Consider the following 42,767-nt stretch of genomic DNA (forward strand, 5'->3'; position numbering starts at 1 on the left):
GGCGATCTCCTCGCTGCGCCCCACGCAGGCCGATCGACGGCCCGATGCGATCCGCACCTTGCTGGGTCTGCTTCTGACGGGACTGCACTCGCCCGATCACTGAACTGCCGAGGGCTCAGGCCGCACCCCTGCCCCTCCCGTAAGAGGCCATCGGTTGAGGGCATACGTCGGCTTCGGTAGGAACACCGGAACGAAGACCGGCGCTACCGGCAGCCTCGGGCCATGGGCGTCACGCACGATCATTCTCGTAAATGGTCATCTGCGACGTGCCCACCTGCCCGGACCTGCTCACCCAACTGCGCCGGGAGGGCGAGCGAATCACCCGCGCCATCGAAGATCTGCAGGCGTCGCGCGCGATCCTCGGCACCGTCATCACCGCCGCGCCCTCAGAGGGCGCCGGGACACTGAGGCCGCCTCAGCCGGGCGTTGCCGAGGCAAGCTGACAGGAACCCCCGGATCGAGCCGCTTGCCATCGCGAGGCGGAAGGTGTCGTAGGGGTTGATGTTCAGCCGGAACATGACCAGGACTTCGCCGGCGCCACCGCCAAGACCGTCCTCGGCGGCTCGCGCCTGACACCACACCACCGGTCAAGCGGCCTGACCGAGGCCGACGGCGGTCAGGCAGTGCGTGGCGGGGTGAACTCCACAACCCCGAGCCACCGCCCGCGATCATCGGTCCACACCCGCGACCGTCCGCGCCGGGCCAGGCCGAGCGGCTTCGGAGACTTCCGCGCCGCGGAGGTGATGATCCGGAGGGCCGGACCGCGATCTGCCATGACCGGCATTTCGATGAGTCCGGCCAGTCGAGGATTCCCTGCCGGTCACCGACGGTCCGGACATCGGGAAAGGGCGGCGGGTGTTGTCGCTTTCTGGCCGCTGTGTGGTGTGCCGGGGTCGAGGTGTGCGCCGACGAGGGCCGTGACGATGCTCTGTGTCCAGGACAGCCTCGCTCGTTCGCGGCTTGCCGGGTCGTCACAGGCGGGGTGCCCGAAGGCGCCGTCCGGGGTCTGCTGGGCGAGGACGAACGTGATGGCGTCCTTGGTGACGCGGTGGCCGGCCCATCCTGCCCGGACGAGTTCGCGGACGGTGCCGGCGACGTGCCCCAGTCGGTACTCCCGCCAGGCATCGGGGAGAAGTACAGCGGTGGCCTCGGGTGCCTTCTGCTCCGCGGACGCGCCGGTGGTCAGGGCGATGGCGCGCTGCGGCGGGATCAGTCCGAGCTCGGCGAGGCGGTGAACATTGTGCGCCGCCCGCGGAGGCACGGATTCGAGGCGGCCGACGACCGTCGCGGTGAACGCGAGAAACCTGTCCAGTGAGGGACAGGTGATCCCCAGCGCACGCAGACCAGCCGCGAACTCCCCCGCGACCTCCATCCCGACTGCCTGCCATACATCAGGGTCCGCGTCCGCGAGCAGTTCCGCGAAGTGCAGGAGCGCCGGGCGGGCGATACCAGGTTCGCCCACGGCCGCGGCACCGTAGGCGGCGGCAGCCGCGGCGGGCAGTCCCCGACCGGGTTCCTGGCGCATGCCCGTGTCGCTGAGCCACACCACCGCGTGGCGAATGGGGGCATGTCGCTGTCATGGCGTACTCCTGCTGTTGGGGAGGGGAACCGCGGCGGGCATCGCTTCCCGTCGGAAAGGAGTCACCGTTTCCAACCGGGAGATGCCGGCCCCGTCGTCTGTTCCCGCGTAAATAGGCCGAGTACATCGCGGCAGCACAGTCACGCCGTCGCCGGCCGCCAGGGCGACCAGGCTGGACAGCAGGCAGGCTGCCGCTCCCGGACAGGAAGGGCGGCCCACCGGATTGGACCCCCTCAGTAACCCATCGGGGTGGAGCGCCAGCAATAACTTTGACGCCACATCACCCGAATGGACGGCGCGTCGCCGGCGCCGCGCCGGATGAGGACAGGCCGGAGGCTGTGCCCGCCGCAGACGGCCGGATCGCCCTGGTCGCGGCGCTGTTGGACGGTGACGCCGCCCTCGTGGCGCGGGCCGACGACACGGCGGCGGCCCGGCACAGCCTGCTGCCGGGCCGGCAGCTGAGGCTGCCGGAGCTGCTGCGCGAGCATCCGGAGTTCGCGGGCGAGCTGGGCGACCTCATCGAGCGGATGCGGCGTTCGTGCCCGAGGAGGGGCAGCGGTGGGTGATGCATGTCGTCGCCCACGATCACGCGCAGGTGTTCGCCTCTCAGGGCGGCGATGTGATCGTCCGTCAGGAGCCGGGCGGGCGCACTTGGACTCCCAGCACGTCACCGCCACCGGCGGTTTCGCGTACGGGGTTGTCGGCGCCGACATCCACGTCTTCGGGGACGGCACCCTCTCTACGTCCTGGAACGGTGGCGGCCGCCGCCCCGGCTCGACGACGACTGGCTGCGCGAGCAGCCGAGCCGGATGCTCAACGCCCGGTTCGCTGAGGACCGGATACGGCTCTCACCGGCCGTCTACCCGCTGCTCGCTCCCGATGTGTCGGCGTCCGTGTTCTCAGCGGTGGTGAATCTGCTCGTCGAGCTGCGGGTCAACCCCGTACCGCCGCCGGCGCAGCCGGTCCCGGGGCGGCCGGGCTGGTACTCGGCTCCGCTCTCCCGCGATGTCGGGCTCGCCGAATACCACGTCGGCGGCACCGAACCGGGCCAGGACGGGCCGAACATCTACGTCGCCCGGATCGTGATCTCGGACGACCGGCCCGACTTCTGATGAGCCGTTCCACCGGTTCCAGGGCCGCGGAGCCGAGGTAGGCACAGCTCTCCCAGGACCCGTTTTCCGGCAGCTCGCCCTCCGTCTCCTCCAGGAGACGGTCGTACTCCTCGGCGTGCGCGGAGATGAGGCGCCGGACCGCGATGTCCTCCGGCTCGAAACAGCCCCGGCTGCGGGCCAGGGTCTCGGTGACCGCGTGGCTTTCGCCAGCTCGACGAGGACCGGACAAGCGTTGGCCATAAGACCGGGAAGCCCGGGAACGCAGCGTTGCGGGAGCGCGGGCACGCGCAGACCGGTCCCGTACCGTACGGCGGTCTGACCACCGTACGCGGATCGTTCGGACGCACGTGCAGGGCACGGGGCCGGTGGCACTTGCCCCGGACGTGGTGACGCTGTCGTCACCGACCACGACGTGGGCGGCCGGGCGGGAGTCGCGGGGACGTCGCGGCGGGCATCGGGACGCGGGATCACCCGCCTCACGGAGCTGCCGCGGCGCCGTCGACGTGGCGGATGTTGTTGGCCCATGATCCGCTGGCGTCCATCCAGATGTCGAACTGCACTCTCTGACCCGCGCGCAGTTCGCGGTTGCCGTGGACGGCGCAGCGCTGTGCGCGGACCTCCGGGCCCGCGTCGTCGGGCGTGATGATGCCGATGACTTTCTCAGGGTCGTACCACTTCACGACACCAGTAGGCATACACGTGTTCCCCCCGGTCCGAAGCATTCTGTTCCGGCCGACGCTCCGTCTGTTTCGGTCGGCAAAGGTGCCACCGTCCTTCCCGGGCGGCGCGGGGCCGGGCAGGGAGGACCTTACCGATGAACCGGCACGGACAGGACGATGTTCCGGCCGGTCCAGGACCGTGGTGGGGGACCAGGGCCGGGGGCGGTCCGGCCGCCTGCGGGCGGGCCGGGCCGTCCGTGGTGGCACCGGCGGCACATGTGCGCTGCCTCGGCGGCCCGCTCACGTGCCGAGCGGGCCGCCCGGCACTCGCCGTCAGGTACTTGACGCGGGCTGGCCCGCGTCCTGGAGGTCCAGGCCCATGCGGTCGGCGAGGCCCGCCGCGAGTGCCGACAGCGTCGGGTGCTGCCAGACGAAGTTGCCGGCGAGCCTGACCTCCAGGTCGGATTCGAGGCGGACCCGCAGCTCTGTGGCCAGCAGTGAGTCGAACCCCAGTGCTTTAAGGGGAGTTTGTGGGTCGAGGGTGGTGCTGCCCAGTCGGAGAATCGCGCGGATATGATCGGCCAGGTAGGTCTCGAGGGCGGTTCGCCGGGCAATGCCCGGGGCGAGGTCCCTGAGCGTGGCCTGGATGTCCCGGGACGTGTCGGCCGTGGGTTCCTTGACCGGGGCGAGAAGGCCGAAGAGGGAGGAGTGCCGACCGGTGGCGGGAATCCAGGTGTCCGGCGCCCCGGGGATCACCCCGGTCCGGACGCGTCCGTGTGCCAGGAGCGCGTGGAGTGCGAGCAGTCCCTTGCCCGTGGGGATCGTCTGGTAGCCCCGGCTGCTGAAATCGGTCGCGACACCGGTCTCGCCCCACGGCCCCCAGTTGACGGCGAGCGTGGGCAGTCCTCTGCGGGTCCGCCACACGGCGAAGCCGTCGAGCCAGGAGTTGGCGGCGGCGTACACGCCCTGTCCGGGGTTGCCGAGCAACGAGGCCATTGAGGAGTAGACGACGAACCAGTCCAGTGTGTGTTCTGCCGTGGCGTTGTGCAGGTGCCACGCGCCGGTGACCTTGGGAGCCCATACCCGGTTCAGCTGCTGGTCGTTGACATGGGTGATGGCGGCGTCGTCGAGGACCATGGCGCAGTGCACGACGCCCCGCAGTGGTGTCTCGTTCTCGGTGGCGGCGGCCACCAGACGTCTGGCGGTTTGCGGTTTGGCGATGTCGTCCAGGACGACAGTGACCTTCGTACCGTCGGCGGACAGCTCCCTGATCGCACGCGCGGCCGCGAGCGAGGGGGGTGTACGGCCGTTGAGAACGATGTGGCGCGCCCCCTGCTCGGCCAGCCAGCGCGCGGTCGCCAGACCGAGTCCGCGCAGTCCGCCCGTGACGATGTAGGCACCGTCCGTGTGGACGACGGGCGGCCCGTCGGGAAGGACGGCGGTTGCTTCCCCCTTGTTCGGGAGGGTCAGGACCACTTTGCCGATGTGGCCCGCGCGGGCCATCAGCCGGAAGGCATCGGTGGCCTTGGAGAGTGGATATGTGGTGCAGAGCAACGGTTTCAAGCGGCCTTCGGCGAACTCTGTGAGGACCTCACGCAGCACGGTCGCGAACACGTCGGGTCGGGTTCGCTGGAGTTCGATGAGGTCGACGGTGCTGAAGGTGATGTTGTGCCGGAAGGGGGCCAGCCCGACAGGAGCATCGGACAGGATGTCGCGCACCCCGAGTTCCACGAAGCGGCCGAAGGGCCGCAGGGTCTCCAGTCCCGCGCGGATCGCCGCGCCCGAGAGCGAGTTGAGGACGACATCGACACCCTCGCCCTGCGTGGCGGTACGGGTCTGCTCGGCGAAGTCGAGTGACCGGGAGTCCATGACCTGTCTGATCCCGCTGCCTCGCAGATGGCGCCGCTTCTCCTCGCTGCCGGCGGTCGCCAGCACCTCGGCGCCGAGCAGCCGGGCGACGGCGACCGCCGCCGTACCGGTTCCGCCGCTGGCCGAGTGGATCAGGACCCGTTCCCCGGGGCCGAGCCGGGCGACGTGGCGAAGCGCGTACCAGGCGGTGAGAAAGGCCGTCGGGAGTCCCGCTGCGGCGACGGGATCGAGCCGGCCCGGAATCGGCGCGACGGCGGTCGCGGGCACGGTGATGAATGAGGCGAAGGCGCCGCCCTCCAGATGGACGGCGAGCACCGGGTCGCCGGCACGCAGGTGTTCCACACCGGGGCCGACCTCGGTCACCACTCCCGCGCACTCGAAGCCGATCCGGTAGCGGACGTCCTGCTCGCCGGGCAGGAGGCCCATAGCTGTGAGCACGTCACGGAAGTTGAGGCCTGCGGCCTGGACGCGCAGTTCCACCTCGCCCCGGCCCGGTGCCCGGCGCTCCGTCGCAGCGAGTTCCAGGCTGCCGAGGTCCCCGAGGCGCCCCGCCCGGAGGCGGAATCCGTCCACCCCGTAACGGAGGGTGCGGGTGACGGCCGCGACCTGTTCGGAGGCGGCCAGCGGGGCGTGGCCGAGCCGGGCGACATGACGGGTGGTACCGCGCAGGGCGATCTCGTCCTCGTCCCCGTCGGCCAGCAGTTCCTCGGCGAGGCTCCGCAGGGCGCTGTCGCCGCCGTCCGTGTCCACCAGCGTGGCGCGCATGGACGGGTGCTCGAACGCCAGGACACGTAGCACGCCGCGCAGGGCGCTCTGTCCGAGGTCCACACTCTCGCCGGGAGCCACCGCACGGGCGTTCCGGGTGACGGCGTACAGGCGCGGGGGCTCGGTGCCGCGGGCGAGCGCCTGGGCGATTCCGAGCATGCGCCGGGCACGCTCCTGGGCGCCTGCGGCGGGATCGTCCTCGGCTGCAGGCGATGTGCCGCACAGCATCACCACGGCGCGCAGGGGGGCCGGGCTGGTCGCCAGGTGTTCGCCGAGGGAGTCGCTGAGCTGCCTCAGCCGCTCGGTTCGCGGGGTGTCCCACACCTCGGTCCGGGCCCCCGCCGCGTGCAGGATGCCGGCGAGTGTCTCGGCGTCTCCGTCCTCCTCCCCGATGACGAGCCAGTTCCCGGGCGCGATCCGCTCGGCGTCCCGCGGGCGCGGGGCCCGGTGCCAGTCGACTTCGAGGAACCACTGGTCGACCTTGCCGTTCGTGCGCGGGCTTCGGCGTGCGAACCGCACGTCGTCGAGGGCCATCACGGGCCTGCCCGTTTCGTCCAGCAGACGGACATGACCCACGGCGCTGTCGGCCGTGGTCCCGGTGATCCGCGCGTGGCCGTATGCAGCGGTCGCGGGGTCTCCCTGGATCCGTACCGTCCCCATCCGGACGGGGAGGATCAGTCCCTGGCCGGCCTCTTCGGCCGGCCCCGCGACCAGGAGTTGCAGGCAGAGGTCGACGAGGACGGGGTGGACCCGCAGGGAGTGCTCCGCGGTCCGTGCGGATTGCGGGATCACCACGCGGGCCCAGAAGCTGTTCCGGCCGCCGGAGGTGTGCAGTTCCGTGATTCCGGCGAACGCCGGCCCGTGTTCCAGTCCCCGGGCGCGGAGATTCCCGTAGAGGGCGACGGGGTCGACGGTGAGGGGGTGTCTGCGGGCCAGGGTGATGACGGACGCCGCGCGGGTGCGGGCGGGCACGGAGAGGCGGCGCAGCACGGCGGAGGCGTGTGCCTGCCACTGACCGTCGCCGCCGCGTCCGAAGATCTCGCAGGTGGCGTGGTCCGGGGCAATCATGGTCACGGTTGTGCTCAGGTCGGTGTGTTCGGCCAGTCGCAGCATCTCCTGGAAGGAAACCTGGGTGACCTCCACATCGGTGGGGGCGGCTTTGAACACTTCGCAGGCAGTGGTCAGCGCGACGGCGTAGTAGGCGGCACCGGGCAGCACCGGTGTGCCGTGCACCCGGTGATCGGCGAGCCAGGGCAGCCCGGCGGTCCCGGCGTCCGCCCGCCAGCAGTGACGTACCGGTTCGCCCGGCACTTCGATGTGACGACCCGGCAGTGCGGTGGCCGCGGCGCCCTGCCCTTCGGTGCTGGCCGGACGGGCGGCGTCCACCCAGTGACGCTTGCGGTCGAAGGTGATGGTGGGGACGTCGGCGAGGCTGTCGTGCGCGTACAGCGACGACCAGTCGACGTTGACCCCCGCGCAGTGCAGGGCGGCGAGCTGGGTGCGGAACGTGGTGGGCTCGTCCTCTCCGCGGCGTAGCGTGGGCAGTACAACCGGTTCGTCCACCAGACCGGCCAGGCTCTGGGTGACGGCGTGTGTGACCACGGGGTGCGGAGAGATCTCGACGTACACGAGGTTCCGGTCGGCCGCCGACGCGGCCACCGCCGGGAAGAAGCGGACCGGATTGCGTAGATTGGCGCACCAGTAGGCGGCGTCGAAGGACGGCGGCTCACCCGTGTCCTGCACGGTGGAGTAGAAGGGGACTTTCGGATGCTGCGGGGTCAGGCCGGACAGCGCCGCGCGGAGTTCGGCCAGCAGCGGGTCCACCTGCGGACTGTGGGAAGCGACGTCCACCGCGATGGGGAGGGCGGGGATGCCGCGGGCCTCCCAGGCGGCGACGAGCTGTGCCACCTCCGTGGTGTCGCCGGCCACGACGGTGGAGTGCGGCGCGGCCAGGACCGCCACCGAGACGGACCCGGCGCCTCGCGTGGCGAGTTCGGCCTCCACTTCGGCCCGGTCGAGACCTACGGACGCCATGGCGCCCGCTCCGGCGATCCGGGTGAGCAACGCGGAGCGGCGGCAGATGACCCGGACACCGTCCTCCAGGGACAGCGCCCCGGTCACCACGGCGGCCGCGACCTCTCCCATGGAGTGGCCGATGACACCGGCCGGTTCGACTCCGTGGGCACGCCAGGCGGCGGCCAGCGCGATCTGCAGGGCGAATAGCACGGGCTGTACGGTGGCACACCCGGTCACCGGTTCACCGGCGCGTACGACGTCCAGTACGGAGAACCCGGACTCGGCGTGGATGAGGGAGTCGGCCTCGGTCAGGGCCGCCGTGAAGGCCGGCTCGTGATCCAGCAGCCCGCGTCCCATGCCCGGCCACTGCGAGCCCTGTCCGGAGAACACCCACACCGGCTGCCGGGACACGGTGACACTCGTCGCTCCCGGCACCACGGCCGGATGCGCCCGGCCCGCCGCGAACGACCTCAGCGCGATGATCGTGTCGCTCCGCGAACGGGCCACCACCGCAAGGCGTCCCCTCCCCGCGCTGCGCCGCAGAGCCAGGGTGTGGGCGACATCGCGCAGCGGTACGTCCGCGCCGTCGTCCTCCAGCCAGTCGGCCAGGCGCCGTGCCGCGTCCGGCAGCACGGCCGGGGATCCGGCGGGGACCAGGACCACCTCGGGTGCGGCGGGCGGGCTCTGCCGCGGATGCGGCGGCGCGGCGCGGTGGCTTGCCGCCGGTGGCTGTTCCAGGAGTACATGGGCGTTGGTGCCGGCGAACCCGAAGGAGGAGACCGCGGCCAGCCTGGTCTGCGCCCGTACGGGCCACCGGGTCAGCTCGGTGGGGACGAAGAGACGGGTGTTGTCGGCGGTGATGGCTGGATTCCAGCGGGTGAAGTGCAGGTTGGGGGGGATGAGCCCGTTCTGGAGGCACAGGACGGTCTTGATCAGTCCGGTGATCCCGGCGGCGGGCTCCAGGTGGCCGAGGTTGGTCTTGACCGAGCTCAGCGCGCACCGGCCGTGGCCCTTTCCGTAGACCCGCGCCAGGCTGGCGAACTCGATCGGGTCACCGAGCGGGGTCCCCGTTCCGTGAGCCTCGATCATCCCCACGTCCCGCGGGTCGATCTCGGCCCGGACGAGCGCCTGCCGGAACAGGGCCAGTTGGGCGGCGGGGGAGGGGGCGGCCAGGCCGTCGGAGTGGCCGTCCTGGTTCACCGCGGAGCCGCGCACGACCGCGAGGACGCGATCACCGTCCCGTACCGCGTCGGCCATGCGTTTGAGGACGACGACGCCGCAGCCCTCGCCGCGGACAAAGCCGTCGGCTGCGGCGTCGAAGGTGTGGCACCGCCCGGTCGGTGACAGCATCCCCATCCTGGCGAAGGACAGCGTTGTCCGGGGCCGGAGCATGAGTGTGACACCGCCGGCCAGGGCGAGATCGCATTCCTTCTGGAGCAGTGCCTGGCAGGCCAGGTGGAACGCGACGAGCGAGGACGAGCAGGCCGTGTCGAGTGCCACGCTGGGACCGTGCAGTCCCAGCAGATAGGAGATACGGCCCGCGGCGACGCAGTGCCCGTTCGTCAGGATGGAGCCCTCCAGTTCCTGGGGCTGCCCGGCGAGCTGATCCATGTAGTCGTTGTAACTGAGGCCCGTGAAGACTCCCGTCTGCGAGCCGGCCAGCCGGTCCGGAGGCAGCCCGGAGTGTTCCAGCGCCTCCCAGGCCACTTCCAGCAGCAACCGGTGCTGAGGGTCGAGCACATCGGCCTCGCGGCCGGAGACACCGAAGAAGTCGGCGTCGAACCGTGACACGTCGCTCAGGTAACCGCCCAGCTCAGGATGGGCGCGCCGGTCGGGATCCGAGGCGTGCTCCCCTGGGGCGGACCGGTCCTCGCGTCCCGGCGGGGGTGCTCCCACCGCGTCCCGCCCCTCCGTCAGCAGCCGCCACAGGGCCGCGGGGGAGTCGGCGTCGCCGGGAAGACGACAGCCCATGCCGATCACGGCCACTGATGCCATCGCTGTTCCGGAGGAATGCCTGTGTCGGCCCACGGGAGTTCTCCCTGTCGACGGAATACGGAAAGGAGCGCACATGAATGCGGAAGGAGGACGAACCACGCGGTACGGGAAGACGGCTCCGCCGGGTGGCCCGCTCAGCGGCGGTACGGGGGGCGTTGCGCCACCGCCTCCTGCGGCGGACGGAGGCCGCCGGGAGGGGCGGGTGTCAGCGAGGAGCGGCCTCAGACATCCGGGCTCCCCAGGAGGATCGCGCTTTTCACCCCGCCGACCTGGTAGTTGAAACTCAGCGCGTAGTCGAAGTCGAGGGAGCGGGTACGTACGCCGGGAACGGGGTCGAAGGTGAGATTGTCCGCCGGCTGTTCGCAGTTCGCGGTGGGACACACCTCGCCGTGCCGCATCATGAGCAGGGTGAGGGCCACGCCCAGGCAGCCGGCGGGAGCGCCGTTGTGGCCGAAGCAGCCTTCCTGGGACGACATCAGCAGATCGTGGGCGGCGGATCCGTACAGTTCCCTGACCGCGTTCGCCTCGAAGGCGGTGACCACCACATTGCCGTCACTGCCGCCGTGGATGTAGGGCACCTGACCGATGTCCCAGCGGTCGCCGAGACATCGGCGGACGGCGGCCACCAGCTCGCTGCCGCTGTCGTCGCACGCCAGGGGGTTGGCCAGGCCGTCCCGGGTCGTGGCCTGGGCGAGCACCTGTCCGTACAGGCGGGCGTCGCGCCGGGAGGCGTGTTCCCGGCTCTCCATGACGACGGTCACCGATCCCTCCCCGTGGTTGATGCAGTCGGCACGCCGGTCGTAGGGGCGCATGAGGGAGTCGAAGGACGGCAGGAGGGCGGGCATGTCGTCTGACCGGATCGCGTCGTAGGTGTTCTGCGCGCCCCGCAGAAGGCGCTGGATGTTGCGGATCAGTTTGATGCTGAAGACGTCGACGCCGGTCACGACAGCGACGTCGACCTCCCCGTCGGCGATCATGCGCCGGGCGTTGCCGATCTGCACGGCGGAAGACGCGCAGCCGCACGACACCGTGAAGTTGGGCCCCCTCGACCGGGTCAGCGCTCCCTGGACGAGGGCGACGTCGGACGGACTGACGGCCTGCTCCGCCGCAACGAACAACTCCATCGCGTCCGCCGCGGGGATGCTCTCGGGATCGGCGCGCAGTACGGCGAGATAGCTGTCGATGTTCGCGTCCACACCGCCGCGCCCGACCAGGATGGCCGCGTCCGCCAGGTCCCCCGACCGGGGACTCAGCTCGGCGTCCGCGCATGCCTCCGCCAGGGAGACCAGGCCGAACCGGTGCGCCGCGGTGTAGTGCCGGGAGAAGAACGGGGGGACATCGGGGAGGCGTTCGTCGAACATCGCGTCGGAGAGGTCCACGGAGCCGTAGTAGACGTCGTCCTTCATGAGACAGGAGGCGCCCCGGGCGGCGACGTTCCAGAGGTCGTCCGCGGTGAAGACGGGACCCCGGTCACCAGGCAGGCAGAACCCGATGCCCGTGACCACGACGTCCCGGGCCCGTCGGCCGCCCGAGCGGGCGGCGGGCCCGCTCACGATACGCCTGCGTGCGTCAGAAGAGTCATCATTTTGATCCCCTCCGGATCAGTCGGTCCGCGCCCGCGCGGAGCCGCCCTGTACTGCTGGGGGAGATGATCCGCGCTGCGCCCGACAGCGTGCGTGCGGGCCTATTCGGCAATGTAGGTACGGTAGGACCAGCGGTAGACGGGCAGAGATTCTCCGCCCGACTTCGTATAGCAGTGTGCGAACTCGAAATGCTCGTAGCGGTTACCGAGAAGAATTCTCACTCTCGGCTCACTTTCCAGCGACTTCACGTCCCAGCTTTCCGGAGTCCCCTCCGGCCCTTCGGTGAGCATCACACGAATCCGTTGAGACACGGCACTCTCCAGTCAGGAGACGGAATAACAGAGTTCGTCGCGTATTCGTGACGGCATGATGCGGGGAGGATCATTCCGCGGCAGGAACAGAATCAGCGGGATCATCCGTCGCCCTGTCCTGGTGCCCGGGACCGGCGGCCAGGACGGGGCCGGCCCCAGGGCGGCAGCGTACGTATCGCACCGCCGACCGCCTTCACCGCATGGATCACGATCGCGGCGCAGTGCCCGGCCCGTGTGTAGCCGATGACCGGAATCATGGCCAGTTCCGATGCGAAAAGACAGACCTTGATGAAAGGCTGAGCAGGACAGGACGCTCGCATGATTCCCCTTGACGAGGTGGATGCGAGCCACCGCTTCCTGACCGGGGCCGTCCGTTGCGACAGAACGTTCCCAGGCTGCCCCAGGTCTGACGGGGCAGCTCTGCGACAGAACGTCGGTGCCGTGCCCCCGGAGAGGAGGGCAGCCCACCGGTATGGATGCATAAATTTATCCGCGACGGATTAGTCCCGCAATGGAATCAAGAATGGTTCACCCGTATGGCGCAATCCAATTAGGGAATTGAGAAATTCCCGGTGCGGGCGGTCGGGACCCGCGCCCGGTGAGTCCTGGCGCACTGCGGCGACGAGCCTGGCAGGACATCCTCGGACTGCGCCAATCGGGTGACTAACCGTCAAAGGGGTTGATGTCACGTCCCCCATTGCGGTTACTGGAGTCGTTGAACCGGTGGGCCGCCCATCCCTCTCCGGGGAGCTCAGCAGCGTGCCCGCCCGATCCGCCCTCCCCACAGGCAGGGCTTCGGCGGGCAGTACTGCACCGCGGTGGGTTTCCCCGGAGCAAGCCACCGTCGTTGAGCGCATTCGAAGCGATCGGTGCAGCGGCGCTCCCTCTCGAAGCGCCCGGTGATGCGCACGCCGCGGCCGAGGCCGCCGGCCACCGGTTTCCGTCAAGTTCGCCTCCCGTCCGGGCGGGCGCGTCGCCGCAAGCCGACCTCCGCTCCCAGGCAGTGCCGTCTCTCCGGCATGCCAGATCTCGTGCGGCAGGGGCACGGCCCGCGGCCCCGGGCGTTCGTTCGGCGAGCCCGGCCCATCCACGTACGGACCGCAACGGTCCGGCGTTCACCGTCACTGTTCAGGAGGACCCATCATGTCCGCACCCCAACTCGCGTCCGACCAGCACCGGGCGCTCCCCCAACTGCCCTTCCCCTTCGGCCCGCTGCTCCTGGCGGTGCTGCCCAACTCCGGACCGGTCGCGGGCGGCAACACGGTTCAGCTCTTCGGGCTGGGCCTCGGCGGTGCCACGAGCGTCCTGTTCGGTACCACGCCGGCCACCATCGTCTCCCAGGACGTGCTGGGGCTCACCGTCACGGTCGTGGTCCCGGCGCACGCCGCGGGCGTCGTACCGGTCACCGTCACCACCAGCAGCGGCACGAGCAACGCGGTGTCCTACAGCTACGTGGGCGTGGCCCCGCCCGTTCCGCCCACGGCCACCAGCATCGTCCCGGTCTCGGGACCGGCCGCCGGCGGCACCCCGTTCGTCATCACCGGCACCAATCTGACCGGTGCCACCGTCACCTTCAACGGAGTCCCGGCCACGGTGCTGGGCAGCGATCCCGCAGGACTCGTGGTGTTCGGCCTCGCGCCCGCCGGAGCCGCGGGCAATGTCCCGGTCGTGGTCACCACCGCGAGCGGCGCGGCGACCGTCCCGGGTGGTTACACGTACGTCTGACGCTCTCTCCGTCACCGCCCCTCTCCGGCACGTCGCCACATCGGCCGTCCGGGAGTGCGAACAGGGCCGGCCCGCGGAATCCCTCCCGCGGGCCGGCTCCCGCTGTGACGGGGGCGGTGGTTCGCCCCGCCCGCCCCCGGCCGGGCCCGGCGGCATCGGGCCGCCGTGTCCCCGCGTGCGGCCGGCGGACCGGGGGTGACGGGTTCCTGGATCACGGCCGGCGCGCACACCCTCTTGACGGTCCTCACCGGGGCATCGGTACCCATGCCCAGACCGTACGGCTGCCGTCGGCCTCCACCTGTGTTCCCAGCGCCTGGACGGACCTCACCACCAGCGCCAGGCCCCGACCGTACTCGGCGTACTCGGCGTGACGCGCACGAGAGACGGTCGAAGCCCTGCCTTCGTCCTGGACTTCCACGACGAGCCGTCCGCCGGCCTGCCGTAAGCGGCCGTTGATCGAGGAACTGTTCGTGTGAATGATGGCGTTGGTCATGAGTTCCGAGACCACGAGCAGGGCCGTGCGCCGAGCGTTCTCGTCCTTTATCCCCTCGGAATCCATCCACACCCTGGCCATGTCCCGGCAGACCGGCACCGCTCGCTCCAACGCCGGCACACGGAACGAGGCAGGTCGTCCCCTGGGCCAGGCACTGGTTAGATACCGGGCCGCCACGGTGTGCGGCCACTGCTCGATCTCCGAGGGGGACAGTGCGACCTGTGCCCCCGACTGTGCGGTCGGCAGCATGGCTCTTCCTCTCGTACGGGGGTCTACGCAGGTGGCGGGAAGGAAGGTGTTCGCTCCCGTGCCCGACGCGTCACAGGGCCGTCGGTCGTGGCTCTTCTCGCCACACCGGTGTACTCGCCACCCGAGGCACGTCGCGCCGGGAACCGGGCGGGGTCCGGGACGGCCACGGCGCGGGTTTCCACCGTCCGCGCCCGCAGGAACCGGCTTGCACACCACCGGTGTTGAACGTCGGCCACCGGCCTCGTCATGACCGTGTCACGCGAAAACGGCACCGGTACGGGGCCCACGGGCGGCTGCACGGCGTCAGAGGCTCGGAAAGCCGCGGCGGCCGGGGAGCGGCGCTCCCGGGCGGAGGGACCTGCGCGGCAGGAGGCGATCGGCGCACAGTGGATCACGGCATCGCAGGACACACAGGACACGGGACAGCCGTGTCCTCCTGCCTCGTGACCGACACCATGGACCACAGCGTCCTCGCGACCACACGGGCCGGACGAAGCCCGCACTCCTCAAGATCTTCCGAGAGTTCATGATGCCTCCTGGGCTCACGCCCCTGACGAGGCGCGGGGAAGACCCATTGTTCGGCCACGGCACAGAAAGACCGTCGCCGCCATCGAGATGCCGACCGCAGGGTCACTTCTCACTCTTTTAGAGTGAAGCAGAAATTAATTAGCCACGGAAGGCTTGACGGGATTTCAAGAAAATGCGAATGGCGTCGACGTAATATGTGACGATACGAGAAATTGAGTCCATTCGGAATTCGCTGGATTAATTTATCGTTTCTCCCGGACGCCGACGGGAACAGCCGGCCGCATCGCGGAAAGCGATCTTCATCACGTTTTCACGGTCGCGTCGGTGCGATGCCGCGCCGACGGCCGGAACCGGGACCGCCTCGCGGCTGAGGCGGCCCTGCCGGCGGAGGCGAGTGACGGGACGTCAGGGCCTGCGCGGACGCCGACGGGCCAGGCTGGCGGGGCAGTTACCGGTTGCTGCCGCGCCAGCCGGCACCGTTGCCGATACCGGCTGGCGGATCCAAACCCCTCCCACAGGGGTGCCCATCGCGGCAGTTCCGAGAAAAATGAGCGGCCACTCCCCCGGAGAGGATGGGCAGCCCACCGGTTTGGATACGAGTAGTTATCCACCGCGCCGCACACGACAGCAACAGATGTGGGGGCACGTCACCCGAATGGCCCAATGGCAACAATCGGACAGGCTCCGCCCGGAAATCCCGCTGCCATCTACCCGTAGGGACAGGGCCATTGCCCCTCCACTGTACGCGAGGGAACGCCTCGGGCGCTGGGTGGCGAAGGGTGGCGAAAGGTGGCGGACAACAGCCGTGGTACACGGCGCGCCACGTGGATCCGGGAGCACGAGACCGGCGGCCGGACGAAACTGACGTTACGTCAGCTACAAGTGCGGGGCGGGACCGGACGCCGGGAGCCTCCTCGGTGAACTGCCCCTGCCGCGCCGGCGCCGGGGCCCGCGCCGGTCCGGGCGTCCGCGGCCGCGGACGCGCGCACCAGCAGGGGCGCGGCGACGTCCCGGGCGGCCCGGCGCCGATGTCGCAAACCGTTCCTCCATGGCGTCGTCGCAGGTCCGCCCCCGTATTGGTGAGCCGACGGGTGGGGGAGGCGGCCGGCGCGACCACGATGAGCACATTGTCGTGATCGTTTGACGCTTCGTGACGGATGGTGCAGCCTCTGGTGCTGCGGCAGATGAAGTCATATGCCAGGAGAGGGCTTAGCCATGAAGCTGACGCGAAAACAGCGGGCTACGCCCGAAGTCTTCACGTCGGACGAGAACCCGAGGATGATCATTGATACCCAGGTGAATGCCGGGAACCGTCCTGGCAACGGCGTGGCCGACAGCGGGCCGACGGCCGTTCTCCCCTTCACGGGGCATCTGCGGTACCGTCAGCGCTGTTGTCCTCTTCGTGACCGGCCGTCGTCCGCACGACCGGTCGCCGTACCAGGACCGCCCCGTCCGCTCCAGCCGTTTTCCCCATCCCGGTCGGCCGACGGACATCCGACGGCCGGACCGGCCGTCGCCCGGACACCCGATCGGGCATCTCCTGCTCATGGACGCCGTGCCCCCCGCGGCTCCTGCCCCGGCCCGGTCGTGGAGTACGCGCTCGCGGACGCGGTGCGGCCACGTGATGAACGTCCGCACGACAGGTGGTCGGTGGTGCCGGGGCCGTGGTTCCTTCCGTGGTGCCGGCGCTGCCGACGACCGACCCCCGTCCCGGTCGATTCATCCCCGTAACGCCCGAACTGTTCCGGGGACAACATAAGCCATGCGCACAGTAGTCACCCAAGACTTTCGGAAGTTGAGTCGCTTCAGCCGCTGAAAGGATTTCACATGGCTCGTGAGCTGCGGCTCTGCGGCTGCGGCTCAGGCCCGATCGCGGCGCATCGTCCGGGGGACGCGGTTTGCGACTCCGACTGTCTGTCGATCGCTTTGTGGTGCGGCCGACAGGGCTGGCCAGTGCACCCGCTGACACCCCGTCGCAAGACCCCCGCAGCCAACTGCCGCAGATGCAGGAACCAGGAGCACGGCCACCGCGCCTGCCCGTGCATCGCGGCCGGCCGCCACTGTCACGGCTTCCACGCCGCCACCGCCGATGCCGCCCGTATCCGGGAGTGGTGGAGGGAGCAGCCGCGGTACGGGGTGGGCGTCGCCTGCGGGCCGGCCGGACTGGTCGTCATCGACGTGGATACCCACGAGACACCTCTGCCGAGGCGGGACCGGCTGCTGCCCGGCATCACGATCCCCGCGTCGGTGTCCCTGCGGGGGCTCCGGCACGGTTACCACAGTCTCGCTCTGCTGGCGGCGCTGCGGGGCGCCGACGACCCGGCCCAGGACAGGTCGACGCTCCGGGTACGGACTCCTTCCGGAGGGCTGCACATCTGGTACGCGGCCGGGCCGGGGCAGACCTGGCGGTGTTCAGCGGGGTCGAGCCCGGGCCGGGCACTGGCATGGCAGGTGGACGTACGCGCCCATGGCGGCTACATCATCGCGCCCGGAACGGAGACAGCCGCCGGAACCTACCGGGCACTCGGGTCGGCCCGGTACCCGACGCGGCTGCCGGACTGGCTCGCGGCGGAACTCGCCCGGACCGGCCACCGTCCGGTGCCGCCCGTACCGCAGACGGCGTCCGTGCCCCGGCGGGGCCGGGAAGCCGTCCTGGCCGCGGGCGGCGGGCGGGACGCGGCGGAGACGGCGCTGGCCACGGTCCTGGCACCGGTCCTCGGCTGCGCCGCGGTGGCGGAAGGGGCGGGTTTCAGCGACAAGCTGAACCGGGCCGCCTACACCGCGGGCGGTCTGGTGGCCGCCGACCGGCTGCCGGCGACGGACACGGAGGCGGCCCTCCTCGCGGCCGCGGCCCGGGTACGTCCGGGCCAGGAACGCCGTGCCGCCCAGATCATCCGGTCCGGGATGAACGCGGGACGCCTGCGGCCGCTCACGCTGGGAGACCGTACGTGAACCACGCACCTGGCCCGGAGCAGGGGTTGTTCAACCCTCAGGAGGTCGCGCAGCAGATCCTGCTCGGCTCCCCCGCCACCACCGTCCCGGCGCAGGCCACCAAGAGACCCGTGCCCGCAGGAGCGCGGGCCACCCAGGGCGGGCTGCTGCCCGACAGCCTCAGTGACCGGGGCAACGCCAAGCTGTTCGTCTCCCTGTACGGCAGGGACTTCCGTCATGTGCCGGGTCTGGGCTGGTACCGGTGGTCGGGGTACCGGTGGGAGATCGACGAGGACGACACGGTGCTGTGGGCGGCCGGTGAGATGGCGGAAGCGCTCGCGGAGGCGGACCCGCGCGGCAGACATCTCGGGGCGGAGCTGCGCCGGCACCGGCGGAGGGCTCTGTCGACGTCCGGCATGAAGGCCATACTGACCCAGGCCAAGGCCGCGCCCGGAATGGTCCTCAGCGCCTCGCTCCTGGACGCCGACCCCTACGCGTTGTGCACACCGGGGGGAGTGGTCGACCTCAACACCGGTCTGGTGACCGCCCCGGATCCGGAAAAGCACTACCACTCCCGTGTCACGAGCGTCGAGGCACGGCCGATGGGGACACCGCGCTGGCAGCGTTTCCTCACCGACACCTTCGGCGACGACGCCGAGGGCCGTCAGATGATCGGCTTCCTCCACGAACTGCTGGGCTACTCGATCACCGGGGACGTCGGTGCGCAGATCATGCCGTTCCTGTACGGCCAGGGGAAGAACGGCAAGAGTGTTCTGCTGGACGTCATGGTCAAGCTGCTCGGTGACTACGCGGACGCGGCCCCGCCCGGGTTCCTGATGGCCCGTCCCTTCGAGGGACATCCCACCGACCTCGCCGAGCTGCACGGCCGGCGCATCATCGTCTGCTCCGAGCTCAAGCCCGGCGACCGCTTCGACGAGTCCCGGGTCAAGCTGCTGACCGGCGGAGACCGGATCAAGGCCCGCAGGATGCGGCAGGACTTCTTCAGCTTCAAGCCCACCCACAAACTGTGGCTGCTCGGCAACCACCGCCCCGAGGTCGGCACCGGCGGCTACGCGTTCTGGCGCCGCATAAAGCTGATCCCCTTCGAGCGGATCGTCGCGGACAACCGGAAGGTCGACAACCTCGCCGACGTTCTGGTCAGCGAGGAGGGGCCCGGCATCCTGCAGTGGCTCGTGGTCGGCGCCCGCCGCTATCTCAACGGCCCCCGTGACCTGACCGGCCCCCAGCAGGTCCGCACCGCGACCAACGCCTACGCGGAGACCGAGGACCACACCGGCCGGTTCCTCGGTGAGTGCTGCACACTGGACCGTTCCCTGCGCGCGGAACAGGCCCAGCTCTACAACCGGTACAGAGCCTGGTGCCAGCTCGAAGGGGCCACCCCGGTCTCCTCACGGGCGTTCGCCGCACGGGTCCGCGAGACCGTCGGTATCGCCACGCCCAGAGAGATGATCCTGTCCAACCAGCGCAAGTTCTATCCCGGTATCGGGCTGAACCCTGACAGGGGAGAGAACCCTTGAGCGTCCTCATCGAGCCCGGACAACTCGCCCATGAGACCGACCTCGTCTGGCTCGAGGGCACCGAGGCGCTCGACTATGTCCGCCAGAGCCTCGACCGGCTCCCCAACCGCCGTGGGAAGCCGGCCTACCACCGCGACGGCCGTATGGTCGGCTACGCGCTGCTCGGCCCCGACGCCCGCTCCTCACGGGCCTCCGGCACCTTCCTGCGCCGCGTCTTCTGGCTCCTGCCACATGACCGCGACGGCCGGCCCGAAGGCCTCTACGCGTCCGGCGCACCATGCGAAGCCGTCGACCCGCGCACCATCGCCCCGCGCGTCAAGGGCTACAAGACCCAGCGCTCCGAGGGCGGGCCTCCCTCCGATGCCATGCGGGAACTCGGCATGACCCTTCCCAAAGCCTGATCACAGCCCTTTCCGGAGCGCAGCGACCGAAGCCCGCCCGTGGCGCAGCGACCGAGTCGCTGCCCCTGATGTACCGGGAAACCGCAGTTCAGAGCGGTGATCCGGCGGAGTGAAGCTACTGAAGCGACCGAAGCTCCGGACTATGAGAGGCATCCCGCGTGTGCGTGTGCGTGTCATAGACAGGGGACTTCAGTCGCTTCAGTCGCTGACAGATCCTTCAATCGCCTCTGATCTGCGCTTCTTGCCCACAGGCGGAAGAGCGACCGAGACCGGCCGAGTCGCTTCGCCCTCCCGTTGTCGCGCGGAGCGCCGACGGGGCCGGACGGCGCCCGGGAAGAGAGGCGGCCGTGCCCATGACGTGCCGCCGCGCTCCGAGTACCCCGCGGCCGTCAGCCGCCGCGCCGGTGAGCCTTACGGAAACGGAAGGGGAGTACGCGGGGTGGTACGTGACGAGCAACGGCTCTTCACACGCTCTTCCATTCGGGTGACTTCGTGTCAGGGCTATTGCTGACCAGTTCACTCCGGTGGACTACTGGTCGCTCCAACCGGTGGGCCGCCCATCTTCTCCGGGGGAGTGGCAGTGGCCTGCCCGTTGCCCCGTCCGGGTGTCCAGCCCGGTGCCGGTGCGGCTGTAGTGCCGAGGTGTGCTCCCTCGACGGAGAACGTGGACCGGCCCGTCAATGTTGCGCGTAACACTGACGGATGTGGTGGCCCGCGCAACCTCACGTGAGGGGCGTCATGCCAGCTGTCCGTGCTCTCCGGTCCGTGCTCGTCATCGCCTCCCTGGCCGCTGCCCTGGCCACGGGGCTGGCCGTGGTCCTTGCCACGGCACACACCGGGATCCCGGTGCCGTGCGACAAGCGCTCTCTCGTGTCCGCGATCGCGGCGGACACGAAGGGGGCGGACGCGCCGACACGGGCGCCGTTCGGTATGTGCACGCTCACCGGCGCTCACGGCAGCGCTCCGGACAGCCCGGCGGAGCTTTCTCCCCTCACCAGTCCCATCACCAGGGCGGGACCGTGGACCGCCCTCACCCGTGCCCCGTCCGCCCCGGCGTTCCGCGTTGCCGTGTCACTCGTGGCCGGCCCGGTCACGGCCGATCCGGCCATCAGCGGCATCCACCCCGGCGGCGGCTCCGCGTCACCGCCCGCCGGCAGTGCCACCGGCGACACCGTCACCGGTTCCGGCGGTGGCGTCCGCGAGAACCCGGGAGCGGAGCCTCTGCCGGCGAGCCATGCCCGCGGCAACGCACCGGACGACTGTGCCCCGCCCGGGAGTCCGCCGAAGCGTGCGGGCTGACACCCCGTCGGGACAGGGCACCGCCTCCCCCTCGCGAACGGCAGCCCGTTCCGCCGCGTTTCCCCTCACCCGCTCGCCCTTTCCTCACCCACCCAAGTCAATGAAGGAGACCCTCCTCATGCCTATCTCCCCCAACCAGGGATCCACCGGGGGCGGGACCACCGTCACCATCACCGGTACCAACCTGACCGGTGCCACGGCCGTGCGCTTCGGCACCAAGCTCGCCACCATCACGGCCAATACGCCCACCTCGGTCACCGTCACCTCCCCCTCCGGGGCGGGCACCGTTCCCGTGACGGTCACGACCCCCGGCGGAACGAGCAACCCGCTTTCGTTCTTCTACGTCGGCGCGCCGTTCAAGTCCTCTCTGAGCCCGGTCTCCGGCGTCACGGCGGGCGGCGACATCGTCACCATCAACGGCACCGGCCTGTCCACCGCCACCCTGGTGAGCTTCGGCGCCGTCACAGCAGTCCCGACCGTGGTCAGCGACAGCCAGCTGACCGTCACCGTGCCGGCGGGGGTGGCGGCCGGACCGGTCGGCGTCAGCGTCACCACCGCGGGCGGCACCAACAACGGCCTGTCGTACACCTATGTCGACGCTCCCACCACCGACACCCTGGTTCCCGCCTCCGGCCCGACGTCCGGCGGAACCGCGGTGACCATCCCCGGCACCGGCCTCACCACCACGCAGTCGGTGACCTTCGGTGGCGTGCCGGCACCGTTCAGCGTCATCAACGACAGCACCGTCTCGGCGGTCACGCCGCCGGGAGCCGCCGGAGCCGTGGACGTCGTCGTCACCACCTCCGGCGGGGCTTCCACCGAGGTCGGCGGCTTCACCTACACCGCCGGCCCCGGTATCTGACCCGGCACACCGACCGCCCGCCCGGGTCTGCGTCCTCCCGCGCCCGGGCGGGCCCCCGGCCGGGTCCTGTCCGGCCCGTCCCCGTCAGGCCTGCGGGCGGACGGCACTCTCGGCGGACAGGACCCGGCACCCCTGACACCGGCGGGCCCGGCTCTTGCGCCGGGCCGGCCGGGTACCGCCCCCCAGCTAAGGAGCCCGCCCTGAACGACTTCGCCGACCCGCGACCCGGTTCCGCCGAACGGCCGATGGCCGCGGCCGTGCCCACGGTCAGTGCACTCTCCCCGGCCTCGGGTCCCACCACAGGTGGTACCAGCGTCGCCGTGACCGGCACCGGCTTCACCGGGGCCACCGCCGTGCGCTTCGGCGCCGTGGCGGCCACCACTTTCAGCGTCGTCTCCGACACCTTGATCAGCGCGGTCACCCCGGCCGGGACCGGTTCCGTGCGGGTCACGGTCACCAGACCGGGTGGCACCAGCTCACAGCTCGTCATGTACACCTACGTCACCGCGTCCGTCCCGGTGCTCGCCTCGGTGGTTCCCGCGTCAGGGCCGACGGCCGGCGGGACCGCGGTCACCCTCACCGGGACGGGTCTGTCCGGTGCGACGACGGTGCGGTTCGGTACGACCGCGACGGCGTTCACGGTGGTCTCGGGTACGCAGATCACCGCGGTCGCTCCGCCGGGAACCGGAACCGTACAGGTCACCGTCACCGGACCCGGCGGAACCAGCAACGCGCTCCCCTACACCTACACCGTGATCCCCGCGCCCCCTGTGGTGAGCGCTGTGAGTCCCGGCCAGGGGCCGATCTCCGGGGGCAACACCGTGACCCTGACCGGCGTCAACCTCGCCGGAGCCACCGCCGTCACCTTCGGTGCCACGGCGGCGATCAGCTTCACGGTGCTCTCACCCACCCAGATCACCGCGGTCGTTCCGCCGGGGGTGGCCGGGCCGGTCGGTGTCACCGTCACCACGGCCGGGGGCACCAGCGCACCGGGGACCGTCTACTTCTATGTCACCACGCCGGCTCTCACCGGAGCCGACCCGGGCTCGGGCCCGGTCCAGGGCGGCAACAGCGTCACCCTGACGGGCAGCGGTCTCGCCGGAACCACCGCGGTCACCTTCGGCGCGGCGCCCGCCGCGTTCACCGTCATCTCCGACACCGAGCTCACCGCGGTCGCCCCGGCCTCGGCCCCGGGCTCCGTGCAGATCACGGTCACCACCGTCGGCGGGACCAGCAACGGGGTCTTCTACGTCTACTTCACAGCACCCGTCCTCAGCTCTCTCACCCCGGACTTGGGCCCGGTCCAGGGCGGCAACAGCGTCACCCTGACGGGCAGCGGTCTCGCCGGAACCACCGCGGTCACCTTCGGCGCGGCGCCCGCCGCGTTCACCGTCATCTCCGACACCCAACTCGCCGCCCAGGCTCCGCCCGGATCCGCCGGGCCGGTCGGTGTCACCGTCACCACTCCCGGCGGTACGAGTCCGGCGCTGGTTTATACCCGGATCCCTCCGCCCGACATCTGATGCCGCCATGCCCCGACGCGACGGGCGGGCGGACAGGCGCGGTCCGGGCACCTCGTGTGCCCCGCCCGTCCCGGTCACCCGTCCGCGCCTTGCCGCGCGGTGTTCACCATCCTCGTGGGGGTGGGGCCTCTCGGGGTGGCCGCCGGGACTCCGTCTCCGCGTCGGCAACAGCGGCTCGGGAACGGTCAGTGTGCTGGACACCGGAGCGCTGACCGGCCGGGGTGTCGGCCGGGACAGCACCCTCCTGTGCCCGACGGACGCGGGTGCGAACGCCATCAGTACCGCGCGGAAGCACGTCTCACACCTCTCGCCGTGCTCGTCGGGGGAGGCGCGGCCCCCTCGGGCTCGCTGTGAGCCCCGGCGGTGTGCGTGCCATGCCGCGGACCAGGCCTTCGAACAGCCTGGGTGTGTTCGGCACGGACGAATGGCGTACACCAGCCCGCGACGGTAAAGGACCGGAGCCCGTATGACGGACAACGCCTGCCTGGTCGCTTTCGTCCGCGCACGCCTCGACGAGGAAGAACGGATCGCGCGGGAAGCCGGCGGAGACACCTGGCGGTGTCCGCCCGAGCCGCCGGGCGAGGTCCACGATCGCGCCGGCGGCATCTCGTTCAGCGTACGGACGAGCGGCTACGACCAGCACATCGCCCGCCAGGACCCGTCCCGTACGCTCCGCCGCATCGAGATGAGCAGAGTCCTCCTCGACGAGTACGCGGATGTGGCCGGTATGGACACCGACCGGCCGGCACACGACTTCCCGTCCGGCCATGCCGTCGGACTCGGTTTCGCCGTCCGGCAGATCGCCGCGGAACACGCTCGCCATCCCGACTACCGGGCGAAGTGGCTGCCCCGGTTCGTCTAGTGCTGTGACCGGAAAGGTTCACCGGCTCGCGACGCCCGGCACGGCACCTCGCCGCGTTGTCGGAGTCGCGCGAGTACGTCCAGTACGAGCGCGATCCTCCGCCTTGCGATGCTCCCCCGTGGCCTCAACGGCACGGGAGGTACCCCCTCCCCCGGACGCCGCGAGCCCCCGGCGAACCTTCCCGGCCACAGCGCTAGGGCCTCTCGTCTGGATCTTGCCGGGCTCGCGTGCCCTGGCACCGCGCCTCGCCGCGTTGTCGTCGGTCGCCTACGCTCGCGTGGGCTCCCTTCGCGCAAGTCGCTGGAGGACGGCGGGAACGAGCCCGGGGGGCCCGCTTCCATGACGGCGGGTACGGGACGCGCCGCCACGACAGCAACGCCACGTCCCGGCCGAACATGCCCCGCCGACGCTCCACCGGGCGGTCTCCGGCCACGGCCTGAGGGCCACCCGCGCGCTCGTGAGCCCTGACGGCCGATCCGTACACTCCGGCGCGTCTGTCTCCCCTCCGGGAGGGCACTCATATTTTCAACTTCACTCCCATGCGCACCAATTGCGACCTTTCACATGTGGAACAGTGTCGGTTCACTTGAACCAGGCAAGAACCAGAAGGCTCCGGTCACTGCCCGGCCGGCACGCCTCCCCGGATCTCCATGCCACCCCGAAGCACGTTCCCGGCGCTCGCCTTTGGCGTGAAGAGCGCGAAGGTCCGTGGGCGGCGCAGCCCGGTACGCCTGACCGGCATCGACGCAATCCAGGTCAGTGAAGTCGGCAGCGCCCAGCGCGGTTTCCGTGACCGGTGACACACGCCAGACGCCTGTGCATCCGCACGGCGCCGTACTCCCCACCAGCGGCGCTCGGAACAGACAGGTTTCCGCCCCCACCCCGGTGCCCACCCGCGGTAAGTCCCGCCCCCGCCCAACAGCGGGCGGCAGGCATCGTCCAGGAGGCACCATCATGGCCATTTCCGTTTCCCCCGATCACGGGTCCACCGCCGGTGGCACCGCGGTCACCGTCACCGGTCCGGGCCTCGCCGGAACCTTCGCGGTGAGGTTCGGCACCGAGTCGGCCACCGACATCGTCCAGGTGTCGCCGACCCAGGTCACCGCGAAGTCCCCTGCCGGCAGCGGAGTGGTAGGGGTGACAGTCACCACTCCCGGCGGCACCAGCGCTCCGGTCCCCTTCTACTACGTAGGCCCACCGGTGCTGACGCACCTGAGCAGTACCTCCGGTCCTCTGGCCGGCGGCAACACCGTCAACGGCACCGCACTGAGCACGGCCACCGGTGTGACCTTCGGTCCCAGCGCCGCCACTCCCACGGTCCTCTCCGACAGCCAGTTGACTGTGATCGTGCCGCCCGGAAACGCAGCCGGTCCGGTTGTCGTGCGGGTCACCACAGCGGGGGCCCGAGCAACGGCCTGACCTACACGTATGTGGGCGTGCCCCACGGTCACGGCTCTCGCGCCCCCATCGGGCCCGGTTTCCGGCGGCACCGTCTTCACGATCACGGGAACACACCTGGCCTCCGCCGGCGTCACCTTCAACGGCGTCGCGGCGACGGGGATCGCGGTGAACGCCGCCGGAACCGTCCTGACCGGGGTGACACCCGCGGGTGCGGCCGGGAACGTCCCCGTCGTGGTCACCACCACCGGAGGCACCGCGACCGTCCCCGGCGGATTCACCTACACCCTCCAGACCCTCCCCGCCGTCTACGTCGCCAACCTGACCTCAGGCACCGTCTCGGTCATCAACAGGGCCAGTAACAGGGTCATCGCCACCGTCACCGTGGAGAAGAACCCCACCGGCGTCGCGGTCTCCCCGCAGGGCAACCGCGCCTACGTCGCCAACCAGGGCGCGAACACCGTCTCGGTGATCGACACGGCCACCAACACGGTCACCGCCACCATCACCGTCAACACCAATCCACGAGGCGTGGCGGTCAGCCCGGACGGAGCCAACGTCTACGTCTCGAACCTGTCTCCCAGTACCGTCTCCGTGATCAGCACGGCCACCAACGCGGTCACCGGCACCATCACCACCGAGACCAACCCTCGTGGCGTGGCCACCCTCTGACGAGCCGGCCACAGGCGTCCAAGCACCTGCGGATGCTCCGCGAGGTCGGGCCGGCGCGGGTCCGCGGGGCGGGCAAGCAGCGGCTGTACGGCCTGGACGCCCGCGGGCTGCGGCCGGTCCACGAGTGGGTGGGCGGCTTCGAGAAAAGCGGCTGATCCGCCGCTGGGCCGACGTACCGGCAACGACACCTCCGAGACTTGACACCTTTCACTTCGCGCGCCGCGGCCCAACGGGTGTGTCTGGACGCGGCCGGCGCGTTCGGACTATTCCCGAAGGGCACGTCACCGATCGACGTTGGTGGCCTATACCAGCCAGGATCTCCAGGAACACCAGGTGGACGGCTTCCTCGGCTGCCTCCCGGTTGCCGAGGCGCAACTCTCCGGCAAGCCGCAGGTTGCACGCGGCGTGTGTAGGGGCCTCGCGAAGGGTGTCGTCCGCTCCGACCGTCGGCGCCCCGGAACCGGTCAGGGTGTGATTCCCGGACATGCGTGCCGTCGGCCTGTTCACAGGGACAGGAGGACCAGCAGTGCGAGTATACCGCCCACGCACAGTAATTTTTCCGAATGGTCCTTCCTGCCGAGAGCAACGAGAAATAGTCCGATCGCCATGATCGGTCCGTAGCGCCACTGCAGGTACTGTTCCAGCAGAGAGATGAGGACGTGCCCCCACATTACTGCACTCTTCCTTTCAATGTGACTGACGAATTCTGATGTACTTTCCCCGGATCGTCATGTGGTCTGGCAGTGGAGAATTTTGTACGGGTGTGTAGGTTTGCAGACGGGGTTCATCAAGGCCGTGTACGTAGCGGGGCGTGTGAGGCCCTGCAGTCTCGGCGCCCGGCGCATGGACGTTGCCTGCGACCCCACTCCGCAGGCAGTTGACCGGGTGGAGCTCTCGTAGATGGTGTAGTCAGAGTCCCTGGTCGATAATGGGGACGGCGAAACCACTTCCGTCCCCGTCACCATGGGCACGGCGGCTGCGGCCGCTACTCCGCTTGCGTGTTTGGTCAATCCCCGCATAGCAGCCCGGGCTTCCCCTTCGGTTTTGAATAGAACCGGACTGTTTGAATTACCCAGCGCGTGGTCTGGATGCCGTTTCCCAGGTTCCACCACCTGGTCTCTGGACTCGACCTGATTCGGTCTGGACCGAACAACGACATTCCGGGAAGATCGCGGCACTGTTACAGGAGGGGGGATCATGGTCTTCCGCATTCACTTCACCACCCAGGACCTGACGCGGACCCGCGTTGCCGAGACGCCCAGACCACTGCAGGAATTGACAACTGCGATGGTGACGCTGCAGGGGCGGACCCATCCCGTGCTGCTGGACGCGTGGCGACGGGGGGCCCTTCCAAAGCTGTCTGACCAAGCACGGATGGCCCTGGCTCTCGTCCCGTTACTCGGGTCGTCACCCAACTTTCTCTCGCCCGTCGAGGCTGGAACGCCGGAGGAAGTGCTGGAACAGGTACGCGCGACACCACGCCGGCAGATTCACGCGGACATGGCAGAAATCGCAGAGCTTCAGCCTCTCCCCACGTGGGCTCGTGGCCTGGCAGATGACGCGGATCTCCGCGCGGGGCTCTACGACGGGCTCAGCCAGTTACACACGCATTTGCTGGCCCCCTACTGGACTCAGATCACCGATCACTTCGCAGCTGACCGGCCCGTGCGCATGCGGCACCTGCTCAGCGGCGGCGTGGAGCGCTTGCTGGCCCAGGCGAATCCGCAGTGGATGCGCTGGAACCCGCCGGTACTCGAAATCCGGACAGTCATAAAGGAAGCCAGCCGCGACCTGCACCTGGATGGCCGGGGTCTGTTGCTGGTTCCCTCAGTATTTCTCACACGCTCCGCCAGCGTTTGGAGTCACGAAACGGCGCAGCCCGTCGTCACCTACCCCGTCAGCCACGACGACCCCCTGCATCGATTAACCTTCCTCACCCCCGAACCAGCCGCGTCGAAGACCGCAACCGCCGTGGCGGCATTGCTGGGCCATACCCGGGCAGCCGTGCTGGACGCCCTAGCCGAACATCCCGGTTGCACCACCAAAGAGCTCGCCGCCCTTGTTGGTATCTCACCGGCCAGCGCCAGTGAACACGCCACGGTCCTGCGCGAAGCCGGGCTGATCCGCACCGTCCGGCACCGCAACACCGCGCTGCACAGCCCCACCGGACTCGGCATCGCTCTCCTGAACACACCACGCCGCCCACCCCGGCCATGACGACATCGACAGGCGGCACCCTGTGCGGCCTCGCGCGCCCTCACAGCGGTCTGCGCAACGTAGACGTCAACCAGGTTCAGATAGCTGACGGAGATGTGGTATAAGACTGCGAGGCGTGTGGACTGAGTCCGGCAGGTACAACACGTTGGTCTGTGCGGTGAAGGCGCCGCCCTCGATCAGCGTGCGGAGTGCCAGCCCGGCTCAGGACGTACCCGCTGCAGCCTGCGAATGGAGTCAGGGATGAGCTCCAGGCCGCCAGCGCCCAGTCCCTGCCCGTGCAGGTGGCTCAGTCCCAGGTCGACGTTGAGCACTTGGCGCAGTTCGTCCACGTCGCGGATTTGCCCCGCCCCGTACAGGCACCGGAAAGTTTGATGGCCCTGCTTGTCGTGGCCCAGGAAATCCGCCAGCTCCACGGCCGCAGAACCGAGGTAGGCACAGTTCCCTCATCCGGGCTGACCGTCCGATGCTCGTTTCCTTCCTGTGTGCTGTTCCTGGCCAACCAGCCTGTCGGGAAGTAGTCGGCGTCCTGCGGTGCTTCTGAAACAGGTGCTGAACTGGCCTTTTAACACCCTCGGATGGCACTCCCGGTGCGACCGGAGACGCGACCAGGAGCGCGCCCAGGGCGCGACCTCGTTCGGGCCCTGGGCGCGCTCGTCGTCGTTGGTGGGTGCCGGGTGCCAGCTCGCAGGGTGCGGGGTTGCAGACGTCGCAGGGCACGGCGCGCTTGTGCGTGACGAGGGACGCTGCCTCGGTGGCGGTTGTGGGGGTCAGGCCTCCGGAGGCGACCCAGCAGCCGGCCTGATGGAGTACGCGGGTGTGGGGGGCGCCTGGAGCACCCACCCCGGCCCGGTCGGACTGCCGCCCCGCACAGTGGGGACGCCGTCGTTATCCTCGCCCGCGATGGGGCGGACAGTGTCCACGGGCAGCTCGACCGAGACGTCGTACCACCATCCGTCGGCGTCCCGCCGGCGGCCGTGCAGGCGCCCCTCGGTAATGCGGCCTCCGGGAAGCATGACCGTCACGCGCAGCCCCAGACTCTCGTTCACGCGTTCGATTTTAGCCCCGTTGACGGAAGGGGGCATCGAATGGATCCCGCTTCGCGCCACACGCGCCCCATGTGGCGCGATCCGTGAGCGATTAGCAGCGCGATTCGATGTGCGTTTGGGGTAGGGTGTGTCGCGGAGGTGACCTCTGTGTCCACTGAGAACGAGCTGTTCAGTGCGGTCGATGCGCTTCTGGAGCAGGTTACGCAGGATGATCTGCCGGATCCTGCCGAGCGCAGGCGGTTGCGGGAGGCGGCGGGGCTGAGTCAGGCCCAGATCGCCAAGGCGCTGGAGGCCCGCCGGGAGGCTGTGGGGAACTGGGAGACCGGGCGGACCGAGCCGAGGCCGCCGAAGCGTGCCGCCTACGCCCGGCTGCTCGAGGGGCTTGCCGCGCGTTTTCCCGCCCCTGCCGCCGAGGTGTACACGCCGCCACCGATCCCGTCCTTCGCGGAAGTCCTGGCCCAGGAAGAGGCGGCGAGGGCGAGTTCGACCCCGGCGGCCTACGTTCCGCCCCCGCAGTACCCGCCGGCTCCGCCCCGATCGGCGAGCAGCACCAGGCCGTCGGCGTCGTCGCGGCGCCCGGGTGTGAAGAAGGCCACGGCCAAGCCCGTTCCGGCCGTCACGCCCGCTGTCGACCCGCGTTTCGAGAACGGCCCGCTCGCGGTCGTCGACTGCGAGGACGGTGTCGTCTCCGCGTACTGCGTTGGCGGCCTGGTACTGGACGTGCCCGCCAAGTCGGTCCCGGCTTTGGTGGAGTGGACGCTGAAGGAGGCGCGGCTCGGGCAGCCGAGGCTGCACCGTAACGGCAAGGACGCCGACCCGATCGTGGTCCTGATGCCGTCCGCGCTGGAGCGCTACGGACTGCCCGCCGCCCTGTCGGAGGAGGAGCGGCGGGCCGGTCGGCTCCCTGCCGGGCACAAGGTCCTCAAGCAACTGGAGCGCGCCGAATGGCAGTTGACCAAGCGGGGCTTCGGCCCGTGGGCGAGGATCTACCGCCCGGCCGAAGGGGCGAAGCGTAACTGCGTCCAGCTGTGTATCCCCGCCTGGAACGCCCTGGACGTCCGCGAGTGGGATGACCGCGACGCGCCGCGGTTGCCCTCGATGGGCGCGGCCGACCTGGCGCGGTTCCTGGGCACGTTCGCATCGCGGGTGATGACGCCGCGCGGCACCACGGCCGTCACGGGCTTGGAGCTGATGGTGGCGCTGCACCCGCCGACCATGGCGGTGCGGGACGAGGAGAGCGGCGGGTGGAAGCCGGGTGGCGGCCCGGCTCCGGGCGCGCTGACCGCCGTGTACGAGCACGTTCCGTGCGAGGTCCCCGACGGGCACCCCGTGCTGAAGGGCAAGTTCGCGCGGCACCACCAGCGCACTCCGGCTGAGATGCTGATGGAGGAGTCCTTCGACTGGTGCCGGCCGCTGACGGACGCGGAGTGCATGAAGAGTCACGTCGTCGGCATCGACGTCAACATGGCGTTCGCCGCCGCGGCGAACCGCCTCACCGTCGGTCTCGGCGGACCGACCCGCGTCACGAACCCCTTGTTCGACCCGAAGCTGCCCGGGTCCTGGCTGGTCGATCTCTCCCATATCGAGCTGGACGAGCGGCTCCCCAGCCCGTTCACAGCGAAGGGCACCCGCCCGGAAGGCCCGGCCTGGTACGCCACGCCGACTGTGGCGTACGCGGCGGAGCTCGGCTACCAGGTGCGACCGACCGAGGCGTACGTCCGTTACGAGCACGGCAGCTACCTCGATGCCTGGTATCAGCGGCTGCGGGACGCCTACATGGCCACGATGGCCGACCTCGGGGTCGTCTCCGGGATGGAGGAGCGGGCGTTCCTGGAGGCGATGGCCGTGCACAAGCAGACCGACCCGGAGATGGCACTCGTGCTGAAGGCGATCAAGGCCACGGCGAAGGGCGGCATCGGCAAACTGCGCGAGCGCCCGCGAACCACACCGTTGTTCGAGCCGTGGCCGGCCTTGGAACGCAAGGAGTGGCGCCCCGATATCCGGGCCGCCGTGCTGGCGACCAGCCGGATCAACATGCACCGCAAGATGATGAAGGTCGCGGCCGCCACCGGCCTGTACCCGGTCGCGATCGGCACGGACTGCGTCGTCTACCCGTCCGACGGACCGTCCCCGCTGGACTTCCTGCCGCGCACCGGGGACGGCAAGCCGCTCCCCGGTGGCTTCCGGCTCGGGGTGTCGCCCGGGATGGTCAAGCACGAGGGCACCCAGACCACGCTGTGGGCCGAAGAGCAGCACGAGAAGCACGGCCTGGTGAACATCGCCCGCCTCATCAAGGACGGCGGCCGCGCCGCCGACGACGGGGAGTAGACCATGGTGGACCAGCTCGGGGACAGCCTCGACCGCGCAGTGGAGCAGGCGTTCACCCGCCCGATCCCCAAGTCCGCGCAGGCGCAGATGAAGTACCTGGTCAAGCAGCTCAAGGGCACGAAGGCCGCCGCCCAGGCACTCGGAGTGTCCCAGCGGACCGTGGAACGGTATGTGGCCGGCAAGCTCAAGCGGCCCCGCAAGGACCTCGCCGGGCGCATAGAGCGGGAGGTGAGGAAGCGCTGGCAGCCGCAGCTCCGGGCGAGGGCGAAGAAGAAGGCCGCCTCCACCGACGGCATCGTCGTCTCCACCCGGGCCCGCTTCGGCTTCACCGCCGCACCGGGCACCACCGACGACGCCCGGGTCCGCCACATCACCCAGGCGCTCTCTCCGCGCTGGGCGGAGCGGTTGTTTGACGCCCGCGACCAGGGCGCCACCGAACGACAGCTCCTGAACATCGCCGCGCAGGGCCTGGGCGAGATGTACTTCCGCGACAACGGACGCCGCGCCCATGACCTGCAGGTGGAGTTCACCGACGTCGAAGAGATCGACATCTCGCTCTAACAAGGCCCGTCTCCAGCGGAACGCCCTGTCCACGGCAGCTGCCGTGGACAGGGCGTTCCGCGCTCTACGAGAAGGCCACTCCTGGAACGCCAGGCCGCCCGTAGTTGAGGCTGCGGCCCGACGCCGCTCTAAGTGGGCGGTTCGTAAGGTGATGTCCTTTTCTGGCTGAGGTGGGAGCAAGGACGCTGGTGGAGGTTCGGTCGGCTATTGCTTTCGAGCGAAGTTGCCGGTGTCGGCCTCGGTGAGGATGCCGAGTTTGACCAGGCGTTTCAGTTTGGCGCGGGTGCCTTCGACGTTCTTCGGCAGCAGTTCGTGGCCGAGGGCTTCGCAGACGTCCTTGGCCCGTAGCGGCCCGGTCGTGTGGTTGAAGGCGGCAAGGATGCGGGGGTAGTCCGGATGCTCGGGCAGGTCCGGCGCGACGGCCGGGAGCCGGTCGGCAAGGCTGGTGACGGTCTTGCGGGTGATCGCGAGGTGCTCCAGGTGCATCTCGGCCTCCCGCAACCGGGTCTGCAGGCCGTCGATCTGCGCACGAAGGTCGTCGGCCAGGGCCCGGGCGGCGTCTTCCTGCAGGTCCAGGGCATCGAGCAGGGGCCGGAGGTTCACGCCGCCACCGCCGCCGTCTCGCGCCAGGTGGGGGCGTTCGCGCCGGTGAGGCGCCGGGTCATGACGTGGGTCATCGCCCAGTAGACGCGGGAGACGGAGGAGGACGGGCGGTGCTCGTAGTCGCGGACCAGGCGCCGGTGCAGTATCAGGATCCCGTAGGTCTGCTCGACCCTCCACCGCTTCGGCTGCGGCACGAACCCCTTGACCTGCGGGTTGCGTTGGACGATCTCGACGTCGATCCCCAGGCCGGCGCCGTGCGCGACGACCTGGTTCTTGAAGCCCTGGTCGACCAGGGCTTTGCGGACACTTCCGCCGGCGTGCTCGGCGACCTGGTCCAGCAGGAGATTTCCCGCGGCGTTGTCGTGGGTGTTCGCAGCGAGGACGACGACCGCGATGACCAGGCCGAGGACGTCCACGGCAAGGCCCCGCTTGCGGCCGGGCACCCGCTTGGCCGGATCATGGCCACTCGTGGAGACGGGGACCCCGGCGGCCACATGGACACTCTGGGTGTCCAGCACCACCAAGGTCGGGTCCTCTAATCGTCGGGCGCGTTCGCGGACCTGGCAGCGCAGGAGTTCATGGATGACCTGGTCGGTCCCGTCGTCCCGCCAGGCGGCGAAGTAGTAGTACGTCGCGCTCTTCTGCGGCAGGTCGTGCGGGAGATAGGCCCACTGGCAGCCGGTCCGCCCCTGGTAGAGGATCGCGTTCACGATCTCCCGCATGTCGTACGCGCCCTGGTGGCCGCTGACCGAGCGGTGCCGGCCCTTCCACGCGGTGATCACCGGCTCGATCAACGACCACTGCTCGTCCGATAAGTCACTCGGATACGGCTTGCGTTCACTCACCCGAACACATCACCAGATCAACAACCGCGGACCGGCAGATTCCGCCCCGCTGCCACACCATCAGGCGACAGCAGAACCACTCAAAGACTCACGAACCGCCCACTAAAAGAGCGTTTTGTCCCGGCAAGGCTGTTTGATAGTTCGGGCGGCCAGGCGGCTTCAGGTGATCGTGCTTGTGTGACGATCGGGTCGCGTGGGTCCGTAGGGTCTGTGATTGCGTGCGGGATCGCCCGTAGGGGCAAGGAGGGATGCCGGGAATGGGCAGTGGGGGGAACAGCTCGACTGCTGATCAGCAATGGTGGTGAGGCAGCACTGGAGCTGACCGTGGAGCCCTGGGCGGAGACGCACCAGATTCTCCCGAAGGAGACATGGGTCGTTGTCACCCACTCGCCTGCAGCGGATGGTTCATGGTCCGGGACTCTGCGTGGGGACGAACCTTTCCGGGTCGATCATCGGCCCGAATCGGTCACGGTGTGGGTCAATGGCAACTGCTTCCACCTCAGCAACGCGGAGGGGAGCGCAATCGACTCGGCCGACTGGCAGTGCCCTGCTCAGGGCCCCGCCTCCTGACTTGGTGTGCTCAGGTGTCGCGCCAGTTCGGGGTCGATTCGCGGGTGAGCCGTCGGCTTATTAGGTCGACCATGGCCACCTTGATCATGGCTTCGGAGCGGTGCGGGTGGGTCTCGTAGTCGCGGGCGAGGCGACGGTGGTGCATGAGCCAGCCGAAGGTTCGCTCGATGACCCAGCGTCGCGGAATCACCTTGAAACCCTTCTGGGCAGGGTCGCGGCGGGTGACCTCGACGTCGATCCCGAGGCGGGCGCCGTGGTCGATGACCCTGGTGCGGTAGCCGGTGTCGGCCCAGGCCTTGGTGATGCGGGGGTGGGCGGCGGCGATATTCGAGAGCACGTGGATGCCGCCGGCGTTGTCGGAGACGCTGGCGGCTGTGACCAGCACGGCCAGCAGGAGGCCGAGTGTGTCGACGCCGATGTGACGTTTGCGGCCTGCGATCTTCTTGCCCGCGTCGATGCCCTGGCCGGCCGCGGGCACGTTGGCTGAGGTCTTGATGCTCTGGGCATCGACGATGCAGGCGCTGGGCTCGGCGTCGCGGCCTTCTGCCTCCCGAACCAGCCGTCGCAGGAGTCCGTTGAGCTGGTCGAAGACGCCGTCCTTCTGCCAGGCGGCGAAGTATCCGTAGACGGTTTCCCACGGGGCGAAGTCGTGCGGCAGATACCTCCACGGGATCCCGGTCCGGTCGACGTAGAGGATCGCTTCCATGATCCGGCGCAGGTCATGCTCGGGCGGCCGGCCGATGTCCAGGCCCTTCCCTCTCCGTTCGGTCCGCCAGGCTGTCAGAGTCGGTTCCAGCAGTCCCCAACGGGCATCGGACAGGTCACTCGGATACGGCCGCTGTCTGCGAGGCATGTTTCTGTAGTAGCGGTGCCCGCCGTCCCGTCACAGGGCGCAAACAGGTTTGACCGGGGGCGTGTTGGGATCAGACAGGAGCGAAGGTACGGAAGCGGACCATCGAAGGGCTCCAACCACCCCACCTGCCACACCAGACGCCCACTACCTCAGCCGAACCCAAGCTGTCCGCTTCCTGAATCGCAATAAAGCACCCCTGTCGGGACAAAACGCTCTTTAAAAGAGCGTTTCGTCCTGGCAGGGGTGTTTGATAACGCAGCAACGTGGACGATGACGTGGTGTTGGTCCAGGTAGAAGCGGCGCCCCGGACGTCGACAGGTTCGGTGAGAGTGTGTGTTCGTTCCGACGTAGGCACCGCGGTGGTGCTCTGGGCCGGTGCTTCAGAAGAAGCGGGCGGCGAGCATCATGTCGAGTGGAGCATTGACGAGGACGTGTCCTGGGGAAGCAGCATGTGGCCAGCCGCGGTGCCCTCTTTCGGCCTCTGGGAGGACGGCGGACGGCTGGTGTTTCGGGGCCGTCTGAGCTTCACGGACGACGGCGGAGCTAGGTTGGAGTTCGCTGGCGCGCTGATTTTGCTGAGCCTCGCCACGCCAGGCCCGCCGGAGGTGGTCAGCGGCATATGGGTCGAGGTCCAGGTGCTGCGAAGCAGTGTGAGCCTGTACCCCTACCTGCTCTGACTGCTGCGAGTCCCACTGCGCCGGCGTTCAGCTGTACCGCCAGTTCAGGGTTGATTCCGAGGTGAGTCTGCGGCTCATGAGGTCGACCATTGCCAGCTTGATCATGGCTTCGGAGCGGTGCGGGTGGGTTTCGTAGTCCCGGGCCAGACGCCGGTGATGCATGAGCCAGCCGAAGGTGCGCTCCACGACCCAGCGACGCGGGATGACCTTGAAGCCCTTTTGGCCGGGGTCGCGTCGGGTGATCTCGACGTCGACGCCGAGACGGGCGCCGTGCTCGATGGCCTTGGTGCGATAGCCGCTGTCCGCCCAGGCCTTGGTGACGCGAGGGTGGGCCTTGGAGATCTGTGAGAGCAGGTGGATGCCGCCGGTGTTGTCGGAGACGCTGGCGGCGGTGACCAGAACGGCCAGGAGGAGTCCGAGGGTATCGACGCCGAGGTGGCGTTTGCGGCCGGCGATCTTCTTGCCCGCGTCGATGCCCTGACCTGCTGTGGGGACGTTGGCGGAGGCCTTGACGCTCTGGGCGTCCAGTACGCAGGCGCTCGGCTCGCCCTCCCGGCCTTCTGCTTCGCGGAGCAGGCGCCTGAGTACTCCGTCGAGCTGGTCGAACACGCCGTCCTTCTGCCATGCGGCGAAGTAGCCGTAGGCCGTTTCCCAGGGGGCGAAGTCGTGGGGAAGGTAGCGCCAGGGGATGCCGGTGCGGTCGACGTAGAGGACCGCGTCCATGATCCGGCGCAGGTCATGCTGGGGCGGCCGCCCGATGTCGAGCCCGTTCCCTCTGCGCTCAGCTCGCCAGGCCGACAGAATGGGCTCCATTAACTCTGAGGGGCCTCGCGTTTTCCGGACAGGATTCTGACCGTTTATTTCACGCGGCGATTCGCAACTTCTCGTACTCGGCGTGGACTTCGCACGGAGGGCGGTAACCCACCGCCGAGTGGAGGCGTTTGCGATTGTACCAGAATTCGATGTAGCGAGTGATGTCCTGCCGAGCGGCCTCGCGGGTCAGGTAAGTCACCCTTGATACGAGCTCGTTCTTCAGGGCGCCGAAGAATGATTCGGCCATGGCGTTATCGAAACAGATCCCGGTGCGGCCGGAAGATCTGCGGAGCCCGAACCGGTCGAGCGTCTTCCCGAACTCGGCTGACATGTAGTTGCTTCCGCGGTCGGAGTGAAATATCGCGCCGACCGAAAGGTTCCTGTTGCGTGCCGCGTTGCGAATTGCCCTGGATATCAGTGGGGTTTGATAGTGGTCGTCCATCGCGTAACCGATGACTTCCTTCGTGCAGCAGTCGATGACCGTTGCAAGGTACAGCCAGCCTTCCCCGGTCGCGATATAGGTAATGTCGCCGACGAGCTTTTTGCCGGGCGCATCCGCAGTGAAGTCGCGGCCGACGAGGTCCGGCACCTGGCTAGGCCGCGGCCTGAGTGAGGTTGAACCTCTTCGGCCGTGGCAGGCAGGGCACCAGGCCCAGTTCGCGCATGAGGCGACGGACCAGCTCCACGCCCGCGGCGACGCCCCAGCGGTGCAGCTGGGCCTGGATGCGCCGGTGCCCGTAGGTGCTGTCGGACATGTCGAAGGCTTTCTCGATGAGCAATTTCAGTTCTTCGCGCCGCTGAGCTGTCGCGGATTCCGGGCGGGATCTCCAGTCGTAGTAGCCGGATCTGGAGACGCCGAGTCGGCCGCACATGAACTCGACGCTGTATGCGTACTCCTCGGTGTCGAGCCGCATCTCGTCGATGAACTCGTACTTGCTTGCTACCGGGGATCCTTCGCGAAGTACGCTGCGGCTTTTTTCAGGAAGGTAACTTCCATCTCCAGCTCGCGGTTGCGTCGTTCGAGTTCCTTCAGGCGCGCCCGCTCGTTCACCGTCAGTTCCGCATCGGGAGCCGGTTCCTGCTGCTTCTGGTACTTCTTCACCCAGCCGCGTAGCGTCTCCGGGTTCAGCTCAAGCTCCCGGGCGACTTCGGAGATCGTCTTGCTTGACCTCAACGCGATCTGGACGGCTTCCTCGCGGAACTCCGGCGAGTACTTACTGGGTGGCGCCACTTCTTCCTCGTTTCCTTGTTCAGGACAACCCTATTGGGTGGCTGTTCGGAAACTTCGTGGCCCCTCAATAGCCGACGGCGGCTCGTTGCTTCCCCATGCCAGCGTGCATGCGGCTCCCCGGCACGCATGGACGGGCTCGACCACAGAGAGTTTGAGTACCTTATCCGCGACCTCATGGTCCGCGATGGCGCGACCGATGTACGGAGAGTCGGCGGAGCAGGGGACAACGGCACAGATGTCATCGCGACAGATCCTGCCGGCCAGCGCTGGATCATTCAGTGCAAGCATCGCAAGCAGGGGCTGGAGGGAGCCCCGGTGGGCGTTAGAGAGTTTCAGGTACTGAACGGCACCGGGCGCCCAGTACATGGAGGCAATGTTGTCGTGCTCGTAACCAATGGCGCGGTCACGGGTCGTGCTCGGAGTTTCGCGCAGGGCCAGAAGCTCGAGACCATCGACCGCTTCCTGCTGGAGGACTGGATTGCGGGCGGCCGCCCGGTATGGGAGCTAATCGGCATCAAGGGCAGCGCCGTCTCTGCCATGCCCCGTACCTCGGTTATCGAACCTGATGCCGCTGATAGGCCGTCTGAAACCGTCTACTCGCTCGCGGAGGCGTACGACGCAGGGCTGGTGCCCTGGAAGCCAGCCACGATGCGGCAGTACCTTCTTCGGTCCCAGCAGCGCGGGATTCCGCTCCCCCGTAGTGGAGATGGGCTGGGGCACCTTTACACCGCCGCGGAACTGCGCGCCTGGCTCGAGAACTGGCAGGCACAGGGAACTCCTCCTGGCCGGCAACCTGAATGAGCGAAGCATCCCCCACCGGCAGAGGTCCTATTGCCCCCGTGGAGCTGTCGGAACTACTCCGGGTCTTGCCCGGCAGGCGATACCGTGGGAAGACTTCCAGATGACAGCCCAGGAGCCTCGGATGAGCCAGCAGCCGGCCCCCGCGCCCGCCCGCCAGCCCCTCGATGAGCACGCCGCCGAATCGGCCCGTGCCTACGCGTCCGATCTGCGGGCCCGGGTCGACGTCCTCGCCTCGATGCTGGAGGACATCGCGGCGAACGGTTACCCGGCCCCGGAGTCCGGCGTGCTGTGGGAAGACGCTCGCGACGCCCACCTGGAGCGCCTCCCCGGTGAGCAGCCCCGTGTCGCCTGAGCACGCGCCGCGCCGGTCCCAGGCTGTCTTGGTGGAGCCCGCGCTGAGCCAGCTGGCAAAGCTCACGGCGAGCGAGACGCACCGCCTGGACCGCGCGATCGTCGCGAGCAGCGTCAACCCGGAGCTGGGCACCCCGGTGCCCGACACCCTGCTGCGCGACTACGTGGACGACGTCGACGGGGTCCGCGTCATCTACTACGTCACGGCCCTTCGGCTGCCGGCTATCTCGGGTTCGGACACCTTCACTGCAGCTCAGAGCCTCGTGGCAGTGTGAGGGACGTAAGACATGTGGGTGGTGCGAGGAGAGCCGATGGAAGTCGGGCTCTGGTTACTCGTAGACCGTGGCGGCTTGGAGCGCGCGGGCGATGAAGGTCCAGTCACCGCCTGCTGGAAGCTCTTTGCCGAAGTTCTGATAGAAGCCTGGGGAGTCGTGCACCCACGCGGCGAGGGCTTCCAGGAAAGTGGCGAGTGTGTTGTTCTCCCACGCATCGCCTTGCTGCAGGAAGTCCTGGTGCAGCTTGCGGACGAAAGCGGCCAGCTCGTCGCGGCTGCGGATCTCATCATCTGGAGTAAGGGACATGTCAGCAAGTATCCGGTGGCCCCGTGGGACGGCCATCTAGGGGGCTGGTTGTGGGCGGTTTTCGTCACGGATCATGCGGCGGAGGCTGGTGCGGGCGGCGGCGAGGTCGTCCTCAAGCTCGGTGACTCGCTGCTGGAGTTCCCCATTCTGAGTGGTCGCTTGCCGTTCTGCCGTGGACAACCGGAGGTTCTCCTCGGTGAGCTCGTTCACGCGGTCGACCAGGTCGTGGTTGCCGAGCTGTTCGACTTGCTGTCCCAGATGAGCGCGGGCTTGTTGACCCCGGTCATCACCGCGTTCGCCGACTTCTCCATCCGGAAACGCGGCGGGGACGACACCCGCGGGCTGCGTGGCGGCAGCGGCTCGTCCACCAGCCAACGCAGAAACCGGGCCAGGTCGAGCAGCGTGATCCGCTTCCAGTCGATGCCGCGTTCGGAGCACCAGGTCAGCAGCAGGGCGGAACAGATGCCGTACGCCTTCTCGGTGTTGAACGACCGACCCATGTCCCGCAACGAAGCCAGGAACAGGCAGGACTCATGGTGAAGCCGGTACGACACATCGACCACGACCCACAGCGGGCGCCCGTCAACAGGGGACTCGGCGCATGCAGCACGAAACTTCATGACACCCATGACTGACCGTCAACACGTGCCTCACAACAGCAGATATCCCACAGTCACACGGACTGATGAGCCCATGTGCCTCACACAACAGGGGCCAGATCAGGACCGTAGATAAAGATCACGATCGTCGCGTACGTTGAGGCGTAGGGGCCTCCCGAGCACCCATGCGGCGCCCCCGGACCACCTGGTGGTCCGGGGGCGCCGCTGCATCCCGCAGCAGGGTGCAGCGCGAGGGCGGTGAGCGGTGCTGCTCGACACGGCCACCTACTGCTGCCCGTGGCCCACTTCTCCACCTCGCTCAAATCCTTCTTCAGCAGGGTGTCGCGGGGCGGTGGCCCGGGTGACGCCCATGGAGCTCGCCAGCGCGCCGTACGAGCTGCCCCGCGCGGCGTGCCGGCGTACGGCCGCGCCCCGGTCGCCCTCCAGCCGGTTGAGCAGCCCCGTGGTGACCGTGATGGTCGTCGGTGCTCGTCCCGCTGGCGCGCAACTGCGCGAGCCCAGTGGAAGGCGCGCCGGACATCGCCCGCAGCCCCGGCGAGGTTGTCGGCGTGCAGCCGCTTGTCAAAGTCGTATGGGTCGTCGGCGGCCTCCATAACGCACTCGGAGAGCGCGGCCGGGTCCTCGCCGTCGGCGGTCCGCTCAGCCGCCGTCTCCACGGCGCTGACCCGGGCGAGGGCCTTCGACTGCTGCTCCATGAGGACTCCGATCTGGTGTTCGGTGGGGAAGGTATTGGTGGTGGAGGCGTCCGGGCCGGAGAGCGATGACACTCCGGCAGCCGCCCGACGGTACGGCGGGTCAGGCGTGCGGGCGGCCTCCAGGCGGTTCCGCCGATCGTCTCGCCGGCTGACACGGACGCCTGCGGGAACCGTGCGCATGGCGGCAGCAGCGGCTTCGGCGGCCTGGCTCACCACAGGCGACCCGGCGCGGTGGCGCGCCACGACCCCCTCGCCCAGGCCCCCGACACCGGGAATGCGAACAGCGCTGCACCCGCGGAGGGTGCAGTGTCGATGTCCGTACGAGGGCGCCCGGCCGACCGGGTCAGCCGACGGCGTGCAGCGAGCCGCGCCTCTTGGCGGCCGCAGCCTTCTTGGCAGCGGCGGCGGCCGCCCGCTTCTTGCGCTGCTCGGCAAGCTGGTCCTGATAGGCGGCGACGGCCCTGTGGTAGTCCGTCACGTAGGTCTTGCTGTCGAGCCGGTCGGCCTTGGGCATCGCCTTGACGGCGCCCAGGGCGTCCTCAGGGGAGTTGTAGCCGGCCAGCATCGGGTTGATCTGGTAGACGCCGTTGCGGACCTTCTTGACGAGCTTGGCCAGCTCCAGCTCCCGGAGGGCGGCGTTCACGCTGGGGCGGCTGAGCCCGAGCAGCGCACCGAGGGTGGCCTGGTCCATCGCGATGCGACCGCCGGCCTCGCTGCGCGCCCGGAGCTTCAGCAGCGCTCGGTAGGCGGCGGGCGGTAGATCCAGGTCGGCGAGAAGGCTGTCGGCATTGGTCGCCGACCACTTCAAGGTACTCACTGGGATCCCTCCTCCTGGCACTGCGCACGGGGAAGTCGGCGTGCAGCGCGTTCCTCGGCCCGCTTCTTCCGCAGCTCCTCGATCGCCTCGCGCATGTGCTCCAGCGACGGGAACCGCACCAGATCCGGCAGGCTCTCGTCCCTGCGGATCTTTGCGATCATCTTGTCCTGATCGACCTGCACGTACTCGGCTTCGACCAGCTCCGTGCCCGGGATGAACTCCGCTACACGGTACGAGTAGGGCGGATTGAACTGGTAGACACCGCGGCGCACCTTGAAGACGATGCCATGGCTCATCATTTCCTGCAGCGCCTCGTTGATCTTCCCACGATGCACGTCCAGGACGGTCGCCATCTCCTCCTGCGTCAGCCGGACCTGACCGCCGGCCTTCTGGCAGGCAATCATCAACAGGATCAGCCTCAACGGCAGGGCCTCGCGGAAGTACTGCGCGATCAGGAAGAAGAACTCGAGCGAGTCCATGGAAAACGCCTTGGGGCGCTCCGGAGTGTCGTAGAACTCCATCGGCTTGCGCTCGCTGCTGAGCGAGAGCTTCCGGCGGGGGTAGCGGCGAGCAACCGAGTCGAGGTCCTCAACCGGCTGAACCGGCTTCGACCACGCCTGGATTTCATCATCAACAAGGGGCAGCTCCGTACGGCCCGGCGCGCGCTTCGGTGCGGGACGGCGGCGCTGTGGCTCAGGTGGCACGAGGCTCTCTCCACTTCGCTGATCTTGGACGGCAGCAGTATGTCAGCCACGCCGACATATATGTCGGCGTGGCTGACGTTCCGG

38 protein-coding genes and 2 pseudogenes (1 of these 40 only partly in view) are annotated in these 42,767 nt (G+C 69.1%); 22 read left to right on the forward strand and 18 right to left on the reverse strand.

Features of this window, described 5'->3' with window-relative positions; genetic code table 11:
* Together OG214_RS38145 and OG214_RS38150 are read left to right on the forward strand one after the other, a co-directional pair.
* On the forward strand, nt 1-103 hold the 3' end of the coding sequence (locus OG214_RS38145; RefSeq protein WP_331745972.1) for a helix-turn-helix domain-containing protein. 464 nt of this gene lie to the left of the window's left edge; the window shows 103 of its 567 coding nt (coding positions 465-567); its start codon lies off the left edge, out of view; it ends in the stop codon at nt 101-103.
* 148 nt (nt 104-251) lie between these two features.
* Nucleotides 252-443 carry a hypothetical protein gene (locus tag OG214_RS38150; protein ID WP_331745974.1) on the forward strand — a complete coding sequence of 64 codons (192 nt, stop codon included), beginning with the start codon at nt 252-254 and terminating at the stop codon, nt 441-443.
* 377 nt (nt 444-820) lie between these two features.
* Here the strand turns inward: OG214_RS38150 and OG214_RS38155 are convergent, their stop codons facing one another.
* Nucleotides 821-1,525, reverse strand: a complete 705-nt coding sequence (locus OG214_RS38155; RefSeq protein ID WP_331745976.1) for a hypothetical protein — start codon at nt 1,523-1,525, stop codon at nt 821-823.
* Nucleotides 1,526-1,917: 392 nt separating this feature from the next.
* On the opposite strand from OG214_RS38155, the gene OG214_RS38160 reads away from it, so the two are divergent.
* Entirely contained in the window at nt 1,918-2,145 is a 228-nt protein-coding gene (locus OG214_RS38160) for a hypothetical protein (protein ID WP_405987738.1), read from the forward strand.
* Nucleotides 2,146-2,388: 243 nt separating this feature from the next.
* The gene (locus OG214_RS38165; RefSeq protein ID WP_331745980.1) at nt 2,389-2,691 is read left to right on the forward strand and encodes a hypothetical protein; all 303 of its coding nucleotides are present in this window, start codon (nt 2,389-2,391) and stop codon (nt 2,689-2,691) included.
* A 476-nt stretch (nt 2,692-3,167) separates the two neighbouring features.
* On the opposite strand, the gene OG214_RS38170 is transcribed toward OG214_RS38165, so the two are convergent.
* The 4 genes from OG214_RS38170 to OG214_RS38185 all read right to left on the reverse strand — a co-directional run bounded on the left by OG214_RS38170 (nt 3,168) and on the right by OG214_RS38185 (nt 11,889).
* Nucleotides 3,168-3,386 carry a cold shock domain-containing protein gene (locus OG214_RS38170; RefSeq protein WP_331745982.1) on the reverse strand — a complete coding sequence of 73 codons (219 nt, stop codon included), beginning with the start codon at nt 3,384-3,386 and terminating at the stop codon, nt 3,168-3,170.
* Between the two features lie 297 nt (nt 3,387-3,683).
* Entirely contained in the window at nt 3,684-9,995 is a 6,312-nt protein-coding gene (locus OG214_RS38175) for a type I polyketide synthase (RefSeq protein ID WP_331745984.1), read from the reverse strand.
* Between the two features lie 221 nt (nt 9,996-10,216).
* Nucleotides 10,217-11,548: a beta-ketoacyl synthase N-terminal-like domain-containing protein gene (locus tag OG214_RS38180; RefSeq protein ID WP_405987739.1), complete on the reverse strand. Its 1,332-nt coding sequence runs from the start codon at nt 11,546-11,548 to the stop codon at nt 10,217-10,219.
* Nucleotides 11,549-11,679: 131 nt separating this feature from the next.
* A complete protein-coding gene (locus OG214_RS38185; RefSeq protein WP_331745989.1) occupies nt 11,680-11,889 on the reverse strand; it encodes a DUF5988 family protein in 210 nt (69 codons plus the stop codon).
* Between the two features lie 1,143 nt (nt 11,890-13,032).
* Here OG214_RS38185 and OG214_RS38190 point away from each other — a divergent pair.
* Complete coding sequence (locus OG214_RS38190) at nt 13,033-13,614, forward strand: IPT/TIG domain-containing protein (protein ID WP_331745992.1); 582 nt, start codon at nt 13,033-13,035, stop codon at nt 13,612-13,614.
* A gap of 244 nt (nt 13,615-13,858) precedes the next feature.
* Here the strand turns inward: OG214_RS38190 and OG214_RS38195 are convergent, their stop codons facing one another.
* Nucleotides 13,859-14,356, reverse strand: a complete 498-nt coding sequence (locus OG214_RS38195; RefSeq protein WP_331745995.1) for an ATP-binding protein — start codon at nt 14,354-14,356, stop codon at nt 13,859-13,861.
* Between the two features lie 2,355 nt (nt 14,357-16,711).
* Here OG214_RS38195 and OG214_RS38200 point away from each other — a divergent pair.
* From OG214_RS38200 to OG214_RS38250, 11 genes and pseudogenes are all read left to right on the forward strand, one after another.
* Nucleotides 16,712-17,836, forward strand: coding sequence for a bifunctional DNA primase/polymerase (locus OG214_RS38200; RefSeq protein WP_331745998.1), 1,125 nt, complete (start codon nt 16,712-16,714; stop codon nt 17,834-17,836).
* Nucleotides 17,833-19,353 carry a phage/plasmid primase, P4 family gene (locus tag OG214_RS38205; protein WP_405987740.1) on the forward strand — a complete coding sequence of 507 codons (1,521 nt, stop codon included), beginning with the start codon at nt 17,833-17,835 and terminating at the stop codon, nt 19,351-19,353. The genes OG214_RS38200 and OG214_RS38205 overlap by 4 nt, the downstream gene beginning before the upstream one ends.
* Complete coding sequence (locus OG214_RS38210) at nt 19,350-19,754, forward strand: DUF6009 family protein (protein WP_331746004.1); 405 nt, start codon at nt 19,350-19,352, stop codon at nt 19,752-19,754. Before OG214_RS38205 ends, OG214_RS38210 begins: the two co-directional genes overlap by 4 nt.
* A gap of 738 nt (nt 19,755-20,492) precedes the next feature.
* Entirely contained in the window at nt 20,493-21,053 is a 561-nt protein-coding gene (locus OG214_RS38215; RefSeq protein ID WP_405987741.1) for a hypothetical protein, read from the forward strand.
* A gap of 118 nt (nt 21,054-21,171) precedes the next feature.
* Nucleotides 21,172-21,915: an IPT/TIG domain-containing protein gene (locus OG214_RS38220; protein WP_331746077.1), complete on the forward strand. Its 744-nt coding sequence runs from the start codon at nt 21,172-21,174 to the stop codon at nt 21,913-21,915.
* Between the two features lie 320 nt (nt 21,916-22,235).
* Complete coding sequence (locus OG214_RS38225) at nt 22,236-23,438, forward strand: IPT/TIG domain-containing protein (protein ID WP_405987742.1); 1,203 nt, start codon at nt 22,236-22,238, stop codon at nt 23,436-23,438.
* A 466-nt stretch (nt 23,439-23,904) separates the two neighbouring features.
* Nucleotides 23,905-24,300: a DUF6221 family protein gene (locus OG214_RS38230; RefSeq protein WP_331746012.1), complete on the forward strand. Its 396-nt coding sequence runs from the start codon at nt 23,905-23,907 to the stop codon at nt 24,298-24,300.
* 954 nt (nt 24,301-25,254) lie between these two features.
* Nucleotides 25,255-25,719 carry an IPT/TIG domain-containing protein gene (locus OG214_RS38235; RefSeq protein ID WP_331746018.1) on the forward strand — a complete coding sequence of 155 codons (465 nt, stop codon included), beginning with the start codon at nt 25,255-25,257 and terminating at the stop codon, nt 25,717-25,719.
* Between the two features lie 9 nt (nt 25,720-25,728).
* Nucleotides 25,729-26,370 (forward strand): IPT/TIG domain-containing protein, encoded by a 642-nt coding sequence (locus tag OG214_RS38240; protein WP_331746021.1) that lies wholly within the window; start codon nt 25,729-25,731, stop codon nt 26,368-26,370.
* Between the two features lie 2 nt (nt 26,371-26,372).
* Nucleotides 26,373-26,516, forward strand: a pseudogene (locus OG214_RS38245) (transcriptional regulator); the annotation flags it as partial.
* Between the two features lie 1,051 nt (nt 26,517-27,567).
* On the forward strand, nt 27,568-28,587 hold the full coding sequence (locus tag OG214_RS38250; protein WP_331746027.1) for a winged helix-turn-helix domain-containing protein: 1,020 nt from the start codon (nt 27,568-27,570) through the stop codon (nt 28,585-28,587).
* A gap of 176 nt (nt 28,588-28,763) precedes the next feature.
* Here the strand turns inward: OG214_RS38250 and OG214_RS38255 are convergent, their stop codons facing one another.
* Both OG214_RS38255 and OG214_RS38260 read right to left on the reverse strand, forming a co-directional pair.
* Complete coding sequence (locus OG214_RS38255; protein ID WP_331746030.1) at nt 28,764-29,000, reverse strand: hypothetical protein; 237 nt, start codon at nt 28,998-29,000, stop codon at nt 28,764-28,766.
* A 354-nt stretch (nt 29,001-29,354) separates the two neighbouring features.
* A complete protein-coding gene (locus OG214_RS38260) occupies nt 29,355-29,633 on the reverse strand; it encodes a hypothetical protein (RefSeq protein WP_405987746.1) in 279 nt (92 codons plus the stop codon).
* A gap of 147 nt (nt 29,634-29,780) precedes the next feature.
* On the opposite strand from OG214_RS38260, the gene tap reads away from it, so the two are divergent.
* Both tap and tpg read left to right on the forward strand, forming a co-directional pair.
* Nucleotides 29,781-31,961 carry a telomere-associated protein Tap gene (tap, locus tag OG214_RS38265; RefSeq protein ID WP_331746033.1) on the forward strand — a complete coding sequence of 727 codons (2,181 nt, stop codon included), beginning with the start codon at nt 29,781-29,783 and terminating at the stop codon, nt 31,959-31,961.
* Nucleotides 31,962-31,964: 3 nt separating this feature from the next.
* On the forward strand, nt 31,965-32,522 hold the full coding sequence (gene tpg, locus OG214_RS38270; RefSeq protein ID WP_331746036.1) for a telomere-protecting terminal protein Tpg: 558 nt from the start codon (nt 31,965-31,967) through the stop codon (nt 32,520-32,522).
* A gap of 204 nt (nt 32,523-32,726) precedes the next feature.
* On the opposite strand, the gene OG214_RS38275 is transcribed toward tpg, so the two are convergent.
* The 3 genes from OG214_RS38275 to OG214_RS38285 all read right to left on the reverse strand — a co-directional run bounded on the left by OG214_RS38275 (nt 32,727) and on the right by OG214_RS38285 (nt 35,393).
* A complete protein-coding gene (locus tag OG214_RS38275) occupies nt 32,727-33,125 on the reverse strand; it encodes a hypothetical protein (protein ID WP_331746043.1) in 399 nt (132 codons plus the stop codon).
* Nucleotides 33,122-33,970: an IS5 family transposase gene (locus OG214_RS38280; RefSeq protein WP_331746046.1), complete on the reverse strand. Its 849-nt coding sequence runs from the start codon at nt 33,968-33,970 to the stop codon at nt 33,122-33,124. Before OG214_RS38280 ends, OG214_RS38275 begins: the two co-directional genes overlap by 4 nt.
* A gap of 580 nt (nt 33,971-34,550) precedes the next feature.
* A complete protein-coding gene (locus OG214_RS38285) occupies nt 34,551-35,393 on the reverse strand; it encodes an IS5 family transposase (protein WP_331746049.1) in 843 nt (280 codons plus the stop codon).
* A 263-nt stretch (nt 35,394-35,656) separates the two neighbouring features.
* Between OG214_RS38285 and OG214_RS38290 the strand changes: the two genes are divergently transcribed.
* Entirely contained in the window at nt 35,657-36,070 is a 414-nt protein-coding gene (locus tag OG214_RS38290; protein ID WP_405987743.1) for a hypothetical protein, read from the forward strand.
* Nucleotides 36,071-36,097: 27 nt separating this feature from the next.
* On the opposite strand, the gene OG214_RS38295 is transcribed toward OG214_RS38290, so the two are convergent.
* Nucleotides 36,098-36,883 carry an IS5 family transposase gene (locus OG214_RS38295; protein WP_331746056.1) on the reverse strand — a complete coding sequence of 262 codons (786 nt, stop codon included), beginning with the start codon at nt 36,881-36,883 and terminating at the stop codon, nt 36,098-36,100.
* A gap of 49 nt (nt 36,884-36,932) precedes the next feature.
* A pseudogene (locus OG214_RS38300) lies at nt 36,933-38,114 on the reverse strand (IS3 family transposase).
* Nucleotides 38,115-38,240: 126 nt separating this feature from the next.
* Here OG214_RS38300 and OG214_RS38305 point away from each other — a divergent pair.
* The 3 genes from OG214_RS38305 (at nt 38,241) to OG214_RS38315 (ending at nt 39,541) form a co-directional block, all read left to right on the forward strand.
* Nucleotides 38,241-38,915 carry a restriction endonuclease gene (locus tag OG214_RS38305; protein ID WP_331746059.1) on the forward strand — a complete coding sequence of 225 codons (675 nt, stop codon included), beginning with the start codon at nt 38,241-38,243 and terminating at the stop codon, nt 38,913-38,915.
* Between the two features lie 121 nt (nt 38,916-39,036).
* On the forward strand, nt 39,037-39,267 hold the full coding sequence (locus tag OG214_RS38310; RefSeq protein WP_331746062.1) for a hypothetical protein: 231 nt from the start codon (nt 39,037-39,039) through the stop codon (nt 39,265-39,267).
* A gap of 31 nt (nt 39,268-39,298) precedes the next feature.
* Complete coding sequence (locus OG214_RS38315) at nt 39,299-39,541, forward strand: hypothetical protein (RefSeq protein ID WP_331746080.1); 243 nt, start codon at nt 39,299-39,301, stop codon at nt 39,539-39,541.
* Nucleotides 39,542-39,595: 54 nt separating this feature from the next.
* Here the strand turns inward: OG214_RS38315 and OG214_RS38320 are convergent, their stop codons facing one another.
* From OG214_RS38320 to OG214_RS38340, 5 genes are all read right to left on the reverse strand, one after another.
* Entirely contained in the window at nt 39,596-39,847 is a 252-nt protein-coding gene (locus OG214_RS38320) for a hypothetical protein (protein ID WP_331746065.1), read from the reverse strand.
* A gap of 36 nt (nt 39,848-39,883) precedes the next feature.
* Nucleotides 39,884-40,057 carry a hypothetical protein gene (locus tag OG214_RS38325; protein WP_405987744.1) on the reverse strand — a complete coding sequence of 58 codons (174 nt, stop codon included), beginning with the start codon at nt 40,055-40,057 and terminating at the stop codon, nt 39,884-39,886.
* The gene (locus OG214_RS38330) at nt 40,054-40,347 is read right to left on the reverse strand and encodes a hypothetical protein (protein WP_405987745.1); all 294 of its coding nucleotides are present in this window, start codon (nt 40,345-40,347) and stop codon (nt 40,054-40,056) included. The genes OG214_RS38325 and OG214_RS38330 overlap by 4 nt, the downstream gene beginning before the upstream one ends.
* 1,158 nt (nt 40,348-41,505) lie before the next feature.
* Nucleotides 41,506-41,979, reverse strand: coding sequence for a helix-turn-helix domain-containing protein (locus OG214_RS38335; RefSeq protein WP_331746071.1), 474 nt, complete (start codon nt 41,977-41,979; stop codon nt 41,506-41,508).
* A complete protein-coding gene (locus OG214_RS38340) occupies nt 41,976-42,683 on the reverse strand; it encodes a hypothetical protein (protein WP_331746073.1) in 708 nt (235 codons plus the stop codon). The genes OG214_RS38335 and OG214_RS38340 overlap by 4 nt, the downstream gene beginning before the upstream one ends.
* Nucleotides 42,684-42,767 lie beyond the last annotated feature (84 nt).

Source organism: Streptomyces sp. NBC_00872, from assembly GCF_045161915.1.
Lineage (GTDB): Bacteria > Actinomycetota > Actinomycetes > Streptomycetales > Streptomycetaceae > Streptomyces.

Excerpts from the sequence above, each read along its gene's own strand:
- OG214_RS38150 (WP_331745974.1), top strand. The coding sequence starts at position 252 with ATGGTCATCTGCGACGTGCCCACCTGCCCGGACCTGCTCACCCAACTG.
- OG214_RS38155 (WP_331745976.1), bottom strand. The coding sequence starts at position 1,525 with ATGCGCCAGGAACCCGGTCGGGGACTGCCCGCCGCGGCTGCCGCCGCC.
- OG214_RS38165 (WP_331745980.1), top strand. The coding sequence starts at position 2,389 with ATGCTCAACGCCCGGTTCGCTGAGGACCGGATACGGCTCTCACCGGCC.
- OG214_RS38170 (WP_331745982.1), bottom strand. The coding sequence starts at position 3,386 with ATGCCTACTGGTGTCGTGAAGTGGTACGACCCTGAGAAAGTCATCGGC.
- OG214_RS38175 (WP_331745984.1), bottom strand. The coding sequence starts at position 9,995 with ATGGCATCAGTGGCCGTGATCGGCATGGGCTGTCGTCTTCCCGGCGAC.
- OG214_RS38190 (WP_331745992.1), top strand. The coding sequence starts at position 13,033 with ATGTCCGCACCCCAACTCGCGTCCGACCAGCACCGGGCGCTCCCCCAA.
- OG214_RS38195 (WP_331745995.1), bottom strand. The coding sequence starts at position 14,356 with ATGCTGCCGACCGCACAGTCGGGGGCACAGGTCGCACTGTCCCCCTCG.
- OG214_RS38200 (WP_331745998.1), top strand. The coding sequence starts at position 16,712 with ATGGCTCGTGAGCTGCGGCTCTGCGGCTGCGGCTCAGGCCCGATCGCG.
- OG214_RS38215 (WP_405987741.1), top strand. The coding sequence starts at position 20,493 with ATGCCAGCTGTCCGTGCTCTCCGGTCCGTGCTCGTCATCGCCTCCCTG.
- OG214_RS38220 (WP_331746077.1), top strand. The coding sequence starts at position 21,172 with ATGCCTATCTCCCCCAACCAGGGATCCACCGGGGGCGGGACCACCGTC.
- OG214_RS38230 (WP_331746012.1), top strand. The coding sequence starts at position 23,905 with ATGACGGACAACGCCTGCCTGGTCGCTTTCGTCCGCGCACGCCTCGAC.
- OG214_RS38235 (WP_331746018.1), top strand. The coding sequence starts at position 25,255 with ATGGCCATTTCCGTTTCCCCCGATCACGGGTCCACCGCCGGTGGCACC.
- OG214_RS38240 (WP_331746021.1), top strand. The coding sequence starts at position 25,729 with ATGTGGGCGTGCCCCACGGTCACGGCTCTCGCGCCCCCATCGGGCCCG.
- OG214_RS38250 (WP_331746027.1), top strand. The coding sequence starts at position 27,568 with ATGGTCTTCCGCATTCACTTCACCACCCAGGACCTGACGCGGACCCGC.
- tpg (WP_331746036.1), top strand. The coding sequence starts at position 31,965 with ATGGTGGACCAGCTCGGGGACAGCCTCGACCGCGCAGTGGAGCAGGCG.
- OG214_RS38285 (WP_331746049.1), bottom strand. The coding sequence starts at position 35,393 with ATGCCTCGCAGACAGCGGCCGTATCCGAGTGACCTGTCCGATGCCCGT.
- OG214_RS38295 (WP_331746056.1), bottom strand. The coding sequence starts at position 36,883 with ATGGAGCCCATTCTGTCGGCCTGGCGAGCTGAGCGCAGAGGGAACGGG.
- OG214_RS38305 (WP_331746059.1), top strand. The coding sequence starts at position 38,241 with ATGGACGGGCTCGACCACAGAGAGTTTGAGTACCTTATCCGCGACCTC.
- OG214_RS38310 (WP_331746062.1), top strand. The coding sequence starts at position 39,037 with ATGAGCCAGCAGCCGGCCCCCGCGCCCGCCCGCCAGCCCCTCGATGAG.
- OG214_RS38320 (WP_331746065.1), bottom strand. The coding sequence starts at position 39,847 with ATGTCCCTTACTCCAGATGATGAGATCCGCAGCCGCGACGAGCTGGCC.
- OG214_RS38330 (WP_405987745.1), bottom strand. The coding sequence starts at position 40,347 with ATGGGTCGGTCGTTCAACACCGAGAAGGCGTACGGCATCTGTTCCGCC.